Raw genomic sequence first — 53,216 nt, 5'->3', positions numbered from 1 at the left:
GACATATCGGGTTCGAACCGATGACCTATACCTTGGCAAGGTATCGCTCTACCAACTGAGCTAATGTCGCATAAAACTTTTTTACTTACCGGACTTGGTGTTCCCATAAGCTTTAATTTGGAGCGACATATCGGGTTCGAACCGATGACCTATACCTTGGCAAGGTATCGCTCTACCAACTGAGCTAATGTCGCGTAAAACTTTTTTACTTACCAGACTTGGTGTTCCCGTAAGCGTTAAATTGGAGCGACATATCGGGTTCGAACCGATGACCTATACCTTGGCAAGGTATCGCTCTACCAACTGAGCTAATGTCGCATTTCAATTTAAAATTTGGAGCGACATATCGGGTTCGAACCGATGACCTATACCTTGGCAAGGTATCGCTCTACCAACTGAGCTAATGTCGCATTTCAACTTTTATCAATAATCACTAAGTTGGTGCTTAGCGAAAAGTTGAGGCCGCATTATATGAAAATTTCCCTACTCTGCAACCCTTTCTTTCAAATAATCTGACTGATCGGTTAAATAGTAAATACTTTAGCTCGATAAAACTGCAATTCGGCGATAGATTCTTCGATATCTTGTAAAGCTTGGTGGGTATTCTTTTTGCTAAAGCCATCCATTGCGGTTGGCTGCCAACGACGAACTAACTCTTTAATCGTGCTCACATCGATATTACGATAATGGAAGTAATTCTCAAGCTCTGGCATATAGCGGTTTAAAAAGCGACGATCTTGACCAATACTATTACCACACATAGGTGAAGCACCTGCTGGCACATGTTGTGATAAGAATGCGATAGTCTCTGCAATTGCTTGCTCTTCATTTACTGTACTTGCTCTAACACGATCAACTAAACCTGATTCACCGTGGTGTTTTTGGTTCCAGTCATCCATTAACGCTAATTGTTCATCAGATTGATGAATCGCAATAACAGGGCCTTGGGCAATAATATTTAGCTCTTTATCTGTCACGATTGTGGCCATTTCTATAATCTTATCAACGGTAGGCTCTAGCCCTGTCATTTCTAAATCGACCCAAATCAGATTGTTTTCATCTATAGCCATAATGCGACCTGTTATTCCTGTTAGCCTAAATTCAGGCTTTTTTGTTTAAGACCGTGTATCATACTGCTTTTTTAAGCAACACAAAATCACCTTTATCATTGAAGACTAATACGTGAGTAAAAAGAAACCGCTAAGCCATGGTCAATTACGCAGAATGCGGACCAACCAAAAAAAGAAATTACAGAGCCACGATGCAGGCGAAACGACTGATTTACAAGACAGTACGTTAGGACCTGAGCAGCAAGGCACCATTATTTCCCGTTTCGGCCAGCATGCTGATGTCGAAACCGACGGAGGCCATCTTGCTCGCTGTAATATTCGTCGCAATATTAAAAGCCTAGTAACCGGTGATAAGGTAATTGTGCGTTTAGCATTAACCAGTGAGTCTGGTGCTAGCCGTATCGAAGGTATTGTTGAAGCCGTGCATCCTAGGCATTCACAACTTTCGCGCCCTGATCTTTATGATGGCGTAAAGATTATCGCCTCTAATATCGACCAAATTCTGATTGTCACCTCAGTCAAACCAGCTTTTACAACTCAGATTATTGACCGCTACCTAGTTGCGGCTGAAGATACCGGCATTGAACCTGTTATTATCTTGAATAAAGTTGATTTGATCACTGCTGAAGAAGCTCCTGAAATCGATGCTGCATTAGAACGTTATAAAGCCATTGGTTATCAAGTGTATCGAGTGAGTAGCAAAACCGGCGAAGGTGTTGAGCAACTACATGCATTAATGAATGACAAAGTGAACGTATTTGTTGGCCAGTCTGGTGTAGGTAAATCTTCAATGATTAACGCCATGATGCCAGATGCAGAACTTATTACCGGTGATATTTCTGAAAACTCAGGTCTTGGACAGCACACCACAACTACAGCCAAGCTACTACATATCGCAACTGGTGGTGATTTAATTGACTCTCCAGGTGTACGTGAATTTGCATTATGGCATTTACCGGCTGATCGTGTGGGCTGGTGCTTTGTTGAGTTCAGAGACTACTTAGGTACTTGTAAGTTTAGAGACTGCAAACATTTAAACGACCCTGGATGCTCAATTACCGAAGCGTTTAAAGCCGGAGAAATAACAGAGGATAGATACAATAACTATCATCGTATTATCGCCAGCCTAGACGAGCAAAGACACGCTCGCCACTTTAGAGCCGGCCCAGACGAATAGTCTATGCGGTAAGAAAAGTTTAAACATAGTTAAAGCAGCGCTCTATTTAACCTCAAATAAACATTGCACCTAAATAGCAAAGGCTTTGAGCATTGAGGGCGTCGCAACATAAACAATAGATAGCACCTACAGGTTAGGTGACAGATTTAAGGATATTCAAATTGGATAAAGTAAAAATTGCTCTGCAATATATTATGCCTAAGCATTTGCTTTCTCGTCTTGTTGGCAAGCTTGCTGCTGCAGAAATGGGCTCTGTAACAACGGCTGCAATTAACTGGTTCATTAAACAATATAAAATTGATATGAGCGAAGCCGCTGAACCAGAAGCAACGGCTTACCGTACATTTAATGACTTTTTCACTCGAGCATTAAAGCCTGGTATGCGCCCACTTTGCGAAGACAATGACTATATCGTTCATCCCGTTGACGGTGCAGTCAGCCAGTTAGGCCCAATTAAAGAAGGTCGTATTTTTCAAGCTAAAGGTCATGACTATTCTTCACTTGCGCTGCTAGGCGATCAAGCTGATGATGCTAAGCGTTTTGAAGGTGGTGACTTTGCCACTATCTACCTTGCCCCAAAAGACTATCATCGTATTCATATGCCAATTAAAGGCACCTTGTCTAAGATGACCTACGTGCCAGGCGAACTATTTTCAGTAAACCCGCTAACAGCAGAAAATGTACCGGGCCTTTTTGCCCGTAACGAACGTGTTGTAGCCATTTTTGAAACTGAAATAGGTCCTATGGCGATGGTACTTGTTGGCGCAACAATTGTAGCGAGTATTGAAACTGTTTGGGCTGGCACCATTACTCCTCCAACAGGCAAAAAAGTATTCACTTGGGATTACCCAACTGAAGGCCCTAATGCACTAACTCTAGAGAAAGGCGCTGAAATGGGTCGTTTCAAACTAGGAAGCACTGTAGTAATGCTATTTGCAAAAGATGCATTAGATGAATTTGCCGATGGAGTAGAACCTAAAAGTGTGACGCGTATGGGTCAAGCTTTTGCAAAAATCGAAGATTAATCTCTCAAGGTAGGCATGGATAGTAAAAAGACAGGACTGTTAGAACTCCACTTCGCGGTATTACTCTTTGGTGGTACCGCTTTATTTTCCAAGCTTATTCCCCTCAGCGCACTAGATATTACTCTACTGCGCTGTGTTGTTGCTGCCAGCGTTCTTGCGTTAATCGTTAAAGTCAGTAAGCAACCTTTATCACTCAATGTAGGTAAAGACTACTTTATTGCCATTGGGCTTGGGGTCCTTGTAAGCCTTCATTGGGTCACGTACTTTGCTTCCATGCAACTGTCATCCGTAGCAATAGGTATGATTGCCTTTTTTACCTATCCAGTTATGACTGTACTCGCCGAGCCTATAGTCACCAAAACCAAGCTAAAGTTAGCCGATGTGGTTAGTGGTATATTGGTATTGATTGGAGTGTCTTTATTGATCCCTGAGGCAAGTTTAGGTAACGACGTGACCTTAGGTATTGCTGTCGGCATCTTATCCGCGGCGCTATTTACAGCGCGTAACCTACTCCACAAACGTTATTTTTCAGTCTATAGCGGTCAGCAAGCAATGTTTTACCAAACCTCTGTTGCAGTATTCTTTCTTGCACCTTGGATGGAAGTAGAACTCAATACCATAGAGCAAAATGTTTGGTGGTTAATCATTTTATTAGGCGTGGTTTTTACAGCTGCTCCCCACGCACTATTTACTTCTGCATTAAGACTATTAAGCGCAAAAACCGTTGGTTTAGTCTCTTGCTTACAGCCTTTTTACGGTGCAGTGCTTGCATTACTTATCCTCAATGAAGATTTAGCCCTGAAAACCGTTATTGGCGGCACATTAGTTGTGGCAACAGCACTATTCGAGACTCAACAAAGTCACAGATCAAATAGCGTAAAAAAGACTGCCTAGAGCGATTTATTTATCAAGATAACTTGGCTACTATAACTAGGTCTTTTTTGCTTGCTCAAACTCTTATCATGTATCGTTTTTTATTGCTCGTTCTGTGTGTATTAACCCTATCGGCCAACGCTAATCCTCTTCAGCTTGAAAAACGGTTAGGGCTTTCTCCTACGAATGCAGAATCAACCCCACAAGAACAGCTAATACTATTACAAGATAAAACGAGTGATCTGCTTTTAACTACAACAAACGCTGAAGATTTAGTGCGTAATTATGCCGAGCATAAGCAAAATCTATTAGCACAAATTGAGGAAGCTAAACAAGCTCTTAGTGCTTCATCACAGCAAGATATCAATCAACAAGCTTCGCTGGCTTATCTGCGCTTATCTGAATTAAAAGAAGTAGAGATCAGTCTAGGTCAAAAAATTAATGGCTTGATAAAATCTCATAATGAACTTCCAAACGCCTTAGTCGAAGCTAGAGATACACTGCTAAAGCATAAAAAGATCCGCATTAGCAAAGAGCAAACAATTGCTAATGATATAGTAACGGCACAAAGAGCACTCTATCAGCAGCATGTAAAAACCCTAGAAGCCTTGTTAGCAAGCAGCCAAAAAGAGATAGAGTTAAACCAGCTGCAATTAAAACTTGTTCGAGAGCAACTCGCTCAACAAGAGTTATTGATTGAGCAACTCAACCAACAAATAGTAAAGAAAAGACAAGCACAAACCGAAGCGGCGATCGCAGGAAGTCTATTGCCTAGCGATAAGAATCATGACCCTATCGCCCAAGAGCTTAGCGATAGTAATCTTATTTACGGTGAAAGCTTAAAAGAAGTTAACCATAAGATCAGTTCAACCCTCAATCAACAAGAACAAGCTGAAGCCTTATATCAAACTCAAGCTAAACAGCTATCGACTATCCAACAGCAAATTGGCTGGATCAAACTAAACTCAGCATTTGGCGAGCGTTTTTTGCAAATGCTACAGGCTTTGCCTAAGCCACCAAGCCAAGAACCCGTTCAAAGTGAAATAGCAAATACTCGCCTTGCGCGCTATCAAATCGAGCAAGCGCAAACACTAAACAGCCAACAAACTACTGAAGCAGCTGTTGGTAACTCATTGCAACGCAAATTACTCGAGTCACAAGGCTTACTGCTGCAACAACTGCTACAAAGCTATGATCAGTATCTTAGCGAACTTGCTAACCTGAGGGTTAATTACGAACAGCTCAACCAGCAATATCTAACCTTAAAGAGCATACTCAACGAGCACCTTTTCTGGGTTCCCAATGCAAATAGTATTGGTGGTTTGTGGATCACGGATCTACATCAGAGTATTCAATGGATGCTACAGCAGGCACCTTGGAGCCAAATGCAAAGCTCGTTTGATGAACAGAGCTCACTTTGGTCTTGGTGGTTAATCCTGTTTGTTATTAGCATGCTAGCCCAAGATATTCTTACGCCTAAATTTAAGTCGGCAATGCGTCGTGAATTGCCCTTTGTCGGTAACGTAACCCAAGATAAGTTTATTTATACATTTCACGTTTTGATTAACTCATTTGGTTACAGTCTACTAAAGCCCCTTCCTATCGTGTTGGCTGGCGGCATATTTTATCAGTCAAGTCATAATTTTGTTTCCGCTATCGGTATGGGGATTATGGCGTCGGGTATTTTGTACCAGTTATATCGCTTCATCTTCTTGCTAGCATTAGATAGAGGCTTATTAATCAACCACTTTAAGGCGCCAAAATCACTTGTTAGATCAGGGCTAGATCGCTTTAAAAAATTTACGATTATGGCAACACCATTCTTTGCTATCATGGCTTTTACGGAAGTAATAGATACCTCGCTTGTACGTAATAGTTTAGGCCGTGGCGCGTTTATACTATTTTGCTTGATGCTGTTTTGGTTTTACAAAGACATGCTAAGCCTGTCGAATAAACAGAGCACTGAGGAGCACAGTAAAAATAAGAAGCTAATCCAGAAATTACTTTGGGCGATGCTTATTATTATGCCACTCGCCTGTGCAGTTTTAGCCTTCCAAGGTTATTACTACACCGCATTCCAAATGTTCTTACAGCTACAACTATCTTTAGTTTTTGGTCTAGGCTTCTTGCTGCTGTATCACTTGATAAAGCGCTGGATGCTTATTGAGCGTCGCCGTATTGCCTTTGAACGCGCTAAAGCAAAACGTGCAGAACTGCTGGCTCAACGTGAAAAAGGCGAAGTCAGTGTTGGCGATCAAAGCGATACTTATGAAGAACCTATCGTCGACCTAGAAACTATCTCTAGCCAGTCTTTAGGCTTGGTTCGCTCGTTATTATTGCTCGCGTTTTTAGCCAGTATTGTGGGTTTGTGGACTCAAACTCATACCGCACTATTCTCACTGCTTGATGGTGTGACTTTATGGTCAAGCAACACCACAGTAAATGGTATTGAACAGCAGATCCCGATCACTCTTAAGTCGTTGTTGCTTTCACTGATTATCGTTGGATTCTCGATGATGATTGCGACTAACTTACCCGGCCTTATTGAGTTAACCATCTTACAGAGATTAGATCTAAGCCAAGGCACTGGGTTCGCACTTACCACAGTAAGTCGTTATTTGGTTGTACTGTTTGGTGTCTTAAGCGGTTTCTCAACCTTAGGTATGGAGTGGTCGAAGTTACAGTGGCTTGTGGCTGCATTATCGGTCGGCTTAGGTTTTGGCCTACAAGAGATCTTTGCTAACTTTATCTCAGGTTTAATTATCCTATTCGAAAAGCCTGTACGCATCGGTGACACTGTAACAATACGCGATCTCACCGGCACAGTGAGTAAGATCCAGATCCGTGCCACCACTATCGTTGACTGGGATCGTAAAGAGATCATCGTACCTAATAAGGCTTTTATTACCGAGCAGCTAATCAACTGGTCTTTATCCGATCCTATTACTCGCGTCATTGTCTATGTATCAGTTGCAAGAGACTCTGATCCAGCACGTGTTGAAGCAGCACTTTATCAAGCCGTACAAGACTGTGATGATGCACTATTGTCACCTGAACCAGAAGTTTGGTTCGCAGGGTTTGGTCAACATACACAAGATTTTGAAGTAAGAGCTTACGCTAAAGATATGGGCGCACGCTGGCCGTTAAAACATAAGCTGCACAAACAGATCACTAAAAAATTAAATGAAAATAATTTAGTACTCGCTTATCCTCAGCTTGAGGTGCACTTGTCGTCGAGCCAAAGCAAAGACGTCCAAAACTTAATTAGAAGCTAATTAGAGAGTATAAAAACTGCTATGAAGATATTTGCTCACCGCGGTGCCAGTGGTTATATTGCTGAAAATACTCTCGCCGCTTTCGCCAAAGCTATTGAGCTCGGCGCAACTGCGGTTGAGCTTGATATTCACCTCGTTGAAGATGAGCTCTATGTATTTCACGACCGACGTCTTGAGCCTAAAAGCTCCGGACACGGCTTAATAGAGCAATACAGTAAAGCAGCTATAAGCCAGTTAACAATTGGGGGGGAGCAAATCCCAACCTTGTGGCAAGTACTTACTTTGCTTAAGCCCCACAACACCTTAGTTAACATTGAACTAAAAGGGCTTGCTTGCCTTGATGCTTTTGTAGCGCTTTATCCTAAACTTATCAACGAACTAGAATACGATAACAATAAGCTGCTAATGTCATCGTTTAATCACCCTTTTCTTGCGGGCTTAAAACAGCGATATTCAGATGCACATGTTGCTCCATTAATCGAAGGCATCCCACTAGAATTGGCTGGTGTCGTTAGCCAACTCAATGCGTATTCTATTCATTTAGGTCTTAGTTTCACCACCCAAGAAATGGTGGATGACGCTCACAAAAGAGGCGCCAAAGTGTATGTTTACACCGTAGACAATCTAGATGATCTTGATATGCTAAAACAGATGGGCGTAGATGGTATTTTTACTAACTATCCCGACCGAGCACTGCAGCATTTAGCGCAATTAAGTAAATAGCAAAACACGCGTACTGTATAAAGCGAGTAAAATAAACTAGACTTAAATTAGTAGCTTACATAGTGGTTAGACTTGCCTATTGCGCTGCGCCCAGCTTCCGATAAAGAAGAAAACAGCAACAACCAATACAAACAACCAATGGGTCGGTACTTTTGCCATATACTGCGCTAACAATGGGCTTAAATGGATAATAATCAGCCCGTAACCAAACGCGTTCACAATAATGAAAATCAAGGTTCGTAGCAAAAAAGAGCGTCCTGCAAAATAACGACGTAAGAAACGATTGATGTCAGCACCAAACACGACAAGCAAGCAGGCTACAATTGCAGTAGCGACTTCTGTCAACCAAGGGTAAATAAACGCCCCTAAATAGTTCAAAAATTCAATTAGGTTAGATATTAGATTCGCCATTTATTAAGTACATAAAAACATAGATAAATGTAGGATATAGGGAGTTAGTATGGGACACAAGTTACTCTTACTCACCAGAGAAAATGAGCGTTATCGCCAACTGTTAAACTCATGCCATCTGCCAAACACCATTATTTTGGACGATGATCCTCAAGGTATTTTTAATGCCGATATCTGGCTAGCTGAGCCTAAGCTAGCCGCACCATTATTACCCCATGCCGCTAATTTAAAGTGGATGCAATCGACCTTTGCAGGTGTCGATGCACTCGTAAAACCTAGACAAAGAAAAGATTATGAGCTCACCAATGTTAGAGGAATTTTTGGTCCACTTATGAGCGAGTACCTATTTGGTTACCTACTAGCCTATCAACGTGATCATAAAAAATATAAAACCCAACAAGATCAGAAAGTTTGGTTACCTGGTAGTTTTAAAACGCTTCAAGGCCAAACCTTACTCTTGTTAGGTACAGGCTCTATTGCTAAGCATATCGCTCAAACAGCCAAGCACTTTGGGATGCATGTTATTGGGATTAATCGTGGCGCTAAGCCCACAAGAGGCTTTGATGAAGTCGACACATTGGCAAACCTAACCCACTACCTCCCCCGAGCAGATGCCGTTGCTAGCATCTTACCAAGCACACCAGAAACCAAAGGTGCACTCAACCCGCAAACCTTGTCACTATTAAAGGACGAAGTTGTGCTATTTAACCTTGGCCGCGGAGACGTACTCGATCTCGACGCTCTCTATCAACAGCTTGTCACTCACACAGAACAGCAAGCGATTTTAGATGTGTTCAACCAAGAACCATTACCTGACGATCACCCTATTTGGTCACTAGATAATGTCATCATTACGCCGCATATCGCAGCTCCTAGCTTTCCAGAGCAAGTAGTAGAGATCTTTTCTGAAAACTTTCACAAGTGGATAAAAGGCGAAAAGTTATCTCATAGAGTCCACTTTGAGCGCGGCTATTAGGCTAAGACTTAGTATAAACTTTTCTATGAAGCTGCCTGCAACCTCAATAGTAATGTGATGTAGGCACGCTTTTTAATAACGAGTAGCAACCAAATACGTCATAATTATATCTAGCCGCTATTAGCATTGAGAATTATTTTCATTTATACTTCGGCTATATTCGATTTAGAGATGATATTTAATGTACGTTTGTCTTTGTCACGCAATTACTGATACGCAAATCAAAGAAGCAGTTAGACAAGGTGATATGTCACTTGCCGACGTTAAAAAACGTCTTGGTGTTGCGGACCAATGTGGTAAATGTGCCAAAATGGCAACCCAGATCATCCAAAGACAAGTTGATATCGAACCCAACTTTTATGAAGTGGCTTAATACCAATAAGTATAACTAGCCAAATCTGACCCAATAAAAAATGCAGCCTAATGGCTGCATTTTTTATTGCTAAGATAGCTCGTTAAACGACGGGTTCACCGTCACCAAGCTCAACGCTATCGACACGCTGTAGTCCTCGCGGCAATTTAGCACCACGACGACCACGCTCACCTCGATAATGCTCTAGGTCACTCGGTTTAAGGGTTAGCTTACGTTTACCTGCCCACAAGGTGACAGACATATCTTCAGGGATCACATTCAAGTGCAGCAACCATTCTTCTCGATTTTTAGCGCGCTCAGTAGGAATACCGATGATCTTGTTGCCTTTACCTTTAGATAGCTGCGGCAATGCATCAAGTGAAAACAACAACATTCTACCTTCGTTGGTAATGGCCAAAATCGAACTCGGTTTTGATTGATCGACTTTTCTTGGCAATAACACTTTTGCATTAGTTGGTAGACTCAGAAGTGCTTTACCCGCCTTGTTACGCGACACCATGTCTTTATTGGCGCAAATAAAGCCGTAGCCAGCATCAGAGGCTAATAAGTAGCATTGCTCCTCATCAGACAGCAAGACATGCTCCATCGTCGCACCAGGCGCTAAATTAAAGCGAGTAGTGATAGGCTCACCTTGGGATCGGGCAGATGGTAGAGTATGGGTTTCAGTGGCAAATGCCCTACCCGATGTGTCAATAAACACACTTGGCTGATTACTGCGCCCTTGCGCAGAACGTAAGAAGCTATCACCTGATTTATATGACAGGTTCTGACCATCTACGTCATGACCTTTAGCGCTGCGCACCCAGCCTTTTTCAGAAAGCACAACGGTCACCGATTCTGCCGGTACTAGCTCTTGCTCGGTTAGCGCTCGTGATTCGCTGCGCTCAACCAAAGGCGAGCGACGCTCATCACCGTAATCTTCACCATCACGGATAAGTTCTTTCTTAATAAGCGTTTTCATTCGACGTTCAGAGCTTAACAATAACTCTAACTTATCGCGCTCAGCTTCAAGCTCACTTTGCTCAGACTTAATCTTAAACTCTTCAAGTTTAGCTAAGTGACGCAATTTAAGATCTAAGATCGCATCGGCTTGTTTATCAGATAAATCGAAACGCTTAATCAACTCAGCTTTGGGATCGTCGTTATAACGAATGATCTCAATCACTTCATCGATATTCAAAAACGCTATCATTAACGCATCTAAAATATGTAAGCGCGATAATACCTTATCTAAGCGATATTCTAGACGACGCTTAACCGTAGTCATTCTAAACTCAAGCCATTCGGTTAACAGTTGGAGCAAACCTTTGACTTGCGGACGACCATTTAAACCGAGTACGTTCAGGTTAACGCGGTAGCTCTTTTCTAAATCAGTAGTTGCAAATAGATGCGCCATCATCTGATCGCAATCAACACGATTCGAGCGCGGCACAATCACCATGCGTACAGGGCTTTCGTGATCAGACTCATCACGTAAATCGGTTACCATAGGTAACTTCTTCGCCTGCATTTGATTAGCAATTTGCTCTAAAATCTTACCGCTACTTGCCTGATGCGGCAGCGCGGTAATCACCACTTCACCATTTTCAACGGTGTAAACAGCACGCGCTTTAATTGAACCACGGCCTGTTTGATAGATTTTAGTGATATCGGCAGCTGGAGTAATAATTTCTGCTTCAGTCGGATAATCAGGGCCTGGAATAAACTCCATCATGCGCGCTAAATCGGCTTTTGGATTATCCAATAACTCAACACACGCCCCTACGAGCTCTTTAACGTTATGTGGAGGTACATCGGTAGCCATACCAACAGCAATACCAGTGATACCATTGAGTAAGATATGTGGTAAACGAGCAGGCAGAACCAGTGGCTCTTTCATGGTACCGTCAAAGTTCACGCCCCAATCAACAGTGCCTTGACCAAGCTCACTTAGCAGAACCTCTGAAAACTTAGACAGTCTCGCTTCGGTATAACGCATTGCCGCAAACGACTTAGGATCATCCGGCGCTCCCCAGTTACCTTGGCCATCAACGAGTGGATAACGATACGAGAATGGCTGCGCCATCAACACCATAGCTTCATAACAAGCACTATCACCATGGGGATGATATTTACCTAATACATCACCAACGGTACGCGCCGATTTCTTATGCTTAGATTGAGCAGATAAGCCAAGCTCACTCATGGCGTAGACAATACGTCTCTGAACCGGTTTGAGCCCATCACCAATATGCGGCAACGCTCGGTCCATGATGACGTACATGGAATAGTTCAGATATGCCTCTTCCGTGAAGCGGCGGAGAGGCATTTGCTCAACGCCATCAAGGCTTAAATCTATCGCATCACTCATTAATCATTATCCTGTGACTGATTCTTTGCTGACTCTTTATAAAACAAACGGTAAACGTTGCCTTTTAAATCATCAGATATATACATGGCACCATCGGGTGCTGTGACCAATGAATATGGTCTTGCGACGGGGAATTCACCGTCTAAAAAGCTAACTACTGTACTGCGCTTTATTACATCGCCTTCTTGGATCTCTAGCATAACAACTTGATAGCCCACTTTACTTGAGCGGTTCCAAGAGCCATTTTCAGCAACAAACATTTGATTATGATAGCGCTCAGGAAATTGACTACCACGGTAGAAATGCATCCCTTTAGCACCTACGTGTGCTGGTAACTCATAATTTGGAGCAACGACCTTTAGGTTTTTAGGCTTATCGTATGCAGGTTCAACGATGTCTGTGGCGTGAATATAAGGAAACCCATAATGACTGCCAGTTAACTCAACCTTATTGATTTCGTCAGGCGGTAAATTGTCGCCCATCCAGTCTCGGCCAAGATCAGCAAACCAGAGTTGGTTATTATCCACAGACCAGTCGAACGCAACGACCTTTCTAACACCGCTTGCAACTTGCTCTGTAGCGCCTGTTTTAACGTTTATCGCAATAATACTGCTATAAGGCGCTTCAGACTCACACACATTACAGGGTGCACCAATGGCAATATAAAGGCGTCCATCAGGGCCGAAATGCATCGCCCTGCGGCTTTTTTTACTGTTGCCAGGTAAGCGATTGTAAACCTCTTTAGGCCGTCCAGGACGTTTTAAGCGCGACTCAATTTGATTAAAACGTAAGATGCGGTCATCTTCAGCAACGTATAACGAGCCGTCGTTAAACGCGATAGCTTCAGGGTAATCTAGACCTTTGGCTATCACATAACGCTTATCTACTCGTCCATCGTTATCGACATCAACCAAGGCTGTAATTGTGCCATCTCGGAAAGAGCCAACAAACAAAGTGCCATTATCACCAACGGCGAGCTGTTTCGCGTCGCCGAGATTAGAAGCATATAAGCTTAAGCCAAAACCTTTAGAAACAGTGATCATCATTGGCTCTGCGGCCAATGCACTGCAACTAAAAACAAAATGGGCGCAAAGTAGCGATATCCCAACAGCTATTTGATTTCGATAGTTTTCAAACGTCATTATTATTCTTTTGTCTGATTATAATCACAAACTGCCGATTAGAGCTGGGCGAGATCACCCTTTGTTTCTAACCAAGTTTTTCTGTCCCCAGAACGCTTCTTGGCGAGTAACATATCCATAAGAGCCATAGTGTCATCAGCATCATCTATGGTTAATTGCACTAGTCGACGTGTATTTGGATCCATCGTTGTTTCACGCAGTTGTAGCGGATTCATCTCACCCAATCCCTTGAATCGTGTTACTTGGACTTTTCCTTTCCGCTTTTCTGCGGCAATTCTATCAAGAATGCCGTCTTTCTCAGCCTCATCTAAGGCGTAGAATACTTCTTTACCGATATCGATACGGAACAGAGGTGGCATAGCCACATAAATATGTCCTTGCTCCACTAATACCTTGTAGTGCTTCATAAATAGTGCACATAACAAGGTCGCAATATGCAGACCATCCGAGTCTGCATCGGCAAGAATACAAATTTTTCCATAACGTAATTCTGAAATATCAGCACTATCAGGATCGCAACCAATCGCAACCGAGATATCATGTACTTCTTGCGAAGCCAACACTTGAGAAGCATCGACTTCCCACGTATTCAAAATCTTACCACGTAGCGGCATAATCGCTTGGAACTCACGATCACGAGCCTGCTTAGCACTGCCTCCCGCAGAGTCACCCTCCACCAAGAATAGTTCGCCACGCATAGGATCTTGACCACTACAATCGGTCAGTTTTCCAGGTAACGCTGGTCCAGAAGTAATACGCTTACGCGCCACTTTCTTAGCCGCTTTCAAACGCTTTTGTGCATTATTAATACACATGTCTGCTAAGGCTTCTGCTTGCTCAGTATTGGTATTTAGCCACAAGCTAAATGCATCGCGAACAATCCCCGAGACAAATGCAGCACACTGCCTACTAGAAAGCTTTTCTTTCGTTTGACCGGCAAACTGTGGATCTTGCATCTTAATCGATAAGATAAAGGTACAGCGATCCCAAATATCTTCTGGCGTTAACTTGATACCGCGAGGCACTAGGTTTCTAAACTCACAAAACTCACGCATAGACTCGAGTAAACCTTGTCTAAAACCGTTAACATGAGTACCACCCAGTGGGGTAGGAATAAGGTTTACATAACTTTCGTTAAGGTATTCACCACCTTCAGGTAGCCAAGTTATCGCCCAGTCGGCGGCTTCTAAATTTCCCGCAAAACTGCCTACAAATGGCACTTCCGGAAGTGTTGGCACGCCCTTAATTGATGTTCTAAGGTAATCTTCTAAGCCACTTTCATAAAACCATTCTTGGGTTTCATTGGTTTGCTTATTAACAAATTTAATGCGCAGACCAGGGCAAAGTACAGCCTTAGCTTTTAATAGGTAAACCAGTTTAGTTATAGAGAAGTTGCCGGAATCAAAATAGCTTGCATCAGGCCAAAAATGTACACTTGTACCAGTATTACGGCGGCCACATGTACCAGTAACGTGCAGGTCTTCAACCTTTTCACCATGCTCAAAAGCCATTTCATAGACTTCAGCATTACGTCTAACAGTGATTTCAACACGGCTTGAAAGCGCGTTAACCACCGAAATACCAACACCGTGAAGACCACCAGAGAATTGGTAGTTTTTATTAGAGAACTTTCCACCTGCATGCAGCTTAGTTAAAATAAGCTCTACACCGGGGATCCCCTCTTCAGGGTGGATATCAACCGGCATACCACGGCCGTCATCGATAACTTCCAAAGAGTTGTCGGCATGTAAAATTACGTCGATTCGACTCGCGTGCCCTGCTAATGCCTCATCGACACTATTATCTATGACTTCCTGTCCTAAATGGTTCGGGCGCGAAGTATCGGTATACATACCGGGGCGACGTTTTACAGGGTCAAGTCCATTTAGGACTTCAATAGCATCTGAGGTGTATTGGTTTGTCATGGCACACATATTATTTTGTTATTCAGGCCATGTTGCGGCCCTACGGGTCTATTTGTCAAGAAAACAGATATTCACAGATAGAAGCAAGTTGGTCTTTATAACCGATAAAACTATGGTCGCCATCGGGTTCTATTAACAGCTTACAACAGTGATATTTCTGCACGGCCTGTTTGTAGTCGAGCACTTCATCGCCTGTTTGTAACAGTACATAAAAGCGATCAGGATTTAATATTGCGGGCGTATTGTAGCGCCCGACGTCGTGTTTATGTTCGGCAACGACTTGGTAGGTTTCATCCGTGTAGGGATTGTACTGAGTGCCAATGAATTCATCAAATAGTTCGAAAGGTTTTACTGCAGGATTAACTAAAACTGCGCGTCCACCGTAAGTTTCGGCTAAATAACTTGCGAAATATCCGCCTAATGAAGAACCAATATAAGTCAGCGGCTCACCTTCAGCTTGCGCTTTTTCTACAATATCGATTAGCAGTGCCATCGCCTCAAGCGGTTCGCTGGGCAATTGTGGCTGAAAAAATGGGAGCTGAGGATGATGTTCCGCGATATAGCTGGCGGTAACCAAACCTTTATCTGACAAAGGCGAACTATTAAATCCATGTATGTATAGCAGCATATTTCCTCACACTGCGGCGTATCTTAGCTACTAATAACCGCCTGCATCTTTATCTGGTGAGAAGTTCTCACCCGGTACCCGGTAAACATTGGTTAGAATGCTACCATCGGATTTGAGCTCCAGCAAACGGTATCCCGGTTGCAACGCATCGAGTGCAAAATAAGGCGACTTAGGTTTGAACTGAATACATGTTGATGGCGTAGCCATCAGCTTAATTGCTCCATGGGGACCAAAATGTTCTGTTTCGACATTTTGATGGATATGCCCCCAAAGTAACCCTTTTACTTGTGAGTATTGCGCAACTTGGGCAATAAAGGTTTCACCATTATCCATGCAGTGTTGATCAAGCCAAGTACAGCCTGCTAAAACTGGATTATGATGCATAACTAAAAGCGTATGACGATTAGGCTCTTCTGCAATCGCATTTTCAATAAGTGCTAGCTCAGCTTCAGACATATGCCCACCAGGGCGTCCTCGTACCGTAGAGTCCAACATAATGATTTGCCAATTACCGGCTAAAATGCGCTTCTGCCCAAATACCTGCGAGCCTTGCATGTGCAGATTCATGATGCGAGGGTCGTCATGATTCCCCGGCAGGTAATGACACGGCATATCTAAAGGCTTAATAGCATTAACAAAGTTATGATACGACTCAATAGAGTAATCTTGACTTATATCGCCTGTCGCTAGCATAAAGTGCGCAGGATAGTTAACCGCAGAGATAGTGTTTAACACTGCGCCTAGACTTTGAGCAGTATTGACACCAAGTAGCTGTGCTTCAGGATCAGCAAACAGGTGAGGATCTGTGACTTGCACAATTCTCACACTCTTAGCTTCAGAAATTGAATAAGAGATAGCTGCTTTTAGCAAATTAGTTACCCAATAATCAGATCAACTGACAAATTTAGTTAAGTTATCAATCTTCAATAACTCTTCTAGAAAAGCATTGACTTGGTACTTTTCATCCCGATGATGCATATGCATATTTGGATAATCATACACTGGTCGCAATTGGTAAATCTGTTGACTAGTTAACACTTCTGCTAATTTAGCATCATGATAAATGCGTACAGAGACTTTAGGTGTTGACACTAACTCATGGTTACCTACGCAGCGTGAGATCTGCACTAACTGAGTATATTTAGTATTTTCCAGCAACTGCACATCTAACTGACCAAACTCACCTTTCACTCGCCACTGTGAGCCTTCACTTGGCTCTAAAGTCAGCCATCTTTGAATATGCATATAATTACGCCCACAAAGTGCCAGAAACTGGCTGACATTAGGCTGATACTTATTCTTTTTCGCTAAAGTGACATATGACACAAATTAAACCAACGCTATCTATATAAATGTATTGAATAAGAACAATGAAAGTAACCGCTTGATGCAGTTAACCCTATTGTTTGACGATATTTTGATAATTAAGTTGCAACCAAAGAAGTCCAATCACGGTTGACGCATTGTCTATTTGACCATCTACGACCATTTGATAAGCTTGCTCACGACTAACAACATGCACACGTATATCTTCATGCTCATCAGCAAGTCCATGCACACCATCAGCATCAGCTGCTGTTACGTTAGCCCAATAAAAATCAAAACGCTCACTTGTGCCGCCAGGGCTAGAAAAGTATTGATTAACTTGAGTAACACTTTTTGCGGTTAATCCCGTTTCCTCAAGTAGTTCCCTATGAGCGACATCCATTGATGTCTGCCCATTATCGATCATTCCGGCCACTAATTCTAATAACCAAGGTGTTTTTGCGTTTTCAAGTACAGGAATGCGAATTTGTTCTATTAATACGACTTGGTCCATAACAGGATCATAAGGTAAAACAACCACGGCATTACCACGTTCAAACACTTCACGCGTGACAACATCACTCCAGCCACCAGCAAACAGCCTATGCTTGAAGCGATACTCTTCCATTTTAAAGAAGCCTTTATACAAAGGTTTCTTGCTCAATAGCTCTACATCATCACGCTTGAAGGTGCTGTTCATTTCTTGTCCTAAACATACTTGTTTATAAAGGTATTTATGCCACAATAAAGTCAAATAAAAATATTAATACTATGATGCATGCAGTACTAATCATAAGCATCAAAAACTGTTACACTTCTGAGTTGACTTAGAATTTGTAGGTTTTTAATATTTAACCCACTAAGTTTAGATGTATTGGGAAGCGTCGGGAAGCGCAAACCGCCTTACTTTTTATTATATGTAAGGCAAAGCTAAACATAACAAGTTAAATTCGCTCCTCAATGGGGAATTTTGTCTAAAAGGACAGCAAATGAAATTCAAGATCCGTTCTCTATGTGCCGCACTGACCCTTGCAGCGACAGCGCAAGTTGCTCATGCCGATGACCTTCTTCAAATATATCAACAAGCATTGACGAGTGATCCTGTTGCGCTTCAAGCTAAAGCTCAACGTGATGCTCTGTACGAACAGATTGAAGAAAACCGTGCTCCACTACTACCAACAATCAGTGCTAATGTTGGTTACGACAAAGCATGGAATGACCCAAGCGAAGATTCAAGCGGTATTGTCGGTGGCGTAACCTTAAATCAGGTAATTTACGACCACAGTGCATGGGTTGGTTTAAGCCTTGCTGAAAAAGCAGCATCTCAAGCAGACTCTGCATACGCATCAGCGCTACAAAACCTTATTATTCGCGTAACCAACGCTTATTTTGACGTACTAACAGCCAAGGACAACTACGAGTTCCAAGGCTCTGAAAAGCGTGCAATTGAGCGTCAGCTTGAGCAGACTAAACAACGCTTTGCAGTGGGCCTTACAGCAATTACCGACGTACATGAAGCACAAGCTCAATATGACTTAGCTAATGCGACTGAAATTTTGGCTGAAAACACCCTAGCAAATAGCTACGAAGCACTGCGTGAAATCACAGGCATTGATCATAAGAACATCAATATTCTGGATACCAATCGTTTCTCTGCATCTGCTGTTGCTCCAGCGTCTTCAACAGACTGGATAAAAATGGCAGAAACCAACAGTGTTGATCTAATGACAACACGTATTGGTAAAGACATCGCTGAAGAAACAATTACCCTTTATAAAGCTGGCCACATGCCATCACTTAGCTTAAATGCAGGTTACAATAAAGGCATAGAGCAAGAGCCTGGTAACGACTTCGACAATGGCACAATTGGCGTAACACTAAGTATTCCTATTTTTGAAGGTTTCAAGGTGTCTTCAAAAGTTAATCAAGCTCAGTACCAATATGTTGAAGCAAGCGAGAAGCTAGAACAGACGCACCGAAAAGTGGTTAAAGATGTACGTAATAACTTTAACAACGTTGGCGCTTCTATCAGCTCAATCCGCGCTTATGAGCAGTCTGTAATCTCTTCAGAGAGTGCGCTTAAAGCAACTCAAGCTGGTTTTGAAGTCGGTACACGTACTATTGTTGATGTATTAAACCGTACTCGTGACCTTTACGATTCAAAGCGTAAACTATCTGATGCGCGTTATGGCTATATCAATTCAATCCTAGCGCTTAAGCAAGCTGCGGGGACATTGAATGAAGATGATATCGCATCAATTAACAATGGCCTTGTTGCTCCAATAACAAACTAAGCCTGCTTGTTAAAACATAAAAAAACCGCCAAATGGCGGTTTTTTTATGGGCTAATATTCTTATAATCTTATCGCTACAGCTCATTGAACCGCGACAACAGAAGAGATAATTAGCTTAGAATACGAGTTCAACACCAGCAAAGTAACCTTTAAACTGCATATCCGCTGTTACGCCATCAAAACCATTTACGTCAAACTTAAAGTCACGGTAACCAGCGCGGATACGGTAATCTAATGCCGTACCATCAAAATTCCAACCTAGTCCTAATGAATAATCATAAACACTAGACTCATCAACACCCATCATTATGTCAGCAAAACCGTAAAGGCCTAAACCTGGAACACCAACTTGTGCGTCGATATAACCCATAACAATACCGCTATCGATATTTTTAGTTTCAGGGTGGCCAGCATCAGCTACGCGGAACTTACCATCCATCTTCTTATAAGCCGCACCTAGATCAAGTGCTACGATATCGTTATCTAAAATCTCGTAGTAAAGTACGAAGTCAGTATTGCTTAGATCTGAAGTCGCATTCACATTGCCTTGGAAATCATGGCCATTGAAGTTAAAGTCAGCATCACTCATTTTGCCATCAGCTTCTAAGCTGTTTTGTCTAATCTTAACATTTGGCACTAGCGGAATTGGATGCTCAACTGCAACCCAGATGCTACCTTGAGAAGATGAATCATAGTTAAACTCTTGCTGTGATTTACCGCGCTCAGCAAAAGTACCATTAGTATCAGCTTTCCAGTAATCGCCGCCGACTTTAAAACCGACAACTGTAGCAGCTTGGGCTGAAGTGCCTACTAATGAACCTAATAGTGCACACGCCAATAACGTCTTTTTCATAGTTAACCTTGAGTCAATAAGTTAGTTAAATCGATAACCGCAGCATTTGCGCGGGAGATATAATTTGCCATCACCAACGAGTGATTAGCCACAACCCCAAAGCCTGAACCGTTTAGGATCATTGGGCTCCAAACAGGCTGTTGTGTTTCTTCTAGCTCACGAATAATCTGACGCAGACTTACTTGAGCATTTTTCTTTTTTAAAACATCAGCAAAATCAACTTCAACAGCTTTCATGAAATTCAGTAGTGCCCATGTCGCACCACGAGTTTCATAAAACACGTCATCAATCTTCCACCAACTAGTTTTAATTTGCTGTGCATTGTAGCCAGGCGTTGACTGTCTAGCCGCGCTATCACCTGATAGGTCGGTATTCAATCTGTCTTGGCCTACACTTGCGGAAAGACGCTGCGACATACTACCTAAACGCTTTTGCACCTCTTTAAGCCACTCATTGAGGTTATCGGCGCGAGCATAAAACTGCGCATCTGGGTTTTCTGTAGCCATCATACGAGCGCGATATAGCTTCAATAGCTTAATAGCGTCTTCATATTCACTTTCAGCACTGGGTACTAGCCAACTAGTATGTTCGATATTCAACTTAGAATGGGCTGCAAGCAGGTCTTTATCAGCTGTAGATTGTGATTGCGAACGACTAAACTCTTTACGCATGATTAACGCGAGATCTCGCGCTTGTTCAATCGCACCAAACTCAAATGCAGGCATATTATCCATAAAGATTGACGGTGGCGTAACATCATTAGACAGCCAACCGCCAGACTTATTCAATAGCGCTTCCACAGTCAAAATCAATGAGGTGGTTGTGGCATAACCAACTACATTACGGCTATTTTCTTGGCTATAAACATTCTGTTCAATAGGGTCTGGCTCAACACTCCACCACACACTAATAAGATAACCAATAAAGCAAACTGCAATAAGAGCAGCTAAGACTTTTTTCCATGTCAATTGCATTGTACTCATTCCTTAATGGTGGTGATGATGATGAGCATCGTCGCTTTGCTCAACTTGTTTCTTAACCGGCAAGCTAATTTCTTGCTCAGAGCCGTTAGCAAACTTCAATAAAAGCTTAACGTTAGAGTCGATAACCAATGGTTGCTTCAAGCCCATCAACATAATGTGGTTACCCGATTCAGACAGCACAAGGCTACCATGAGAGTCTATGTCAAAGCCCTCCACTTGGCGCATTTTAATCATGCCGTTTTCTTCAATAAGGGTGTGTAATTGTGCTTCAGTGGCAAAAGGAGCATCCACCGCTACTAACCGAGTTGCATCTCCATGGTTCTCAATCGTGATGTAGGCAGCACTGTTAGGCACTGTTGCCGGCATAGCACGTACATATCCATCTACCAGTACGACTTGCGCCATAGTGGTGAACGAAAGGCAACTCAACAGGCCGATGTTAAACAGTTGTTTGAATATTAGCTTCAATGTCATAAACTCCATGTAAAACCCAATTCGCAGAATGAGGACATAACGAATGAGCACGATTCAAGTTAGTGACGATAATGGCGTAAGGGTCATTACGTTTAATCGCCCGGATAAACGCAATGCGCTTAACCTACAAATGTATACACAGCTAACAGAATACCTTATCCAAGGCGAGTCGGACAACGAAATTCGAGCCTTTATGTTTCGCGGACAAGCAGAGTGCTTTACTTCCGGCAATGATGTCGCTGACTTTTTACAAAATAGTAGCTTAGGGTCTGATCATCCAGCTTTTAGATTCTTGTTTTGCCTACTCGATTTAAAAAAACCTGTGGTAGCTGCAGTCACTGGTGCAGCTGTCGGCATAGGCACAACTATGCTACTGCATTGTGATTTAGTTTATGCTGACAACAGCGCAAAGTTTCAATTACCATTTGTCCAGCTAGCATTAGTGCCTGAAGCAGGGGCTAGCCTGTTATTGCCGCAAGTCGTTGGCCAAACAAAAGCCAGTGAGCTACTCATGTTAGGTGAAAGCTTCAATGCCAGCCAAGCTCATGCTTACGGAATGATTAACGACATTATAGAAAGTGAGACTATTTTTGAATATGCCTTACAACGTGCTCATCAATTAGCGGCTTTACCGCCAATCTCGTTGCAATCTACAAAAAAACTGATCCGCTACAACAGAGAAGAAGTGCGTGCGCAGATGGAAAAAGAACTGATTGAGTTTGAGGCAAGACTTGCCAGTGACGAAGCTAAAGCTCGATTTTCGGCATTTTTAAAACGTTAATCTAGTTTTCGGTTACCAAAATGCGGATGCTCGTTATTGGTTTCAGCATCCGCGTTTCATTAGTATTATCACCACACTAGTTGTATGCGTTTGATAATGGCTTGAGGCGATGTTTTTCAAGGTGGTTAGCACTCTCATCTAAAATTCCTCTGAAGCATTAATCAAAGCGGCTAATTAACATGGTTTTGCCATTTTGGTAGCACTAAGGCTAATACAAAATAGGTGAGCAATCCCATTGCTGGATTACAGAAAATTGCTACTGCACATACCACTCGGGTCCACATGCAAGACCACTCAAATTTATCAGCCATTGCAGCGGTAACACCACATACGATTGAGCGAGAATCTTTTAAGCGTTCAACAAAACTGTTCATTTTAAACTCCCTTTCGTTGTCTCTAATAGACTTCAACGCTAACTTTGCAACTCGTCATTTTAGTCTTTTATTTAGGTTTCAAACTCGGACTGGAAATCCAGTCTTCTAATTTAGTCTTCTAATTTGTGCCACTCTAGCGAACAAATTAAACATGCAAACATCACTAGGCTAATAACGGGCAATAATAATAATGCGATAAATTGAGCAAAGAACCACATAATTAGTCCTTACTTACCGCAGTCGTTACTAGCGGTTGCTCATTTAGCGTAGCAGCGCCTTGCTTATTTGCCAGCTCTTGCTCAGAGTCCATATCAAACATCATTTCAGACATTTGTGATTGAATAGAAAGACTCAATTCCGTTTGTGCTTTGCTCATCATCTCTTGCATCTGTGAAGAGATATTCTGCTCGATGTTGCTAGCAACATCAGAGATAAGCGAGTTATCTGCTTGAGCTGTTGCGCTTACGCCTAAGATTACCGCTGTTAGTAAAGACGCTTTAATGGTTTTAGATACAGTTGAATTAAACATAATGGCTTCCTTTTCGAGTTAACTTAATTGTATGTATGTGCATTAAAGAGGTCTGATTCACAGGGTTCTTAATTACACATTTCTTAATTACATATAGGTTAATACAAGCAGCGTGCCAACTTTGAATGTAAACTGTAACTAGCTAAAAATATTAAATAAAAAAACAAAAAGTGGAGAGATTTTAGAGTGGAATTGAATTGAAGGATATTTGAACAACAAGAGATAGTAGTGAAACTCACCAAGCACTGGTGAATTTCACTAAATGGAGCAGATTACAAGCTAACGATATCGTCCATCGCTGCACGAGCTTGAGTGATAACCTCTATACCAGCGCCTTGTTTATGCGCATTTTCGCTGATATAGCGGCGCCATATACGTGAGCCAACCTCACCTTGATAAAGGCCGATAATATGGCGAGAGATATGATTAAGGCGACCACCTTGCTTCAGGTGAGCCTCAATATAAGGTAACAACTTTTCTAGCACTTCATCACGGCTAAGAATGGGTGCATCAATGCCACACAACTGCTGATCTACCTCAGCGATAATATAGGGATTTTGATAAGCTTCACGGCCAACCATCACACCATCAAGCTGCTGCAAGTGTGTTTTACATTCGTCCAGCGTCTTTACGCCACCGTTAATTGAAATGTTTAGCCCAGGGTAATCACGCTTAAGCTGATATACACGTTCATAATCTAGCGGTGGGATCTCACGGTTTTCTTTCGGACTCAAACCTTGCAGCCATGCTTTACGGGCATGAATAGTAAATTCTTCACAACCTGCAGCATGGACAGTATCAATAAGCTGAGTCAAAAACTCATAGCTATCTTGCTCATCGATGCCAATACGTGTTTTTACAGTAACAGGGATATCAACCACCTGCTTCATCGCAGAGACACACTCAGCGACTAACTCAGGCTCAGCCATTAAGCATGCACCAAAGCGGCCGTTTTGTACTCGATCTGATGGACAACCTACGTTTAAGTTAACCTCATCATAACCACGCTCAGCAGCTAACTTGGCACAAGCCGCTAAATCAGTCGGGTTAGATCCGCCAAGTTGTAATGCTAATGGATGCTCTTCTTGATTATAAGCAAGGTAATCACCACGACCATGCAAAATCGCACCGGTAGTGACCATCTCTGTATATAACAATGTTTGCGAAGACATTAGGCGGGCAAAATAGCGATAATGCCTATCGGTCCAATCCAGCATGGGTGCGATTGAGAATGTGCGATTGATTGGTCTTACTGACATAAACTAATTATCCAACTTAAAATAAAGACAAATTCGCCCGTTGCGTAACTGTCTATTTGAAAAATGCCTGACTCTTTACCTAAGCCTTTCAAAAAGGCTGGCTATATCTTTACGAAAGGAAGATAAAATCGGCGAAGTGCAATAATCGCGCATTATAGCACTACATCAGGTGAGAGTAGAAAGCCTTGGAGTACTGTTTAGTTCTACAGCTAATCGCTACCCTACTTGTGAGCCTTAATAATATAAGACTCTAAGCTTTGTTGCAGCCACAAAGGCGCTAGCACTTTGCCATCTAATGAGCGCTTTAGCCACAAGTAAACGGTAGGATGAGAAAATCCTTGCAGCAAGCATTTGTCCTCTGCGTATTCCATCTTTCTGGCGCATAAGCCTGTTATGTTAGTTAGAAAATCTACAGCGCCTTGCACGCCAACTATCATCAAAGCATCTGAATTTAACAAGCTGCTCGCTGCACTGCCTAAATCGGGGGCGGTTGCGTAAATCTGCATTGGCTTGCCTTGTGCCAAAGCATAAACGCCAATAGGCGACTTATTGGCAGGGAATGGCATAGTCACGAGTTTTACCACTGGGTATTCAATCATGTGGTTGATACTCGGGTCTTGCCAAATAGGGTGCCCTTCACGAGCAATCAGGTGCCCGCCTCGGTGTTGAATAATTGATTTTGATAACAGCTCTTTTCTAGTCGAATGCTGAAAACAAATAACCGCATCAATATCACCATCAATTAACTGCTGCTCACTCGCGTCTGACCAAGCTTGAGTTGAAATAGCAATATTAGGATTAATACTGTTGCGTGCCTCTAGAATAACTTGCTGTGCTAATCCTATTTCTAACTGAGGAACAGTACTGATAACCATTGAGGAGTCCGGTATATTAGAGTTATCTAGCGCATCACTCTCAATAGCATTCACACACGACAGGATCTCAGAAAAACCATCATATAAAACGTGAGTGAGCTCTGTTGCAACCAACTTATTATTTTTACGGACAAACAATGGGTCATCAAATACATCCCTCAACCCATTCAATGCTCGACTCACTTTAGGCTGAGATAAACCTAAACTGGTAGCGGCATCTGTAGTGCTATTTTTAAGATATAGCTGACAGAAGATTTCAATGCTGCTTAAGTTGATACTAGATAACTTTTTCATTGTGACCTCCTGCTCTAGCGATCACATTGGCCTTAATATATTGCTGGATTTGATCTCCGATCCAATCAGGATAGCTTCTATCATTGCGCATTTGAGTTAAATAGTAATGATTCTGTCCACTGCGCTGATTTATCTGTGAACTCAAGTCATCAGTTAATTTTACTGCAGCGATATTGCCACGCTGGCAAAGAAACTTAATCGCATCATTATGATTGAGCAATGCCACTGCATCACTCTTCTCCAGCTCAAGCATCAAGTCAGCCAGAAAACACACCTTCAGCACCATATCTAAACTACGTTGCGTATCTAAGGCGTAAGATGCTAATGGGTCGACAACATCGTAAAGTTCATTGCTTGAAAAACTGATGTAGGGATATGCACATATTTCGGCAATACCTATAGATTCATCGCCATCGAATAAAGGGTGTTCACACCTTGCTACTAGCACATAGGCATCTGAATGTGTGATTAAATTAGATGATATCTGCTCAGTATTATATGCGCTGCAAGTGACAGCGATATCAACATGTTGCTGCTTCAATAAATCAACAGTATTGCTGCTACAAGATTTTAAATGAAAGAGAAAGCTTTGCTCTTGCTCGAGTGCAGTTTGCTGCAAAGCATGCAGTAGATTTAATGATAAAGAAGAAGGACAAGCGATCACCAGTTCCCTTTTTCGTTCTGGCTGGCTATACGTATCGGCTTGCTCACACAATTTAGCTAACTCAACAATACGCTTCATTTTAGGATAAATATCGTCGGCTAATTCGCTTCTTTCAAAGCCTTGTTGCTTACGCACAAACAGCGATGCGTTTAGCGAATGTCGCAACGATTTTAAGCTGCGACTGACTTTAGAGCTAGGCACGCCTAGGTTTTGGCTTACCGTAGTTGCATTGAGTGATTCATACAAGAGCACAAATACTTGGATATCGAACAGGTTATTAGTACTTAACTTATTCATTTTCCCTCAAATAATACTCCTACAACTTCTTCTTAAACTATTAGTAAATAATCTAACCCAATCTTTAGAGCTTAGGTACCGACCACCTCTATTTTCGTGAGCCGTATATTAGCCATTACTCAGTACTGTGACTTAAGCACTGTATTTAAAACGACCAGCAGTTCTCTTTTTCAGATTTGCAAAATTTGAAATTTACATTTCCAGCAATTAAAAACAACAAGATACAACTACAAATCACGAAAACAAAAACACTAAACACTAACGGAACCCTCCAAAGCCACATATACAAGTAAACTTAAAGATCAATACGGCAGATACCACTAAATAAGCACACCATAACAAAGGTGATCAACCTCATATCAACATAAAAGTAAGCTCAATAACATTTAGGTAACCAAGAATGGTTATCTTTAAGGAACGCATGATGATGATAATGAGAAGAAAAACATCGTTAGCCCTATTGATTAGCTCTGCAATACTAATCTCTGGGTGTTCAGATGGTGATGATGGGAAAAATGGTGAAGATGGTAAGCCAGGTGGAGATGGTGATCCTGGTACTTCAGGTTTACATATTGATATGGCAAATGAAGCCATTGCTAATATAAAAAATGCAAACTACGCCGACGGTACTATTACAGTCGATTTTGAATTAGAAAATAAACAAGGCGTGGGTCTACATGGCTTAAGCGCAGAAAATGAATATCATGACTTCCGCTTCTCTTTGGCACAGCTCAAAACAGCTCAAGACTCTGAACTAAAACAGTGGATTTCACTGCTCAACGAAGCCACTAATGACGCTGGTACCACCTTTGAGCAAGGTTTTGAACAAATTAAAAATTGTACAGAATGCTTAGTTGACCATAAAGATGGCACTTACACTTATACTTTCAGCACTAACTTAACCACTGCAACCGACCCTGCAGGAGTCGTTTTTGACCCAGCTTTAACTCAACGCATTGCCATTGAAATGCAATTTGAATATGCCTCTGGCCATGAGCTTGCAGAAAACGCACATTACGATTGGATCCCTGCAACAAATTCTACCGAAGGACTTGGGACGCGAGAGCTAGTGACATTAGAAACGTGTTATACCTGCCACCAGCCTGATAGCCTTAAAGCACACGGCGGACGCCGTTTAGATATGGAAAACTGTCAGTCATGCCATAACGGTATAGTGACTGATCCGAATGCCGTATCTGTAGAGCTCGGACACATGGTGCACGCTATTCACATGGGACCAAACCGCGAAGGAAAAGATGCTGAGGGTAATGTCGTGCCTATGCCTTATACCATCGCTGGCTACGGCGGCGATCACGCGTTCGACTATCCAGCATTCCCAACTAAGCCATTTATGGATTGTGCAACTTGCCACGTTGAAGATGAAACATTAGCGGACAAAGACCTATGGCTAGCAAATGCTAACGCTAATGCCTGCTCGGGTTGCCATACCGACTCACCTGCACAACATAAGTCAGATAAAAATCCAGCGTTAAGCTGCACTGATTGCCACAGCGCTGCTGTGCATACTGATCATAAGAAGCCTTATGAAGCTGCTGAAACTTACACAGTTGAAGTCAGTAAAGTCAGCATCTCTCCAGCAAATGAAATCCAGTTCGAAGCTAAAATTATGGATGCCAACGGTGAACTTGTTGCCAAAGATGAAGTTTACAAGCAAGGCTACAGCAAACCATATATGGTCGTGAGCTGGGACGTTGAAAAAGACTATCCTGATTACAACCAATCACCTTACAGTGAGCGCCGTATTGACTTAAAAGACGACACCAAAGCCACTTGGAATCCAGATAATACTGTTAGTGTTGTAGCTAGCATGAACTTCCCAAGCGATATTACTTCTCGCTCTTTAGAAGTTCTACCTGTGCTTAAGGTCTGTTTTGAGGAAAGCAGCGCTATTCGCACCTCATGTGATGCTGATAATGCTTATCCCGCTTATGTACAAACCGACGCTTATCGCACTGTGCTCAGCGACGCTGATGCAGTGGTTGCAGATAGACGCGCTATCGTTGATGAAGCGACATGTTTTAGCTGTCACAGCAAAGAGTTCTACCATGACTCAAACGGCGTGAATTGTATTGCTTGCCATACTAACGACAAGAGCCTCAAAGGTAATGGCGAGGCAGACAATGGCGTTGCATTACTAAAATCGACTAGCTTTATGTACAAAGCACACAAAGCTGAGGGTCACGACAATGGCCACGGTGGCAGCGGTACAATCCTTAAAACAGATTGTACTACCTGTCACTCTGCAGTCGAAGGTTGGAGCGGTAAAGATTATGGCTTCGAACTTGGTCGCAACGCAGGTCAAGCTCACGCGATACCTAGCACCCAAAAACCTGCCGCCGATGAAGTGGTTGAAACTTGGTATGCCTCTTCAGATGTTGCCGCATGTATGAGCTGTCACCAGAAGTACATGTCAGATGCTGCTATGTCACATATGAGAAGCAACGGCGGTTACTTTGGCGCTAATAAAGATGCAGAGCATATGGTAGATGTCAATGACGCAGGTAATGCTAAGGATGCTAAAGAAGCTTGTGCGACCTGCCATAGTCCAGAGAAAGTCATGGAGCATCACGGTTTTAGCTTATAACTTGTAATGTAAGAAATTGAGGTGGTAATTAGTCCCTAACACCTCAATAAGTTCCATCCCCTGCAAAAGTCAAAGGCACCGAAAGGTGCCTTTTTTTACGACTTAAAAAGCCTAACTAAAGCTTGAACTAAAATGGTTGATTCACCATGATCCAGAACTGATTAGACTCTTCACTAAAGGCAAGTTCAGCACGTACAACTATGCTTTCAACTTCAAAGCGCGCACCAATACCTGCTGACCACTTAAGTTCATCGTGCAGCGCACTTGCGCTAAACTCGTCGCTAACTTGGCCGGCTTCTGCAAACGCAACCCACTGCCACCAAGGAATGTCGTATAAGTTAAATACCGGCCATTCTTGCAATGGTTGCCATCTAGGTTGAACTCGATACTCTGCGCTATACAGCACAGCTGAACGCCCAGTGAAACGCTTGCTGGTATAACCGCGAAGACGCTCGAAGCCACCTAAACTGACACCTGCAAAACTGGGTGGACGATGAACATCACCGTTTGAATCAGAAGTCCAAGTTGGGGTATCTGCTAAGTAAAAATTAAACGCCATAATTTGCTGGCCGAACCAATCGTTAGAATCTATCGATACAAAGGCACTTTGTTCAAATTCCCAGGTAGTCCAGCTATTGCGTGAACCGCTGCCAAAATCGCGGGTCATTTTAAAGTTGGTTTGTCCACCTTGAGTGCTGTTTTTACCGTTATCTCGGTTATCCCAATCAAGCTCTACAGCAAGACCTTTTGCCTCTTCAGGCAAGTATTCGTACCCTTCCAACTCACGACTTTGAGTAAATGGGCTAAATTTAACGCTGGTTACACCAGACTCAAGTGGATTCCAGCTAATCTCGCCACGCGCACGGCCAAGACTGCGCACAGCACCTTGGCTACCACGGCCAATAGGCAAAATATACTTAGCATGTAACTTGGTATAAGACTCATCACCTAACGCGATAACACGCTCTGTGTCGCCATACACATCAGCTTGGCCCGGTACGTAATACACGCCTTCTTTATAACGAGCTTGGTAGGTTTCAGCTGAAAATAGCCATTGGTCGATACTTGGGACTTTATAGTCGTTAAATCTTAAATAGCTAATCCAACTACCATTGGTACTGTAAACGCCGATCCCTAAAATAGAAGACTGAATTTGTCCGGCATGCTTTAGTACGCCGGCGGCGCCAAAAGCTGTACTTAGGCTTTCAGTTGAAAACGCAAACGGCACTGCAACAAATTCAGATTCATAATCAGGTAATTGGTTATCGTTGGTTTTTTTCTGCTTGTTAGCGCTAGATTCAACAGACTCAATGATAACTTGCTCTTCAGCGGATGGTTGACCGTCTAAGCTCTCAGTTGCTGATGCAGCACTCGCATAAGGAGACATTAAGCCCAAAGCGAAAAGTATAGTTAAAGGATTTGTTTTCAATTTAAGACATCTTCTACTGCACCGGGCGTCCTGCCTCAATTTGCAGCATCACATAATTTGATTATTTGCTCAGTCTAGGCAAACTGCGACTCGTGGAGTCAATTTAGTCACAAGCTCGTAGGCGATAGTACCAATATGCTCTGCCACCTCCTCTACTGGAAGGTCCTTCCCCCAAAGCACGGCTTTATCACCAACATTATCAAGCGCGTGGTCACCTAAATCGACTGTTAGCATATCCATCGACACACGACCAACAATGGGTGCTAAACGGCCATTAATTAACACAGGCGTCCCCAAAGGGGCGTTACGTGGGTAGCCATCACCATAACCAATGGCAACCACACCCAACTTAGTATCTTTATCTGCTACCCAGTGACTACCATAGCCCACAGGCTGACCCGCTTTATGCTCGCGTATTGCAATCAGTTGCGACACTAACTCCATTGCAGGAATGAGCCCATGCTTGGTACCAAGATCTCCAACAACTGGTGAGACGCCATAAAGTGCAATACCTGGGCGGATCCAACTTGCTTGGCTTTGCTGCCAAAACAACGCGCCAGCGGAATTTGCTAAGGTGCGCTCGCCAGGTAAGTCTTTGGTTAATTGTTCAAATGTGGCTAATTGGGTTGCGGTGTAGTTATTGTCTGGCTCATCAGCGCAAGCAAAGTGGGTCATCAGATTAATCGGCTTGGCAATGTTTTTACACGCAACTAGGCGCTGGTAAACCTCATGAAATTCATCTGGCACAAATCCTAAGCGGTGCATACCTGAGTCAACTTTCATCCACACGTTAACTGGCTTATCAAGCTCTGCTTGTTCCAGCATCTCGATTTGCGACTCATGGTGCACTACGGTTTCGATATCGTGTTCAACTAGCGTTGCAAGATCTGCCGCGCGGAAGAAACCTTCCAATAAAAGTAGTTTTGCAGTAACGCCACCGACGCGCAGCGCAAGCGCCTCTTCTAAACGCGCTAAGCCAAAACCATCGGCATTATCTAAACATTGAGCGACATTAAGTAAGCCATGGCCATAGCCATTAGCTTTTACCACCGCCATCACTTTACTTGATGGGGCTAATTCATGCAGCCGAGCCAGATTATGCTTCAATGCTTGGCGACTGATCTCTGCTCGTGGGAATGGTTTCACAAGTAACCTTGTTCTATCTAGTCTAAAAATAAGAGCCTCTATGAGGCCCTATTGTATTCAATCACTGTGTAAAATAAGTGAACATGGACAACAATTAATCTTCTTCGAATTGTGGACCAGCATAGTTATCAAAACGCGAGAATTGGCCTTGGAAGGTTAAGCGCACACGCCCAATTGGGCCGTTACGTTGCTTACCAATAATGATTTCAGCGGTACCTTTATCTTCAGAATCGTTGTTATACACTTCATCACGATAAATAAACATGATCAAATCGGCATCCTGCTCAATCGCGCCCGATTCACGCAAATCCGAGTTAACCGGACGTTTATCAGCACGTTGCTCAAGTGAGCGGTTAAGCTGTGATAGTGCAACAACTGGGATTTCCAGCTCTTTCGCCAAGGCTTTAAGTGAGCGTGAAATCTCTGAGATCTCTAAAGTACGGTTATCTTTAAGTGCCGGTACCTGCATCAACTGAAGGTAATCGATCATGATCATCGATAGCCCACCGTATTCACGAGCGATACGTCGTGCTCGACTTCGCACTTCTGTAGGGGTTAAGCCTGAGCCATCATCAATGTACATCTTACCTTGCTCAAGCATAATGCCCATAGTTGATGATACACGTGCCCAATCGTCATCATCTAGCTGACCAGTACGGATTTTGGTTTGATCGACGCGGCCAAGCGAGGCCAACATACGCATCATGATCTGTTCTGAAGGCATCTCCAAGCTGAAAATAAGCACTGGTTTGTCTTCGTGCAGTGCCGCTTGCTCACACAAGTTCATCGCAAAGGTGGTTTTACCCATAGATGGACGCGCCGCTACAATAATCAAGTCACCGGACTGGAAACCCGCGGTCATTTTATCTAAGTCGCCAAAACCACTCGACACACCGGTTACACCACTGGTCGGGTTGTTGTATAGCTCTTCGATTTTATCGACGGTCTTTTCAAGAATCGCTTTAATGCCTTCAGGGCCTTCGTTAGCATTGGCACGCTGCTCAGCAATTTTAAAGACTTTGGTTTCGGCTAAATCAAGCAATTCGCTCGAGTTACGTCCTTCCGGATTAAAACCTGCATCGGCAATCTCGTTAGCCACTTTAATCATGTCACGAACAACCGCACGCTCACGTACAATATTTGCGTACGAGTGGATGTTACCTGCGCTCGGGGTGTTTTTGGCGATTTCACCGATATAAGCAAAGCCGCCGACATCTTCAAGCTGATCTTCAAGCTCAAGTTGTTCAGATACAGTAATTAAGTCGATTGGTTGACCCGCACTGATCAAAGATTCCATTGCCGTAAAAATGGTGCCGTGGGCACGGGAATAGAAATCTTCTTTTACGACAGCTTCAGCCACTCTATCCCAAGCATCAGAGTCCAACATCAAACCACCGAGAACCGATTGCTCAGCTTCAATTGAATGCGGCGGCATCTTCAGCGCGTCCATCTGAAGATCTCTTGGTTTCTCTTTGCCCTTAAAGGCGCGTTGTTGTGACATTAAATCTCCAAAATTCCAACGATTAAGCAAAATGTGGTATAAAACTGGGGTCAAGCAAAGCAGGCATTTAACATCTAACGACCTGCACCTAAAAATAAACTATAACAATATTAAGGAAAGAACATGCGCAATGCATTGATTGCTGCCGTTGCCCTTTCGACAGGGATGCTGCCATCAGCCGTAGCATTGGCCGATGAAGGACAATGGCAACCCTATCAAATGCCATCTATCGCCGATAAGCTCAGCGAACGTGGTATCGATATTCCAGCTAAGCAATTAGCGGACTTAACCAGCTACCCAATGAATGCAGTAGTTGGACTGGGCTATTGTACCGCCAGTTTTGTTTCGCCCCAAGGCTTAGTTGTCACAAACCATCATTGCGCTTACCGTGCTATTCAATATAACAGTAAAAAAGAGCATAACTATCTTGCAGATGGCTTTTTAGCAACCACTAAAGATAAAGAACCAACCGCAGGCCCAAATGAGCGCTTGTATATTACTGAAGCGGTAACCGATGTATCAAAACAAGTTAAAAAAGATATCGGTGAAGATCCGCTAAAGCGTTATGAGAACATTCAAGCTAACCGCAAAGCGCTGATTAAAGAGTGTGAAAGCGATGATAACTATCGCTGCTCAGTAAGAAGTTTCCATAACGGTCTTGAATATTACCTTATCAAGCAGCTTATTATCCGCGATGTACGCTTAGTATACGCGCCACCTGAAAGTGCCGGTGCATTTGGCGGTGATATCGATAACTACGAATACCCGCGTCACTCAGCTGACTTTACCTTCCTGCGTGCCTATGTTGGTAAAGATGGCAAGCCTGCCGCTTATGCCGAAGACAATGTGCCTTACGTGCCTAAAAGCTACTTAAAAGTTAATGCCGACGGGGTTAAAGCAGGTGACGGTGTATTTGTCGCTGGTTACCCTGGGTCAACTAGCCGTTACCGTTTAACCAGTGAGCTTAAGTTTGCTAGTGACTGGTTATATCCAACACTTGCCACACGCTACCAGCTACGTATCGATACAATCGAAGCCATGAGCGCTAACGATAAAGACGTTAAAATCAAATATGCTGGCACGCTAGCGGGCATGGCAAACCGCATGAAAAAATACAACGGTTTGCTAGATGGTTTTAAAGCCACCGATATTACTGGCATTAAACAAAGCCGCGAAGATGACTTCCTCGCTTGGCTAGTAAAAGATGCCGAGTATCAATCATTCCAAGCTCAATTTGATGAACTTGAAACCTTGTTAGTAGAGCAACGTCTGCAGCGCCAGGGTCGCTACTACTTTGAAAATGCTCAAAGCAGTGAATTGCTAGCAACGGCAAATAAGCTTTACCGCTTAGCCAAAGAAAAGCAAAAACCAGATGCAGAGCGCGAAGAAGGTTATCAAGAGCGTGACATGAAGATGTTTAAGGCTCGCCTTAAGCGTTTAGACTCAAGCTTTGCCATTAGCGTTGATAAAACCCTATGGATGCAAGATTTAGAGGCTTATCTCGCTCAAGATAACCGTGTGGCTCAGCTTGATGCCATGCTTAATGAAGGCGATAGCGAAGTCAGCCTAGGCGAAAAACTTGATGCACTATATGCGCTTAGCTCGCTAACGGATAAACAAAAGCGTTTAGCCTGGATGGATGTTGACGCTAACGCATTTGAAACCAGCGCCGATCCTTTCATCCGTCTTGCCGTCGCCCTTTACCCACAAAATATGCAGGCAGAGAAAGACGCTAAGACACTAGCAGGTAAGCTTTCTAAAGCGCGCCCAGACTACATGAAAGCGATAATCGCCTATAACAAAGCTAATGGCTGGCCGGTATATCCAGACGCAAACGGTACACTGCGTATCACCTACGGTATGGTCGATGGTTATCAATCTGCAGATGCGCTTTATAAGCAGCCTTTTACGCGCTTAGAAGGCATTACCGCTAAGCACACAGGTGTTGAGCCATTTAACGCCCCTGCGAAGCTCTTAGCAGCCATTGAAGCTAAGCGTTATGGCACACATGCCGTTGAAAGCGTATATCAAGACCCTGCATCTTGGTTATGCCGCTTGTTCTCTTGCTTAGATAAGCCTGAAGAGTTTGGCTCTGTACCAGTTAACTTCCTATCAAGTGTTGATACCACAGGCGGTAACTCAGGTTCACCAGTATTTAACGGTAAAGGCGAACTGGTTGGCTTAAACTTCGACTCGACGTACGAAGCCATTACTAAAGACTGGTTCTTCAATCCAACTATCACCCGTGCCGTGCACGTGGATATTCGTTACATCCTATGGATGATGGATGAAGTTGATAACGCGCAAAACCTCATTGAAGAGTTGGATTTAGTGAACAACTAATTCAAATCTATCGTTTACAAAAAGGCTTTACATACCCAACAAGATTCGACGCTGCGGTAGCCGTTAACACTGCAGAGCGTTATATCGTTATCAGCTGCAAACCCAAAGTGACGGCAGTAGCCAAGATAGTGACTGTGATTAAAGCCGTAAATTACAGGCATAAAAAAACGCCGTATTAATAAATTAATACGGCGTTTCAAATTAAAGCATTTGCTTAGCGCAAATTATTAAGCTTCTGCAACTACAGAAACTTTAACGATTGCTTTAACTTCAGTGTGAACTTGAACTTCAACTTCGAATTCACCAGTAGTGCGGATAGCACCTAGTGGAAGACGAACTTCGCTCTTAGCTAGTTCAACACCAGCAGCTGTAACTGCATCAGCGATATCACGGTTACCAATTGAACCGAATAGCTTGCCTTCGTCACCAGCTTTAGAAGCGATAACAACAGACTCAAGTGCAGAGATTTTCTCAGCGCGTTGAGTAGCAGCAGCTAGGTCAGCAGCTAACTTAGCTTCTAGATCAGCACGACGTGCTTCAAAAACTTCAGTGTTAGCAGCATTAGCAACAACAGCTTTACCTTGTGGTAAAAGGAAGTTACGAGCGTAACCAGCTTTTACAGAAACTTGGTCACCCAAGTTGCCTAGGTTAGCGATTTTATCAAGTAAAATAACGTTCATTATATATTCCTCAGAATTAATGCAGTATTACTGATGTAAATCAGTGTACGGCAGTAGAGAAAGATAACGAGCACGCTTGATAGCGCGAGCTAGTTGACGTTGATATTTAGCATTTGTACCAGTGATACGACTAGGAACAATTTTACCACTTTCAGTGATGTAGTTCTTCAAAGTTACGATATCTTTGTAATCGATCTCGGTAACGCCTTCTGCAGTGAAACGGCAGAACTTGCGACGACGGAAATAACGTGCCATGTGACAGTCTCCTAAGTTTTCAATTCGACATTTTCAGCGTGTAAAACCAGACGATTTTGACCATTTCTGCTCTGTTGCAGATTAATGAAGCCTTCGACCTGTATTTCAACGCCGGCTGTTAAGTTTTTTGCAACGCTATTAAAGCGTTCACCACTTAATACAACTTGGATTTGACAATAAACGTTGCGGAGCATTTCTGCTTCATAACGCTGCGATTTGTGTTCCAACATGATTACCGTATGGGCAATACCTGCGGGGCTATCAAACTGCCTAGAACGCGTAATGGTTCCTGCTAATACCAAATTGTTCGTGGTCAAAAAAACTTACTCAGCGTTGTTTTCAGCGCTTTCTTCTACTTCTTCAGCAGCTTCTGCACGTGGTGCACGCTCTTCAGATGAACGACGTGTGTCGCGCTCGTCTTTAGCTTTAGCCATTGGAGATGCTTCAGTGATGGCAGCTTTAGTACGCATAACCATGCTACGCAAAACAGCGTCGTTGAAACGGAAAGCTGTTTCAAGTTCTTCAACCGCTTCTGCAGTAGTCTCTACGTTCAATAGAACATAGTGAGCTTTATGCAATTCGATGATTGGGTAAGCCAATTGACGACGGCCCCAGTCTTCTAAACGGTGGATTTGACCGCCAGCTTGGGTAAGAATACCCGTGTAACGTTCGATCATACCTGGCACTTGTTCACTCTGATCAGGGTGAACTAAAAATACGATTTCATAATGACGCATTTTTTGCTCCTTACGGTTATCTAGCCTCGTTGTTGGCTCAGTCAGACCTAATAGAGGCAAGGAACTAATTAAAGTGACTGAATTAAGCCGCGGAATAGTACATAAACTAACGAAATATTTCAAGTAATAACTTATCCCTTGTTTTTATAGTTCAATTCTTAAGGGGCAACTCCCTAATTAAACAGGATTAAGTTCCTAAAACTCATAGATTAGAAGCACAAAAGCTAGGCTTATCTAGGTTGCGCACAGGCTGATTCTAGGTATTATGTGGCAAAGATTAAATGACGATATTTGAATCGAAACGACACCAAGAATAAGAATAATGCTAAGAAAATTCACTGTTGTATTTGCGCTATTGTTCCCACAGGCCGCTTTCGCTCTAGTGCCGCCTGATTATCAAGAGCCACCTAGTGATCTTACCGCTGAAATTGAAGCGGGATTTCAGCTCAATACAGGTAATACAGAATCAAGTAGCTTTAATGGCCGCACTAAGCTGGTTTACGATACTAATGAGACACGTCAAGAAGGCACTATCAAAGCCTACTTTGCCGCTGATGATGAGAAAACAACTGCAGAAAAGTATGACTTACAACTACAGTCAAACTACAAAATAAACGGTGGCTACTTTTTTGGCCGTGGCGATTTCACCTGGGATCAATTTGGTAGTTATACCCGCATATCTACGGTCTCTGGCGGTTATGGTTTCGATGCTGTTAGCACATCAAAAACTAAACTAAGTTTAGAAATCGGTCCCGGTTATCGTTATAACCTGCCAATAGCGACAGACGATGAACCCATCCCTGAAGCTAACAAAGATGTCATCCTACGTACTGCGGCAAAATTTGAGATGAAGTTACAAGAGTATACTAGCCTTAATGCCGATTTAACCGCTGAAACAGGTGAGGATAACAATACCTTGACCTTAGATATGAGCTATAAAAACACCCTATTCCAAGATTGGGCATTTAAAATTGGCGTCAACGTGAAATATACCGAAATCGTCCCTGAAGGCTCTAAGCAGACCGATACCATCACCACCTTCAACTTGCTGTACACCTTTCAATAAAACAAAAAAGCCTGCAACAATTGCAGGCTTTTTAGTTATCGCCTTGTCCCGTCCTGGGATAAGTTTTAAATATTTAAGTGACTACTTCAATTTCTGCATCAAGTAGGCATAAACCATTGAGCCTAACTCTGCAGCTTGATTGTTATCTGCTGCGCCAGCATGTCCGCCTTCGATGTTTTCGTAATACAGAACATCTATTCCCATGCCTTCCATCTTCGCTACCATTTTACGCGCATGAGCCGGATGTACACGGTCATCACGGGTTGAAGTGGTAAAGAAAACTTTTGGATACTGAGTATTAGCTTTTAGATTATGGTACGGCGAAAACGTCTTAATATAGTCCCACTGGGCAGGCACGTCTGGATCACCATATTCCCCCATCCAGCTTGCCCCCGCGAGTAACTTGCTATAACGCTTCATATCTAGCAAAGGCACTTGGCAAACAACTGCGTTGTAAAGTTCAGGTCGACGCGTAAATGCAGCGCCCATTAACAGGCCACCGTTACTGCCACCTTGAATGCCCAAATGCTCACTTGAGGTGATTTTTTTAGCAATTAAGTCTTCTGCGATAGCTTCAAAATCTTCATAAGCCTTGTGACGATTTTGCTTCAATGCTGCCTGATGCCAAGCTGGGCCATATTCGCCACCACCACGGATATTAGCCAAAACATACACCCCGCCTTGCTCTAACCAGTTTTTCCCTATGGTTGCCGAGTAATAAGGACGTAGCGAAACCTCAAAGCCACCATAACCATAAAGCAAAGTAGGGCTAGTACCGTCACGCTTTAGATCTTTTGCCATCACCACAAAATAAGGCACTTTAGTGCCATCTTTAGAGGTTGCAAAGTACTGCTTAGTTTCAAACTTATCAGCAGCAAACTGCTGCTTCATGCCTTTCACTTTTTCAGCCTTCATGGTCACAGCATTAAAGCTGTATAAGCTTGAAGGCTCCAAGAAGCTGGTGAAATTAACAAAGAACTCATCGCTGTCACGTTCAACATCAAATACGCTTATGGTGCCATTAGCATCAAACGGTGCTTGCATACTTTTCCATTGGCCATCTTTCGCTTGGGTATAACGTACAAGCTTACCTTTAACATTGTCTAACCAAGTCACTAAAATAGCGCTTTTAGTAAAGCTCACTTGTGAAATAGACGCTGTGGCCGATGGCTCAACTAAAGTGGTAAATGTTGGCTGTTGTGCAATCAATTGCTCAATCGGCGTATAAATGATACTGCCTTGCTTAAACTGCTTAGCGCCTTGCGCTAAGTCGCTTTTTAACTCGACATATAGTTGACCATTAAAGTAGCCCTTTAACTCTGCATCTTTTGGCAAAGGTAGCTGTATCAGTTTGCCATCACGATATACGTAATGATCCGCGGTATAAAACGTTAATGACTCGGTAACGATTTCAAGCGAGTTATCACCATCAAATAATACATAGCCAGATACAGCAACTGAGCTCTGATCACCGCTAAACACAGTTTTAGCGCTCGATAAAGGCGTACCACGCTGCCACTGTTTTACAATTTTCGGATAGCCAGAATCCGTCATGCTATTGTCACCAAAATCAGTGCCAACAAAGACATTGTTTTTATCGATCCAGCTTAGATTTGATTTTGCTTCCGGTAAGAAAAACGGCTGACTTTGCTCCTCAACAAAAGTGAGTGAATCTAAATCAAACTCACGAGTTTCAGTGGCATCAGCCCCGCCACGAGAGAGTGATACAAAGCAGCGGTCATTTTCTGGGTAGCGACAGTTAAAGCCTTTATAAACCCAGTTTACGCCTTCGTCTTTACCCAGTTTGTCGATATCGAGTACGGTTTGCCACTTAGGAGAAGCCTTCTGGTACTCTTCCATGGTTGTGCGGCGATAGATCCCGCGAACATGAGTTTCATCTTTCCAAAAGTTATACAGATAATCACCAATGCGACTGGCGTAGGGAATGCGCTCTTTGTCGTTAAGGATCGATAAACTATTACTAACCAAACCATCAAACCCTTCATAGGCTTTGATCTCTTTAGCTGAAATAGCGTTTTGCTGTTTAACCCATTCCATCTGCTTTGCCCCTTCGACATCTTCTAGCCAAAGGTAGTTATCCTCTTCTGCGCAAACCGGCGCGGCAGTCATCGCGCCCAGAACACACAAAGATAAAAGTGGATTACGCATGTAAACATCCTGTTATTAGAATTTGTGAGCCTAAATTACTGCATTTAGATAAAAAATTGAATAAGAGATAACGACTAGCGGCTTTAATGCTGTAACAAAGGGTTTCCTTTAGGCTTTCAAAGCCATTGAAACGTCAATGATGGACGCTCAAATAACAGATACAAAAATGCCGATAAGGATTTATCTTATCGGCATTTGTTTTATTACTTGGCGCAGAGCCTAGCGTAGTTATTACACCAACAGGTATTAGGCTAAGCGTTGACGCACAGCTTCAAACAAACAAACGCCTGTCGCTACCGATACGTTTAAGCTAGAAACGCTACCCGCCATTGGAATAGACACTAAGGTGTCACAGCTTTCACGTGACAAACGGCGCAGACCTTTGCCTTCAGCTCCCATAGCGATAGCTAGCGGGCCTGTTAAGCTCGCTTGGTATAACTCACAATCTGCTTCACCGGCTGCACCAATAATCCAAATGCCTTTTTCTTGTAAGCTACGCATAGTACGAGCAAGGTTAGTCACTTGATATAGTGGCACGACTTCTGCTGCGCCACATGCTACTTTGCTCACTACTGGCGTTAAGCCAACAGAATTATCTTTTGGTACGATAACGCCATGTACACCAGCTGCGTCAGCATTACGTAGGCACGCGCCTAGGTTATGCGGATCTGTCACGCCATCAAGGATAAGCAAGAAAGGCACTTCAGTCTTTTCTAGCATCGCCGATAATTCATTATCGCTAAGAATTTTAGCAGGCTTTACTTTGGCAACCACACCTTGGTGTTGACCGCCATCAGACTTTTCATCCAATGCTTTACGTGAAGCATACTGCACTGACACGCCCCACTCAGCAGCCATTGCAAGGATAGGAGTCAGTCTGGCGTCATCGCGACCTTGAAGTACCCACATCTCAATCACACGCTCAGGGCTGTTTTTAAGCACCGCTTCAATAGCGTGTAGTCCAAAGGTCATATCTTGCTTTTTCATCTATTTCTTACTCGCTTTACGCTTGGCTGACTTAGCTTTACTTGCTGAAGATTTTTTGGCCGAAGCTTTTGTCTTGGTCTTTTTAGCTGCAGCACTGCTGCCGCTCTTATATTTACCGCCGCTCGACTTACCGCCAGAACGACTCTTGCTAGGCTTACGTTTATCCGTTGATTTAGATTCTTCAGAACCTGCTTCAGCGCCTTTGCCTCTTGAAGCTTCACGTCGATTACCAAGCTTGGCACCTTCGCGGTTGACACGCTCACGGGCAGTCATTGGCTTAGTTGGTCTGCGGCGCTTACCACCTGCAGAGTCACCTTCCATCATCAGGTCAATTTGACGATCATCTAGATTTACGCCAGCAACTTTAACAGTAACTGTATCGCCAATTTGATAAACCTGCCCAGATGCCTCACCGACTAAACGCTGGCGCATATTATCATATTGGTAATAATCGCTGCCTAAACTCGAGATATGCACTAGACCATCAATAAACAGGTCATTTAGGCGTACAAACATACCAAAGTGAGTTACTGAAGCAATAACGGCTTCAAAGGTGTCACCCACATGGTCTTGCATAAACTCACATTTTAGCCAGTCGTTTACATCACGAGTTGCTTCATCTGCACGGCGCTCAGTGGTCGAACACTCTTCGCCAAGCAGATCTAGCTCTTCAATCTTATAATTGAAACCGCCATCTGCAGTCCATTGATCCGTTAATGCTGTATTTTCTTGCTTAGCAAGTAAGTAACGAATGACGCGATGCAAAATCAGATCAGGATAACGACGAATTGGCGATGTGAAGTGCGAATACTCTTCTAATGCCAAACCAAAGTGACCTTCATTATCCGGCGTATAAGTTGCTTGGCGCATAGAGCGCAGCAACATCACCTGAATTAGCTCGGCATCTGGCCTATCAGCAATTTGCTCCATTACCGCTTGGTAATCTTTCGGCTCTGGCTCCAGGCCGCCTTCCATCGTTAAGCCGCGTTCTTTAAGGAAATCCTTAAAGTTAGTGAGCTTTTGCTCTGAAGGCGACTCATGCACACGGTATAACACTTCACCTTTGTGCTTTTTAACGAATTTAGCTGACGCAACGTTAGCTAAAATCATACATTCTTCAATGATCTTGTGTGCCTGATTACGGTTACGCGGCACAATCTTGTCGATCTTACGCTGCTCATTGAAGATAAATTGCGTTTCAGTCGTTTCAAACGCAATCGCGCCACGCTCGGCGCGAGTCTCTTCTAATGTCAGGTAAAGCGACTGCAATGTCTCTAGATGAGGATAAATAGGCTTGAGCTCTTCGCTCACCTCTCCACCTTCTAGCATGTCAGCCACTTGGGTATAGGTTAAACGTGCATGTGAATGCATCACTGCAGGGTAGAACTTGTAACCCGATAACTTACCAACGGCTGAAATAGTCATTTCAGCTACCATGCATAAGCGATCAACCTTAGGCATTAACGAGCACAGACCATTAGAGATCTTCTCTGGCAGCATAGGGATAACTTGCGATGGGAAGTACACTGAGTTACCACGAGCGCGCGCTTCTTTATCAAGCGCAGACTCTGTGCGTACGTAATGACTCACATCAGCAATCGCGACCCATAAACGCCAGCCACCAGACTTTTTCTTTTCAGCATAAACGGCGTCATCGAAATCGCGCGCATCTTCACCATCAATGGTGACTAATGGCAAATTACGTAAGTCAACGCGACCTTCTTTATCAGCTTCAGTTACTTCGTCTGGAATTTTACGTAGCTTCTTCTCAATTAGACCAGACCAGGTGTGCGGCAGATCGTAATTGCGCAGCGCAATTTCAATCTCCATACCTGGTGCCATCTCTTTACCAAGCACTTCAGTCACTTTACCGGCAGCCTTTACATAACGGCCTGGTCGACGAGTTAGCTCAAGCACTACGATATCGCCCTGACGTGCGCCTTTGCGATCTTCTTCTGGGACAAGGATCTCTTGAGTAATACGGCGGTCATCGGCAATCACAAAGCCCATGCCTGCATCTAGGTGAAAGCGACCAACTAAAGCAGCACTGCGCTCTTCAACTAAACGTACGATACGTGCTTCACGGCGGCCTTTACGGTCAACGCCTGCTTTTTGTGCTAATACTTTATCACCATGAAAATACATCAACATGTCACGGTTATTGATGTAGAGGTCGTCGCCGCCCTCTTCTAATTTCAGGAAGCCAAAGCCGTCTCGGTGCCCTATAACGGTACCGGTTAACAAGTCCATTCTTTCTGGCAAGCCATAAGATTGACCACGAGTAAAGACTAGCTCACCATCTCGCTCCATGGCGCGTAGGCGACGACGAATAGCTTCTAGCTGCTCTTCACCTTCAATTTTTAAGGCTGTAGCAATATGTTCACGCGTTAATGGTGACTTTTGTGAGCGCAAGTAATCTAAAATATACTCGCGACTTGGGATAGGGTTTTCGTACTTTTCTTGCTCACGCTTAATATGCGGATCTTGTATCATTCATTTTCCAAATTATTGACATAGCCTCTTCTAGCCATGCTTATTGTGGCGTTCTAAGGTGCTCTTTCTTTGCCCTAGCAACTGCGCTGGGCGGCATCTTTGCCTCTAACACCTTTAACAAATTAATTGCTTCGGCTTGTGTGGCTTCATCGCTAAACACTTCATTGTATAGCCAATGAAAACCCACTTCGTAATCTCGAGGACTACCATAGCCCTCACCAAATAACCGAACCAACATCATGCGAGCAGGTAAATCACCTGTCGCGGCAGCTGGCAATGTATATTGCACAGCGCGTTGTTTATCTTCGATGACAAACTTACCATCGTGGTAATACTCAGCCATTCTAACCATGGCTTCAGCACTCCCCTGCTCTGCAGAGGTTTTTAACATAGCGATCCCACGCGGCGGATTCGCCTTAACGCAGATGCCATAATTGAGCATTTCCGCCCAAAGATACTGATACAAAGGCTGCTTTAGCACCTCAGCCCTTGCTTCAATATCCTGTACTATCTGACAATCGTCGCCTTTCACTTGAGTTAAATAACGTTTACTACGAATTAATTCAACCAACTGCTCCTGAGTATAGACATCAACAGCTTTAGGCATAGCAAAACTTGGTAGAGATAATATAGAAAGAATAGTAATCAATACATAACGCAGCATATAGGTTCTCAATGACAAATAGGGTGAATCAAATATTGTTTAATCATGCAATCTTAAAAGATTACTTGAATATACTCTACTTTATGTCATCGGCAGTATACCGTATTTCTTGAGTACTGCTCGAGCTATGTTGTCACTCACAAAGAAGGCAATAAAAAGGCCGCTAATTGCGGCCTCTTATTATTAACTAAACGGATTCACCAGAATCATGGTCTCGTTTCTATCCGGACCCGTTGAGATAATATCGATTGGTGTTTCTAACAACTCTTCTAGACGCTTAATGTAGTTCATTGCAGCTTGTGGCAATTGCTCTACAGAAGTCGCACCGAAAGTTGATTCACTCCAACCAGGCATAGTTTCAAGAACAGGAGTAACCTGCTCATAACCTTCAGCCGCTAGCGGTGTAGTTGTTGCAACAGTTCCATCTGGATACTGGTAGCCAACACAAATCTTAACTTCTTCTAGGCCGTCAAGAACGTCTAGTTTAGTCAAACAGAAACCGCTTACGCTGTTAATTTGAACCGCACGCTTCATAGCAACGATATCTAACCAACCTGGACGACGCTTACGACCAGTCGTTGCACCGAACTCGTGACCCTTAGTTCCTAAGTAATCACCGATTTCGTTTTTCAATTCCGTTGGGAATGGACCCGCACCAACACGTGTGGTGTAAGCCTTCATGATACCCAAAACGTAATCGAGATGACGTGGACCAAATCCAGAACCTGTTGCAACACCACCGGCAGTAGTATTAGAAGAGGTTACGAAAGGATAAGTACCGTGGTCAATATCTAGTAACGTGCCTTGAGCACCTTCAAATAGAATTGGTTCACCAGCTTTACGTGCCTGATCAAGTAGCTCAGATACGTCAGTACACATGCTCTTCAAGTAATCAGCGATTGCTAGAGCATCTTTCAATGTCTCTTCGTAATCAACTGCTTCGCACTTGTAGTATTCAGTCAGCATGAAGTTGTGGTAAGCCATAACTTCTTTCAGCTTAGTCGCAAACAATTCTGCATCAAACAGATCGCCTACACGTAAACCGCGACGAGAAACTTTATCTTCGTATGCTGGACCAATACCACGACCAGTTGTGCCAATTGCATTATTGCCACGCGCTTTTTCGCGAGCCATATCAAGAGCACAATGGAATGGTAAGATCAGAGGACATGCTTCAGAAATTAATAAACGTTCCTCTACAGGTACGCCACGCTCTTTAAGCATTTTAATTTCAGTCAACAGAGCGTCAGGTGCTAGCACCACGCCGTTACCAATAATGCACTTTACATTATCGCGTAAGATCCCTGACGGAATAAGATGAAGAACTGTTTTGTCACCATCGATTACTAGAGTATGACCCGCATTGTGGCCACCTTGGTAACGAACGACATATTTAGCCTGTTCGGTAAGAAGATCGACTATCTTACCCTTTCCTTCGTCACCCCATTGGGTGCCGAGAACTACAACGTTTTTGCCCATTATTTGCTGCACGGTAGTGGTTAAAACGGGATTTTAGCAGATCTATGGGGGCGGTAGGCAAGTAATTTATGAAAAAATAATCAACAACATTGTCCCAACAGCGACTAAAGAACCACCTTTAATTTGCAAAAGCTGCTGATTTTGATTGGAAATTTCTTTCAAATAGGTTCACCAACGATTTATAAACAAAAGTGGACCAATTCTTTCAAAAATCCGCTTTATAGCTAACTCCGACATGATTAACTTAAAAGACATAACATTGTGTTCCTTAGTGTGAACAATCTAGTCGATAAAACCCGATAAACACAAATAAGCAGTTTAAAAATACAGCATTAATTTCTAAATTTAATAGCAACGATGGGTTCACTAAGAGTACTTTTGGGTAATCAAATTCAAGAGGAATGAGTTATTGCCATTAAACTGGCTTAACACTGGAATAAACAGGGATAACGGCCCACGATAGCGAGCTTTATCACTTGCTCATGAGTTCAATGAGCCCTTCACTCGTTGCAAAAACAAAATGAGCATACTCCTCCCGATATACATATGACATTCCCACGACACTTAAAGATCAAGCGTGGTGAATTCCATTAATGCCCAACCCTACTAGGTTTGAATATTGGAGTAACATCACTAACATAGTGTTCAAAGGTAAAATAATGCAGGAGCGATATTGACCATAACGCAAGATTAGATATCACGGAGCATTTAGTTAACTGACCTTAGAGGCTTCTACCTTCTTACTAAGCCGTATAAAACCTTTTACAGATATCTGACTCAATAATTCCTCTCAGTAACAGCTAAACCTCGTTAAAGCCCTTAGAAAGCTTTTATATAAGCAGTTTACTTTATTACAGACAATAAAAAGCCCAGCATATAGCTGGGCTTTTTGAATTCTGAAAGCGAAAATTAACGCTTAGAGAACTGTGGCTTACGACGTGCTTTACGTAGACCAACTTTCTTACGCTCAACTTTACGAGCATCACGGGTAACGAAACCAGCAGCACGTAGAGAAGGACGTAGAGACTCGTCAAGTTCCATCAACGCACGGGTAATACCGTGACGGATTGCACCTGCTTGGCCAGTGTTACCACCACCCTTTACAGTTACCATGATGTCTAACTTCTCAGTCATTTCAACTAGCTCAAGTGGTTGACGAACAACCATACGAGAAGTTTCACGACCGAAGTATTCGTCTAGAGGTAGCTTGTTAACGATGATGTTACCAGTACCTGCTTTAGCGAATACGCGAGCAGTAGATGTTTTGCGACGGCCAGTGCCGTAGTATTGAGTTGCAGCCATTGCTATAATCCCGTTTAGATATCAAGTACTTGAGGTTGTTGTGCAGCGTGGTTATGCTCTGTACCAGCGTAAACTTTAAGTTTACGGAACATGGCACGGCCCAATGGACCTTTTGGTAGCATACCCTTAACAGCCTTTTCGATGATCATTTCAGGCTTATGAGCTTGTAGCTTCTCAAAACTGATCTGCTTAATGCCACCGATGAAACCTGAGTGTGAGTAGTAAACTTTGCCTTTAGCTTTGTTACCAGTCACAGCAACTTTATCAGCGTTAATAACGATGATGTAGTCACCTGTATCTACATGAGGCGTATACTCTGGCTTATGCTTACCACGTAGGCGAGAAGCGATTTCAGTAGAGATACGACCCAAAGTTTTACCTTCGGCGTCAACGACGAACCAATCACGAGTGACTGTTTCTGGTGTAGCAGTAAAAGTAGTCTTCATTTACAAAAACCCAATGTTAAAATTCTGTCTCACATGCTTATGCCACTATTGGCAAAAACACAAAAAGTGCCATTCCCCGCCCCTTCGAGCAAAGAATAAGCTTTACAACTTCCACCTAATTGGTGGATAACGAGGGCAGGTTGCGGATTATAGACAAAGCTGAGTTAAAAATCACCTAAAATTTTAGTTTAATTCTTATCAGTTTTAATTTATTCCGTCCCAAAGAGTGCGCTCATTTCAAAAAATACTCAGCAAACAGGTTAAAGATCCCACTAATAAAGAGACTTTACTGTCGCTATAGAAAATTTCGGTCGCGAACAATAAGCGATTCTGCGGCAGTTTTCTATTATTTTTAACCAGAAAAGCTAAGGGATATGCTCTAAAGCTAAATAATCATGCGATTGCATTTCTGTTAAGCGTGAACGACAGCGCCTAAACTCAAAGCTCAACAAACCTTGGGTATAGATATCTTCTAGCGACACAGCAGATGAAATAATAAGTTTAACGTTACGCTCATAAAACTCATCCACCATAGCAAGAAAACGTCGCGCGATATCATCACCAGTTAAGTGCTCTCCCATCTGCTCAACATTACTCAATAATACAGTGTGATATAGCCGTGCGACCTCCATATAGTCGCGCTGACTACGAGGACCATCACATAAGGCTCTAAAGTCGATAAGTAACACACCTTGGGCTTGCTGACGTATATCTATAACTCTACCGTCGATCTCTAGCCCATTAGTTGAAACTTCAGATTCTGGTGCTAATTTCACAAAGTACTCTTTAAGGTTTTGCTCAGCTATGGCATCCAGTGGCGAATGAAAGATCTCTGCTTGCTCTAATGTTCTCAAGCGATAATCTACACCAGAGTCGACATTCAATATATCGCAATGCTTATTAATAGCCGCAATCGCTGGCAAGAAGCGCGCACGCTGCAAGCCATTACGGTATAACTCATCTGGAATAATGTTAGATGTTGCGACCAGTGCCACACCTTCAGCAAACAGCGACTCAAATAAGGTACCGAGCAACATGGCGTCTGTGATGTCAGAGACAAAAAACTCATCAAAACAGATCACTTGGTATTGCGCCGCCATTTTTTTAGCGATGATGATTAGCGGGTCTCTTTGCCCTTGCAGCTGGGCAAGATCAATATGTAGTTGATGCATAAAGCGATGAAAGTGGGCCCGCAGCTTTTTATCACTAGGTAGTGCGTCGAAAAACGTATCCATCAGATAAGTTTTGCCACGACCAACTCCGCCCCACAAATATAAGCCTTGTATTGCTGGCTGGTGTTTTTTGCTAAAAAATGAAAATAGACCACCACTTTTTGCAGACTGAGAATTTAAAGCAAGCAAATCATCATAAACTCGCTGCAACTGCTTTACGGCTTGCTCTTGCGCCGCATCATGTGAAAAGTCATCTCTAGTTAAGTCTTGCTGATAATGCTGCCATGGGGTTAATTGCGACACTGAAATACTTCTCTATTTTTAGGGGAATACACAAATCAGCCCACTTATAATGAAAGATAAAGCCGTTTGAAGTCTTATTTTTAAGCAATATGTAAATACTATCATGCTAGAAAGCCACAATGCATCAACCGCTCATATACATAAATTATCCAATACTTGCTGGGGATAAATACAGATCAGCTCAATTTAAGCTAATTGCTGACATATTTTTAAGTAAACAGTACCACGCTGGAAATCCGCGATGTATATTTGGCTTAATTCAGCATCATATAAGTATATCTAGGAGTCTATATGGAGTGGGCATTAACCCTTGCAGCGTTTGTAATTGGTGGCGTATTTGGCTATGTCAGCCATACTTTATTAGCTAAAAACACCAATAATAAAAGTAACAATGAGCAGCTAGAACAAACTCAACTTGAGATGAGTCAATATAAACAAGAAGTGTCAGATCACTTCGATGACCAATACAAGCAGCTTGCCGAACTATCTGCCCAGCTAAACCGTGTTAATCAACAGTGGAATACTGCAGCGCCGCTATTTACCTCTCCGACAACAGAGAAGAAATTGCCGGAACTCGCGACACAATCTGTAGAGAAGGCAAACAAGGTTGCCGATATTAATGAAAAAAAAGAATCTATAGCAGCTTAAATACGCTTAGAAGAAATTAACCTTTGTTAATGATTGATGAACTTTTTGATAGTTACTTGAGTCCGAATCAATAATGAATGAAACAGCCTTTTTATATATACGAGTGTCTAGCGCAACATTTGTATTCAAGGCCATTCAAATAAATTTTGAAGAATTGGAGTAATATTTAAATGAAAATGAAATTGTCCTTACTTTCCGCTGCAGTCCTTGGCGCAACTCTTACACTAGCACCGGTTGTTTCACAAGCAGCCATCCCGTTAGCCGTTGATGGACAAGAACTTCCAAGCCTTGCTCCTATGCTACAAAAGACCACGCCAGCGGTTGTGGCAGTAGCTGTTTCCGGTACTCATGTTTCTAAACAAAAAGTCCCTGACGCATTTCGTTACTTTTTTGGACCTAATGCACCACGTGAACAAGTACAAGAACGCCCGTTTAGAGGTTTAGGTTCAGGCGTAATTATTGACGCTAAACAAGGTTATATCGTTACCAATAATCACGTAATCGAAGGGGCAGATGAAATACTTATCGGCTTACATGACGGACGTGAAGTTGAAGCCAAGTTAATCGGCGCTGATGCCGAGTCCGATATTGCCCTATTACAAATTCAAGCAAAAAACCTTACCGCGTTGAAGCGAGCGGACTCTGATGCATTGCAGGTAGGCGATTTTGCCGTAGCAATTGGTAACCCATTTGGTCTTGGCCAAACGGTTACTTCCGGCATCGTCAGTGCAATGGGCCGCAGTGGTCTAGGCATCGAGATGTTAGAGAACTTTATCCAGACTGACGCTGCGATTAATAGTGGTAACTCAGGTGGCGCTTTAGTTAATTTAAACGGTGAACTCATTGGTATTAATACGGCTATCGTCGCACCAGGCGGTGGTAACGTTGGTATTGGTTTCGCTATCCCTGCCAATATGGTTAACAACCTAGTTGAGCAAATTATTGAACATGGTGAAGTCCGCCGCGGTGTACTTGGTGTTATGGGCCAAGACCTAACCAGTGAGCTGGCTAAAGGTTTTGGTATTGAAACCCAACACGGTGGCTTTATTAATGAAGTGATGCCAGACAGCGCAGCGGATAAAGCAGGTATCAAAGTCGGCGATATTATTGTTAGCGTAAATGGGAGAAAAATTAAGAGCTTCCAAGAGCTACGAGCAAAAGTTGCCACTATGGGGGCAGGTTCAGAAGTTGAGTTTGGCTTGATCCGTGATGGTGATGAAGAAACCGTAACCGCGACTTTAGGCGAATCAACACAGTCAGCCGAAGCCGCAGCGGGTGCAGTGCACCCAATGTTACAAGGTGCAAAACTTGAAACTAGTGGCTCATCAGGCGTAGAAATTACCGATGTTGCTCAAGGCTCTCCTGCAGCAGCTAGCGGCCTTATAAAAGGGGATGTCATTGTTGGTGTTAACCGCACTAAAGTTAACAGCCTCAAAGCGTTAAAATCGGCGCTTGAAGATCAAAAAGGCACAGTGGCATTAAAAATTAAACGCGATAGTACAAACCTTTACCTTATTCTTAGATAGCCAATAAGGATAAGCGAGCTATAGTCAGCCGAGCATTTTGCTCGGCTGTCTTTTTAGTATTTAAACCGCTTTAGCATGGGCTACTGAGTACAAGCCAATACAAACATGTTAATATAATTCACCTTTTCAGCATTTATTCTCAGACATGATCATTAAAGACACTCTTATTTATGTCGGTAAAGCCGTTATTTTTGGCCTTATCATGGCTGCAGTTATTATTTTTATTTTGCCGCTGATTACCGGCCAAAGTTTAACAAACGGTATTACTAGCCGCGTATCTTCAAATAGCAACGAACTGTCTTTTTCCAATGCAGTACGTCGCGCTGCGCCTGCTGTTGTTAATATTTACAGCCTAAGCATCGACCAATCAAAACCTCTGAACCCAGGCTCTCTACAAGGCTTAGGCTCTGGTGTCATCATGAGCTCGGAAGGCTATATCCTGACTAACTATCATGTTATCAAGAGAGCTGATGAAATTGTTGTCGCACTGCAGGATGGACGCAAGTTTACTTCAGAAGTCGTGGGCTCTGATCCCGAAACCGATTTAGCTGTACTTAAAGTTGAAGGCGATAACCTTCCTGTCGTGCCAGTCAGTTTAGACATACCTGCACGAGTGGGCGACGTGGTACTTGCCATTGGTAACCCATATAATCTTGGGCAAACCATTACTCAAGGCATTATCAGTGCAACCGGTCGTAACGGCTTAAGTTCTGGTTATTTAGATTTCTTGCAAACTGATGCAGCGATTAACGCTGGTAACTCTGGTGGCGCACTCATTGACACTACTGGCCAACTAATTGGCATCAACACTGCAGCTTTCCAGATTGGCGGCGAAGGTGGTGGACACGGCATTAACTTCGCCATCCCAATAAAACTAGCTCATAGTATTATGGGGAAGTTAATTAAAAATGGTCGGGTGATCCGTGGTGCATTAGGCATTAGCGGTGAAGCCGTAGGCCCGGTCATGGCGCAGATTTTAAACCTACCTGGGCTTACTGGCGTTGTGATTACAGAAATAGACCCAACAGGACCAGCTGCAAAAGCCAAACTACAACCTCGCGATGTCATCACTAAATATGAAGGTGAAGCTATCCCGGGTGTTGAAATGCTAATGGATAGAATTGCAGAAACCACACCAGGTAAGAAGATAATGATGACCATTATCCGAGAGGGTAAGGTATATGAGGTTCCTGTCATTATTGGCGAGAAACCAATTCATTATAATTAGGTTCTAGGTTCTAGGTTCTAGGTTCTAGGTTCTAGGTTCTAGGTTCTAGGTTCTAGGTTCTAGGTTCTAGGTTCTAGGTTCTAGGTTCTAGGTTCTAGGTTCTAGGT

47 protein-coding genes and 3 tRNA genes are annotated in these 53,216 nt (G+C 43.0%); 15 read left to right on the top strand and 35 right to left on the bottom strand.

What is annotated here, in order from left to right:
- Positions 1 to 118 precede the first annotated feature (118 nt).
- The 4 genes from L2747_RS19750 to orn all read right to left on the bottom strand — a co-directional run bounded on the left by L2747_RS19750 (position 119) and on the right by orn (position 1,070).
- Positions 119 to 194, bottom strand: a tRNA-Gly gene (locus tag L2747_RS19750).
- Positions 195 to 242: 48 nt separating this feature from the next.
- Positions 243 to 318, bottom strand: a tRNA-Gly gene (locus L2747_RS19745).
- Positions 319 to 334: 16 nt separating this feature from the next.
- Positions 335 to 410: transfer RNA gene (locus L2747_RS19740), tRNA-Gly, on the bottom strand.
- A gap of 114 nt (positions 411 to 524) precedes the next feature.
- A complete protein-coding gene (gene orn, locus L2747_RS19735) occupies positions 525 to 1,070 on the bottom strand; it encodes an oligoribonuclease (protein WP_249000684.1) in 546 nt (181 codons plus the stop codon).
- 112 nt (positions 1,071 to 1,182) lie between these two features.
- On the opposite strand from orn, the gene rsgA reads away from it, so the two are divergent.
- The 5 genes from rsgA (at position 1,183) to L2747_RS19710 (ending at position 8,143) form a co-directional block, all read left to right on the top strand.
- Entirely contained in the window at positions 1,183 to 2,247 is a 1,065-nt protein-coding gene (rsgA, locus tag L2747_RS19730) for a small ribosomal subunit biogenesis GTPase RsgA (RefSeq protein ID WP_249000683.1), read from the top strand.
- Positions 2,248 to 2,408: 161 nt separating this feature from the next.
- Positions 2,409 to 3,272, top strand: a complete 864-nt coding sequence (asd, locus tag L2747_RS19725; protein ID WP_249000682.1) for an archaetidylserine decarboxylase — start codon at positions 2,409 to 2,411, stop codon at positions 3,270 to 3,272.
- 15 nt (positions 3,273 to 3,287) lie between these two features.
- On the top strand, positions 3,288 to 4,166 hold the full coding sequence (locus L2747_RS19720) for a DMT family transporter (RefSeq protein ID WP_249000681.1): 879 nt from the start codon (positions 3,288 to 3,290) through the stop codon (positions 4,164 to 4,166).
- 68 nt (positions 4,167 to 4,234) lie between these two features.
- Positions 4,235 to 7,420, top strand: a complete 3,186-nt coding sequence (locus L2747_RS19715; protein WP_249000685.1) for a mechanosensitive ion channel domain-containing protein — start codon at positions 4,235 to 4,237, stop codon at positions 7,418 to 7,420.
- 21 nt (positions 7,421 to 7,441) lie between these two features.
- Positions 7,442 to 8,143, top strand: a complete 702-nt coding sequence (locus tag L2747_RS19710; protein WP_249000680.1) for a glycerophosphodiester phosphodiesterase — start codon at positions 7,442 to 7,444, stop codon at positions 8,141 to 8,143.
- Between the two features lie 66 nt (positions 8,144 to 8,209).
- On the opposite strand, the gene L2747_RS19705 is transcribed toward L2747_RS19710, so the two are convergent.
- Entirely contained in the window at positions 8,210 to 8,554 is a 345-nt protein-coding gene (locus L2747_RS19705) for a DUF3392 domain-containing protein (protein ID WP_249000679.1), read from the bottom strand.
- A gap of 49 nt (positions 8,555 to 8,603) precedes the next feature.
- Between L2747_RS19705 and L2747_RS19700 the strand changes: the two genes are divergently transcribed.
- Positions 8,604 to 9,530 (top strand): D-2-hydroxyacid dehydrogenase, encoded by a 927-nt coding sequence (locus tag L2747_RS19700; RefSeq protein WP_249000678.1) that lies wholly within the window; start codon positions 8,604 to 8,606, stop codon positions 9,528 to 9,530.
- A 181-nt stretch (positions 9,531 to 9,711) separates the two neighbouring features.
- Positions 9,712 to 9,903, top strand: a complete 192-nt coding sequence (locus tag L2747_RS19695) for a bacterioferritin-associated ferredoxin (protein ID WP_249000677.1) — start codon at positions 9,712 to 9,714, stop codon at positions 9,901 to 9,903.
- Positions 9,904 to 9,985: 82 nt separating this feature from the next.
- Here the strand turns inward: L2747_RS19695 and parC are convergent, their stop codons facing one another.
- The 7 genes from parC to nudF form a co-directional block, all read right to left on the bottom strand.
- A complete protein-coding gene (gene parC / locus L2747_RS19690) occupies positions 9,986 to 12,253 on the bottom strand; it encodes a DNA topoisomerase IV subunit A (RefSeq protein ID WP_249000676.1) in 2,268 nt (755 codons plus the stop codon).
- Positions 12,253 to 13,395 (bottom strand): PQQ-dependent sugar dehydrogenase, encoded by a 1,143-nt coding sequence (locus L2747_RS19685; protein WP_249000675.1) that lies wholly within the window; start codon positions 13,393 to 13,395, stop codon positions 12,253 to 12,255. The genes parC and L2747_RS19685 overlap by 1 nt, the downstream gene beginning before the upstream one ends.
- 38 nt (positions 13,396 to 13,433) lie before the next feature.
- On the bottom strand, positions 13,434 to 15,320 hold the full coding sequence (gene parE, locus L2747_RS19680) for a DNA topoisomerase IV subunit B (protein WP_220779072.1): 1,887 nt from the start codon (positions 15,318 to 15,320) through the stop codon (positions 13,434 to 13,436).
- Positions 15,321 to 15,375: 55 nt separating this feature from the next.
- The gene (locus tag L2747_RS19675) at positions 15,376 to 15,948 is read right to left on the bottom strand and encodes a YqiA/YcfP family alpha/beta fold hydrolase (RefSeq protein ID WP_220779068.1); all 573 of its coding nucleotides are present in this window, start codon (positions 15,946 to 15,948) and stop codon (positions 15,376 to 15,378) included.
- 30 nt (positions 15,949 to 15,978) lie between these two features.
- Positions 15,979 to 16,818: a 3',5'-cyclic-AMP phosphodiesterase gene (gene cpdA / locus L2747_RS19670; protein ID WP_249000674.1), complete on the bottom strand. Its 840-nt coding sequence runs from the start codon at positions 16,816 to 16,818 to the stop codon at positions 15,979 to 15,981.
- A 21-nt stretch (positions 16,819 to 16,839) separates the two neighbouring features.
- Positions 16,840 to 17,274, bottom strand: a complete 435-nt coding sequence (locus L2747_RS19665) for a DUF1249 domain-containing protein (RefSeq protein WP_220779064.1) — start codon at positions 17,272 to 17,274, stop codon at positions 16,840 to 16,842.
- A gap of 73 nt (positions 17,275 to 17,347) precedes the next feature.
- Complete coding sequence (gene nudF / locus L2747_RS19660; RefSeq protein ID WP_220779063.1) at positions 17,348 to 17,953, bottom strand: ADP-ribose diphosphatase; 606 nt, start codon at positions 17,951 to 17,953, stop codon at positions 17,348 to 17,350.
- A gap of 289 nt (positions 17,954 to 18,242) precedes the next feature.
- Here nudF and tolC point away from each other — a divergent pair, with 289 nt between their 5' ends.
- Positions 18,243 to 19,547: an outer membrane channel protein TolC gene (gene tolC / locus L2747_RS19655; RefSeq protein WP_249000673.1), complete on the top strand. Its 1,305-nt coding sequence runs from the start codon at positions 18,243 to 18,245 to the stop codon at positions 19,545 to 19,547.
- Between the two features lie 115 nt (positions 19,548 to 19,662).
- Here tolC and L2747_RS19650 read toward each other — a convergent pair whose 3' ends face one another.
- The 3 genes from L2747_RS19650 to L2747_RS19640 are packed head-to-tail and all read right to left on the bottom strand — an operon-like array spanning position 19,663 to position 21,866.
- Positions 19,663 to 20,400, bottom strand: a complete 738-nt coding sequence (locus L2747_RS19650; RefSeq protein WP_220779061.1) for a TIGR04219 family outer membrane beta-barrel protein — start codon at positions 20,398 to 20,400, stop codon at positions 19,663 to 19,665.
- Positions 20,401 to 20,402: 2 nt separating this feature from the next.
- The gene (locus L2747_RS19645) at positions 20,403 to 21,374 is read right to left on the bottom strand and encodes a DUF2333 family protein (protein ID WP_249000672.1); all 972 of its coding nucleotides are present in this window, start codon (positions 21,372 to 21,374) and stop codon (positions 20,403 to 20,405) included.
- Between the two features lie 12 nt (positions 21,375 to 21,386).
- Entirely contained in the window at positions 21,387 to 21,866 is a 480-nt protein-coding gene (locus L2747_RS19640) for a copper chaperone PCu(A)C (protein WP_249000671.1), read from the bottom strand.
- A gap of 34 nt (positions 21,867 to 21,900) precedes the next feature.
- On the opposite strand from L2747_RS19640, the gene L2747_RS19635 reads away from it, so the two are divergent.
- A complete protein-coding gene (locus L2747_RS19635) occupies positions 21,901 to 22,638 on the top strand; it encodes an enoyl-CoA hydratase-related protein (protein ID WP_249000670.1) in 738 nt (245 codons plus the stop codon).
- Between the two features lie 170 nt (positions 22,639 to 22,808).
- Here the strand turns inward: L2747_RS19635 and L2747_RS19630 are convergent, their stop codons facing one another.
- From L2747_RS19630 to L2747_RS19610, 5 genes are all read right to left on the bottom strand, one after another.
- Complete coding sequence (locus L2747_RS19630) at positions 22,809 to 23,012, bottom strand: PspC domain-containing protein (protein ID WP_249000669.1); 204 nt, start codon at positions 23,010 to 23,012, stop codon at positions 22,809 to 22,811.
- A gap of 220 nt (positions 23,013 to 23,232) precedes the next feature.
- Positions 23,233 to 23,541 carry a hypothetical protein gene (locus tag L2747_RS19625; protein WP_220779047.1) on the bottom strand — a complete coding sequence of 103 codons (309 nt, stop codon included), beginning with the start codon at positions 23,539 to 23,541 and terminating at the stop codon, positions 23,233 to 23,235.
- A gap of 272 nt (positions 23,542 to 23,813) precedes the next feature.
- A complete protein-coding gene (dusA, locus tag L2747_RS19620) occupies positions 23,814 to 24,800 on the bottom strand; it encodes a tRNA dihydrouridine(20/20a) synthase DusA (RefSeq protein ID WP_249000668.1) in 987 nt (328 codons plus the stop codon).
- Between the two features lie 221 nt (positions 24,801 to 25,021).
- Positions 25,022 to 25,969: a LysR family transcriptional regulator gene (locus tag L2747_RS19615; RefSeq protein ID WP_249000667.1), complete on the bottom strand. Its 948-nt coding sequence runs from the start codon at positions 25,967 to 25,969 to the stop codon at positions 25,022 to 25,024.
- Positions 25,953 to 26,930: a LysR family transcriptional regulator gene (locus L2747_RS19610; protein WP_249000666.1), complete on the bottom strand. Its 978-nt coding sequence runs from the start codon at positions 26,928 to 26,930 to the stop codon at positions 25,953 to 25,955. Before L2747_RS19610 ends, L2747_RS19615 begins: the two co-directional genes overlap by 17 nt.
- Before the next feature lie 424 nt (positions 26,931 to 27,354).
- Here L2747_RS19610 and L2747_RS19605 point away from each other — a divergent pair, with 424 nt between their 5' ends.
- Positions 27,355 to 29,535 carry an OmcA/MtrC family decaheme c-type cytochrome gene (locus L2747_RS19605; protein ID WP_249000665.1) on the top strand — a complete coding sequence of 727 codons (2,181 nt, stop codon included), beginning with the start codon at positions 27,355 to 27,357 and terminating at the stop codon, positions 29,533 to 29,535.
- 127 nt (positions 29,536 to 29,662) lie between these two features.
- Here the strand turns inward: L2747_RS19605 and L2747_RS19600 are convergent, their stop codons facing one another.
- The 3 genes from L2747_RS19600 to dnaB form a co-directional block, all read right to left on the bottom strand.
- Positions 29,663 to 30,922, bottom strand: a complete 1,260-nt coding sequence (locus L2747_RS19600; RefSeq protein WP_249000664.1) for a BamA/TamA family outer membrane protein — start codon at positions 30,920 to 30,922, stop codon at positions 29,663 to 29,665.
- Positions 30,923 to 31,033: 111 nt separating this feature from the next.
- Positions 31,034 to 32,110 carry an alanine racemase gene (gene alr / locus L2747_RS19595; RefSeq protein WP_249000663.1) on the bottom strand — a complete coding sequence of 359 codons (1,077 nt, stop codon included), beginning with the start codon at positions 32,108 to 32,110 and terminating at the stop codon, positions 31,034 to 31,036.
- A 94-nt stretch (positions 32,111 to 32,204) separates the two neighbouring features.
- Positions 32,205 to 33,611 (bottom strand): replicative DNA helicase, encoded by a 1,407-nt coding sequence (dnaB, locus tag L2747_RS19590; RefSeq protein ID WP_220765214.1) that lies wholly within the window; start codon positions 33,609 to 33,611, stop codon positions 32,205 to 32,207.
- 123 nt (positions 33,612 to 33,734) lie between these two features.
- Here dnaB and L2747_RS19585 point away from each other — a divergent pair, with 123 nt between their 5' ends.
- Entirely contained in the window at positions 33,735 to 35,954 is a 2,220-nt protein-coding gene (locus tag L2747_RS19585) for a S46 family peptidase (protein WP_249000662.1), read from the top strand.
- A gap of 227 nt (positions 35,955 to 36,181) precedes the next feature.
- On the opposite strand, the gene rplI is transcribed toward L2747_RS19585, so the two are convergent.
- Genes rplI through rpsF form a run of 4 tightly spaced genes read right to left on the bottom strand, consistent with a single transcriptional unit; the run spans position 36,182 to position 37,626 of the window.
- Positions 36,182 to 36,634 (bottom strand): 50S ribosomal protein L9, encoded by a 453-nt coding sequence (rplI, locus tag L2747_RS19580; protein WP_220779031.1) that lies wholly within the window; start codon positions 36,632 to 36,634, stop codon positions 36,182 to 36,184.
- A gap of 27 nt (positions 36,635 to 36,661) precedes the next feature.
- The gene (rpsR, locus tag L2747_RS19575) at positions 36,662 to 36,889 is read right to left on the bottom strand and encodes a 30S ribosomal protein S18 (protein ID WP_005497284.1); all 228 of its coding nucleotides are present in this window, start codon (positions 36,887 to 36,889) and stop codon (positions 36,662 to 36,664) included.
- Between the two features lie 11 nt (positions 36,890 to 36,900).
- A complete protein-coding gene (priB, locus tag L2747_RS19570; RefSeq protein ID WP_220765216.1) occupies positions 36,901 to 37,206 on the bottom strand; it encodes a primosomal replication protein N in 306 nt (101 codons plus the stop codon).
- Positions 37,207 to 37,212: 6 nt separating this feature from the next.
- A complete protein-coding gene (rpsF, locus tag L2747_RS19565; RefSeq protein WP_220765217.1) occupies positions 37,213 to 37,626 on the bottom strand; it encodes a 30S ribosomal protein S6 in 414 nt (137 codons plus the stop codon).
- Between the two features lie 322 nt (positions 37,627 to 37,948).
- Between rpsF and L2747_RS19560 the strand changes: the two genes are divergently transcribed.
- Entirely contained in the window at positions 37,949 to 38,692 is a 744-nt protein-coding gene (locus L2747_RS19560; protein ID WP_249000661.1) for a DUF481 domain-containing protein, read from the top strand.
- Between the two features lie 81 nt (positions 38,693 to 38,773).
- Here L2747_RS19560 and L2747_RS19555 read toward each other — a convergent pair whose 3' ends face one another.
- The 8 genes from L2747_RS19555 to zapE form a co-directional block, all read right to left on the bottom strand.
- The gene (locus tag L2747_RS19555; RefSeq protein ID WP_249000660.1) at positions 38,774 to 40,861 is read right to left on the bottom strand and encodes a prolyl oligopeptidase family serine peptidase; all 2,088 of its coding nucleotides are present in this window, start codon (positions 40,859 to 40,861) and stop codon (positions 38,774 to 38,776) included.
- A 246-nt stretch (positions 40,862 to 41,107) separates the two neighbouring features.
- Positions 41,108 to 41,848: a 23S rRNA (guanosine(2251)-2'-O)-methyltransferase RlmB gene (gene rlmB / locus L2747_RS19550; protein WP_249000659.1), complete on the bottom strand. Its 741-nt coding sequence runs from the start codon at positions 41,846 to 41,848 to the stop codon at positions 41,108 to 41,110.
- Entirely contained in the window at positions 41,849 to 44,341 is a 2,493-nt protein-coding gene (gene rnr / locus L2747_RS19545; protein WP_249000658.1) for a ribonuclease R, read from the bottom strand. It abuts the gene before it with no gap.
- A 40-nt stretch (positions 44,342 to 44,381) separates the two neighbouring features.
- Positions 44,382 to 45,005: a tetratricopeptide repeat protein gene (locus L2747_RS19540; RefSeq protein WP_249000657.1), complete on the bottom strand. Its 624-nt coding sequence runs from the start codon at positions 45,003 to 45,005 to the stop codon at positions 44,382 to 44,384.
- A gap of 183 nt (positions 45,006 to 45,188) precedes the next feature.
- A complete protein-coding gene (locus L2747_RS19535; protein WP_249000656.1) occupies positions 45,189 to 46,484 on the bottom strand; it encodes an adenylosuccinate synthase in 1,296 nt (431 codons plus the stop codon).
- A gap of 909 nt (positions 46,485 to 47,393) precedes the next feature.
- Complete coding sequence (gene rpsI, locus L2747_RS19525) at positions 47,394 to 47,786, bottom strand: 30S ribosomal protein S9 (RefSeq protein ID WP_249000655.1); 393 nt, start codon at positions 47,784 to 47,786, stop codon at positions 47,394 to 47,396.
- A 14-nt stretch (positions 47,787 to 47,800) separates the two neighbouring features.
- Positions 47,801 to 48,232, bottom strand: coding sequence for a 50S ribosomal protein L13 (gene rplM / locus L2747_RS19520; protein WP_249000654.1), 432 nt, complete (start codon positions 48,230 to 48,232; stop codon positions 47,801 to 47,803).
- A gap of 365 nt (positions 48,233 to 48,597) precedes the next feature.
- Positions 48,598 to 49,707, bottom strand: coding sequence for a cell division protein ZapE (gene zapE / locus L2747_RS19515; protein WP_249000653.1), 1,110 nt, complete (start codon positions 49,705 to 49,707; stop codon positions 48,598 to 48,600).
- 291 nt (positions 49,708 to 49,998) lie between these two features.
- Here zapE and L2747_RS19510 point away from each other — a divergent pair, with 291 nt between their 5' ends.
- From L2747_RS19510 to degS, 3 genes are all read left to right on the top strand, one after another.
- Positions 49,999 to 50,355, top strand: coding sequence for a ZapG family protein (locus L2747_RS19510; RefSeq protein ID WP_249000652.1), 357 nt, complete (start codon positions 49,999 to 50,001; stop codon positions 50,353 to 50,355).
- Positions 50,356 to 50,525: 170 nt separating this feature from the next.
- Positions 50,526 to 51,881, top strand: coding sequence for a DegQ family serine endoprotease (locus tag L2747_RS19505; protein ID WP_249000651.1), 1,356 nt, complete (start codon positions 50,526 to 50,528; stop codon positions 51,879 to 51,881).
- Positions 51,882 to 52,026: 145 nt separating this feature from the next.
- A complete protein-coding gene (degS, locus tag L2747_RS19500) occupies positions 52,027 to 53,109 on the top strand; it encodes an outer membrane-stress sensor serine endopeptidase DegS (RefSeq protein ID WP_249000650.1) in 1,083 nt (360 codons plus the stop codon).
- The last annotated feature ends 107 nt before the right edge of the window (positions 53,110 to 53,216 follow it).

It is taken from the genome of Shewanella marinintestina, from assembly GCF_023283845.1.
GTDB lineage: Bacteria > Pseudomonadota > Gammaproteobacteria > Enterobacterales > Shewanellaceae > Shewanella > Shewanella marinintestina.
This window is presented reverse-complemented; position numbering and strand designations above follow the sequence as displayed.

What these genes read in the sequence shown, in the direction of transcription:
- L2747_RS19635 (WP_249000670.1), top strand. Translation starts at nt 21,901, where the DNA reads ATGAGCACGATTCAAGTTAGTGACGATAATGGCGTAAGGGTCATTACG.
- parE (WP_220779072.1), bottom strand. Translation starts at nt 15,320, where the DNA reads ATGACAAACCAATACACCTCAGATGCTATTGAAGTCCTAAATGGACTT.
- L2747_RS19510 (WP_249000652.1), top strand. Translation starts at nt 49,999, where the DNA reads ATGGAGTGGGCATTAACCCTTGCAGCGTTTGTAATTGGTGGCGTATTT.
- L2747_RS19600 (WP_249000664.1), bottom strand. Translation starts at nt 30,922, where the DNA reads ATGTCTCCTTATGCGAGTGCTGCATCAGCAACTGAGAGCTTAGACGGT.
- L2747_RS19560 (WP_249000661.1), top strand. Translation starts at nt 37,949, where the DNA reads ATGCTAAGAAAATTCACTGTTGTATTTGCGCTATTGTTCCCACAGGCC.
- rpsF (WP_220765217.1), bottom strand. Translation starts at nt 37,626, where the DNA reads ATGCGTCATTATGAAATCGTATTTTTAGTTCACCCTGATCAGAGTGAA.
- L2747_RS19540 (WP_249000657.1), bottom strand. Translation starts at nt 45,005, where the DNA reads ATGCTGCGTTATGTATTGATTACTATTCTTTCTATATTATCTCTACCA.
- rlmB (WP_249000659.1), bottom strand. Translation starts at nt 41,848, where the DNA reads ATGAAAAAGCAAGATATGACCTTTGGACTACACGCTATTGAAGCGGTG.
- L2747_RS19650 (WP_220779061.1), bottom strand. Translation starts at nt 20,400, where the DNA reads ATGAAAAAGACGTTATTGGCGTGTGCACTATTAGGTTCATTAGTAGGC.
- rplM (WP_249000654.1), bottom strand. Translation starts at nt 48,232, where the DNA reads ATGAAGACTACTTTTACTGCTACACCAGAAACAGTCACTCGTGATTGG.
- rnr (WP_249000658.1), bottom strand. Translation starts at nt 44,341, where the DNA reads ATGATACAAGATCCGCATATTAAGCGTGAGCAAGAAAAGTACGAAAAC.
- L2747_RS19685 (WP_249000675.1), bottom strand. Translation starts at nt 13,395, where the DNA reads ATGACGTTTGAAAACTATCGAAATCAAATAGCTGTTGGGATATCGCTA.
- rpsI (WP_249000655.1), bottom strand. Translation starts at nt 47,786, where the DNA reads ATGGCTGCAACTCAATACTACGGCACTGGCCGTCGCAAAACATCTACT.
- tolC (WP_249000673.1), top strand. Translation starts at nt 18,243, where the DNA reads ATGAAATTCAAGATCCGTTCTCTATGTGCCGCACTGACCCTTGCAGCG.
- L2747_RS19695 (WP_249000677.1), top strand. Translation starts at nt 9,712, where the DNA reads ATGTACGTTTGTCTTTGTCACGCAATTACTGATACGCAAATCAAAGAA.
- L2747_RS19645 (WP_249000672.1), bottom strand. Translation starts at nt 21,374, where the DNA reads ATGCAATTGACATGGAAAAAAGTCTTAGCTGCTCTTATTGCAGTTTGC.
- L2747_RS19715 (WP_249000685.1), top strand. Translation starts at nt 4,235, where the DNA reads ATGTATCGTTTTTTATTGCTCGTTCTGTGTGTATTAACCCTATCGGCC.
- L2747_RS19505 (WP_249000651.1), top strand. Translation starts at nt 50,526, where the DNA reads ATGAAAATGAAATTGTCCTTACTTTCCGCTGCAGTCCTTGGCGCAACT.
- L2747_RS19535 (WP_249000656.1), bottom strand. Translation starts at nt 46,484, where the DNA reads ATGGGCAAAAACGTTGTAGTTCTCGGCACCCAATGGGGTGACGAAGGA.
- rpsR (WP_005497284.1), bottom strand. Translation starts at nt 36,889, where the DNA reads ATGGCACGTTATTTCCGTCGTCGCAAGTTCTGCCGTTTCACTGCAGAA.
- L2747_RS19700 (WP_249000678.1), top strand. Translation starts at nt 8,604, where the DNA reads ATGGGACACAAGTTACTCTTACTCACCAGAGAAAATGAGCGTTATCGC.
- L2747_RS19675 (WP_220779068.1), bottom strand. Translation starts at nt 15,948, where the DNA reads ATGCTGCTATACATACATGGATTTAATAGTTCGCCTTTGTCAGATAAA.
- L2747_RS19720 (WP_249000681.1), top strand. Translation starts at nt 3,288, where the DNA reads ATGGATAGTAAAAAGACAGGACTGTTAGAACTCCACTTCGCGGTATTA.
- L2747_RS19585 (WP_249000662.1), top strand. Translation starts at nt 33,735, where the DNA reads ATGCGCAATGCATTGATTGCTGCCGTTGCCCTTTCGACAGGGATGCTG.
- L2747_RS19705 (WP_249000679.1), bottom strand. Translation starts at nt 8,554, where the DNA reads ATGGCGAATCTAATATCTAACCTAATTGAATTTTTGAACTATTTAGGG.
- degS (WP_249000650.1), top strand. Translation starts at nt 52,027, where the DNA reads ATGATCATTAAAGACACTCTTATTTATGTCGGTAAAGCCGTTATTTTT.
- L2747_RS19625 (WP_220779047.1), bottom strand. Translation starts at nt 23,541, where the DNA reads ATGTTTAATTCAACTGTATCTAAAACCATTAAAGCGTCTTTACTAACA.
- rplI (WP_220779031.1), bottom strand. Translation starts at nt 36,634, where the DNA reads ATGAACGTTATTTTACTTGATAAAATCGCTAACCTAGGCAACTTGGGT.
- L2747_RS19610 (WP_249000666.1), bottom strand. Translation starts at nt 26,930, where the DNA reads ATGAATAAGTTAAGTACTAATAACCTGTTCGATATCCAAGTATTTGTG.
- parC (WP_249000676.1), bottom strand. Translation starts at nt 12,253, where the DNA reads ATGAGTGATGCGATAGATTTAAGCCTTGATGGCGTTGAGCAAATGCCT.
- L2747_RS19605 (WP_249000665.1), top strand. Translation starts at nt 27,355, where the DNA reads ATGATGATAATGAGAAGAAAAACATCGTTAGCCCTATTGATTAGCTCT.
- L2747_RS19710 (WP_249000680.1), top strand. Translation starts at nt 7,442, where the DNA reads ATGAAGATATTTGCTCACCGCGGTGCCAGTGGTTATATTGCTGAAAAT.
- orn (WP_249000684.1), bottom strand. Translation starts at nt 1,070, where the DNA reads ATGGCTATAGATGAAAACAATCTGATTTGGGTCGATTTAGAAATGACA.
- L2747_RS19615 (WP_249000667.1), bottom strand. Translation starts at nt 25,969, where the DNA reads ATGAAAAAGTTATCTAGTATCAACTTAAGCAGCATTGAAATCTTCTGT.
- nudF (WP_220779063.1), bottom strand. Translation starts at nt 17,953, where the DNA reads ATGAACAGCACCTTCAAGCGTGATGATGTAGAGCTATTGAGCAAGAAA.
- dusA (WP_249000668.1), bottom strand. Translation starts at nt 24,800, where the DNA reads ATGTCAGTAAGACCAATCAATCGCACATTCTCAATCGCACCCATGCTG.
- dnaB (WP_220765214.1), bottom strand. Translation starts at nt 33,611, where the DNA reads ATGTCACAACAACGCGCCTTTAAGGGCAAAGAGAAACCAAGAGATCTT.
- L2747_RS19640 (WP_249000671.1), bottom strand. Translation starts at nt 21,866, where the DNA reads ATGGAGTTTATGACATTGAAGCTAATATTCAAACAACTGTTTAACATC.
- L2747_RS19630 (WP_249000669.1), bottom strand. Translation starts at nt 23,012, where the DNA reads ATGAACAGTTTTGTTGAACGCTTAAAAGATTCTCGCTCAATCGTATGT.
- L2747_RS19555 (WP_249000660.1), bottom strand. Translation starts at nt 40,861, where the DNA reads ATGCGTAATCCACTTTTATCTTTGTGTGTTCTGGGCGCGATGACTGCC.